This window comes from Pseudarthrobacter sp. NS4, assembly GCF_024758005.1.
Taxonomy (GTDB): Bacteria; Actinomycetota; Actinomycetes; order Actinomycetales; family Micrococcaceae; genus Arthrobacter.
On record NZ_CP103288.1, the window covers coordinates 1653769 to 1711439 of the forward strand.

At 64.8% G+C, this 57671-nt stretch carries 48 protein-coding genes, 1 tRNA gene and 3 rRNA genes (2 of these 52 only partly in view); 40 read left to right on the forward strand and 12 right to left on the reverse strand.

Features of this window, described 5'->3' with window-relative positions:
- A protein-coding gene (locus tag NXY83_RS07755; RefSeq protein ID WP_258806105.1) for a Pls/PosA family non-ribosomal peptide synthetase crosses the window boundary here: on the reverse strand, window positions 1-3157 show its 5' portion. Its footprint begins 779 nt before the window's first position; the window shows 3157 of its 3936 coding nt (coding positions 1-3157); it begins with the start codon at window positions 3155-3157; its stop codon lies beyond the left edge, outside the window.
- 187 nt (window positions 3158-3344) lie between these two features.
- Entirely contained in the window at window positions 3345-4310 is a 966-nt protein-coding gene (locus NXY83_RS07760) for a quinone oxidoreductase family protein (RefSeq protein WP_258805505.1), read from the reverse strand.
- 132 nt (window positions 4311-4442) lie between these two features.
- Here NXY83_RS07760 and argC point away from each other — a divergent pair, with 132 nt between their 5' ends.
- From argC to NXY83_RS07810, 10 genes are all read left to right on the forward strand, one after another.
- The gene (gene argC, locus NXY83_RS07765) at window positions 4443-5474 is read left to right on the forward strand and encodes an N-acetyl-gamma-glutamyl-phosphate reductase (RefSeq protein ID WP_258805506.1); all 1032 of its coding nucleotides are present in this window, start codon (window positions 4443-4445) and stop codon (window positions 5472-5474) included.
- Window positions 5471-6637 (forward strand): bifunctional glutamate N-acetyltransferase/amino-acid acetyltransferase ArgJ, encoded by a 1167-nt coding sequence (argJ, locus tag NXY83_RS07770; RefSeq protein WP_258805507.1) that lies wholly within the window; start codon window positions 5471-5473, stop codon window positions 6635-6637. The genes argC and argJ overlap by 4 nt, the downstream gene beginning before the upstream one ends.
- A 42-nt stretch (window positions 6638-6679) precedes the next feature.
- A complete protein-coding gene (gene argB, locus NXY83_RS07775; RefSeq protein ID WP_258805508.1) occupies window positions 6680-7639 on the forward strand; it encodes an acetylglutamate kinase in 960 nt (319 codons plus the stop codon).
- The gene (locus tag NXY83_RS07780) at window positions 7636-8913 is read left to right on the forward strand and encodes an acetylornithine transaminase (protein WP_258805509.1); all 1278 of its coding nucleotides are present in this window, start codon (window positions 7636-7638) and stop codon (window positions 8911-8913) included. Before argB ends, NXY83_RS07780 begins: the two co-directional genes overlap by 4 nt.
- Window positions 8910-9911, forward strand: a complete 1002-nt coding sequence (gene argF, locus NXY83_RS07785) for an ornithine carbamoyltransferase (RefSeq protein WP_258805510.1) — start codon at window positions 8910-8912, stop codon at window positions 9909-9911. The genes NXY83_RS07780 and argF overlap by 4 nt, the downstream gene beginning before the upstream one ends.
- Entirely contained in the window at window positions 9911-10441 is a 531-nt protein-coding gene (locus NXY83_RS07790) for an arginine repressor (RefSeq protein ID WP_258805511.1), read from the forward strand. Before argF ends, NXY83_RS07790 begins: the two co-directional genes overlap by 1 nt.
- 46 nt (window positions 10442-10487) lie before the next feature.
- On the forward strand, window positions 10488-11693 hold the full coding sequence (locus NXY83_RS07795) for an argininosuccinate synthase (RefSeq protein ID WP_258805512.1): 1206 nt from the start codon (window positions 10488-10490) through the stop codon (window positions 11691-11693).
- A gap of 29 nt (window positions 11694-11722) precedes the next feature.
- Window positions 11723-13162 carry an argininosuccinate lyase gene (gene argH / locus NXY83_RS07800; RefSeq protein WP_258805513.1) on the forward strand — a complete coding sequence of 480 codons (1440 nt, stop codon included), beginning with the start codon at window positions 11723-11725 and terminating at the stop codon, window positions 13160-13162.
- Window positions 13163-13307: 145 nt separating this feature from the next.
- Window positions 13308-13841 carry a pyridoxine/pyridoxamine 5'-phosphate oxidase gene (locus NXY83_RS07805; protein ID WP_258805514.1) on the forward strand — a complete coding sequence of 178 codons (534 nt, stop codon included), beginning with the start codon at window positions 13308-13310 and terminating at the stop codon, window positions 13839-13841.
- A gap of 10 nt (window positions 13842-13851) precedes the next feature.
- A complete protein-coding gene (locus NXY83_RS07810) occupies window positions 13852-14613 on the forward strand; it encodes a maleylpyruvate isomerase family mycothiol-dependent enzyme (RefSeq protein ID WP_258805515.1) in 762 nt (253 codons plus the stop codon).
- Window positions 14614-14625: 12 nt separating this feature from the next.
- On the opposite strand, the gene NXY83_RS07815 is transcribed toward NXY83_RS07810, so the two are convergent.
- On the reverse strand, window positions 14626-15120 hold the full coding sequence (locus tag NXY83_RS07815; RefSeq protein ID WP_258805516.1) for a methylated-DNA--[protein]-cysteine S-methyltransferase: 495 nt from the start codon (window positions 15118-15120) through the stop codon (window positions 14626-14628).
- Entirely contained in the window at window positions 15117-16601 is a 1485-nt protein-coding gene (locus NXY83_RS07820) for an AlkA N-terminal domain-containing protein (RefSeq protein WP_258805517.1), read from the reverse strand. Before NXY83_RS07820 ends, NXY83_RS07815 begins: the two co-directional genes overlap by 4 nt.
- Before the next feature lie 112 nt (window positions 16602-16713).
- Here NXY83_RS07820 and NXY83_RS07825 point away from each other — a divergent pair, with 112 nt between their 5' ends.
- From NXY83_RS07825 to rrf, 6 genes are all read left to right on the forward strand, one after another.
- The gene (locus tag NXY83_RS07825) at window positions 16714-17406 is read left to right on the forward strand and encodes a DNA-3-methyladenine glycosylase (RefSeq protein ID WP_258805518.1); all 693 of its coding nucleotides are present in this window, start codon (window positions 16714-16716) and stop codon (window positions 17404-17406) included.
- A 51-nt stretch (window positions 17407-17457) separates the two neighbouring features.
- Entirely contained in the window at window positions 17458-19686 is a 2229-nt protein-coding gene (locus NXY83_RS07830; RefSeq protein WP_258805519.1) for a HelD family protein, read from the forward strand.
- Window positions 19687-19720: 34 nt separating this feature from the next.
- Window positions 19721-21034 (forward strand): tyrosine--tRNA ligase, encoded by a 1314-nt coding sequence (tyrS, locus tag NXY83_RS07835; RefSeq protein WP_258805520.1) that lies wholly within the window; start codon window positions 19721-19723, stop codon window positions 21032-21034.
- 500 nt (window positions 21035-21534) lie between these two features.
- Window positions 21535-23061: ribosomal RNA gene (locus NXY83_RS07840) — 16S ribosomal RNA — on the forward strand.
- 504 nt (window positions 23062-23565) lie between these two features.
- A 23S ribosomal RNA gene (locus tag NXY83_RS07845) occupies window positions 23566-26693 on the forward strand.
- A 213-nt stretch (window positions 26694-26906) separates the two neighbouring features.
- Window positions 26907-27023, forward strand: a 5S ribosomal RNA gene (rrf, locus tag NXY83_RS07850).
- Together the 16S, 23S and 5S rRNA genes form the textbook arrangement of a ribosomal RNA operon.
- Window positions 27024-27513: 490 nt before the next feature.
- Here rrf and NXY83_RS07855 read toward each other — a convergent pair.
- Window positions 27514-28368, reverse strand: a complete 855-nt coding sequence (locus tag NXY83_RS07855) for a hypothetical protein (protein ID WP_258805521.1) — start codon at window positions 28366-28368, stop codon at window positions 27514-27516.
- On the opposite strand from NXY83_RS07855, the gene NXY83_RS07860 reads away from it, so the two are divergent.
- The 10 genes from NXY83_RS07860 (at window position 28348) to NXY83_RS07905 (ending at window position 38245) form a co-directional block, all read left to right on the forward strand.
- Entirely contained in the window at window positions 28348-29349 is a 1002-nt protein-coding gene (locus NXY83_RS07860; RefSeq protein WP_258805522.1) for a hypothetical protein, read from the forward strand. The two genes, NXY83_RS07855 and NXY83_RS07860, sit on opposite strands and share 21 nt — an antisense overlap.
- 5 nt (window positions 29350-29354) lie before the next feature.
- Window positions 29355-30344: an HAD-IIA family hydrolase gene (locus NXY83_RS07865; RefSeq protein ID WP_258805523.1), complete on the forward strand. Its 990-nt coding sequence runs from the start codon at window positions 29355-29357 to the stop codon at window positions 30342-30344.
- A gap of 9 nt (window positions 30345-30353) precedes the next feature.
- Window positions 30354-30575, forward strand: coding sequence for a hypothetical protein (locus NXY83_RS07870; RefSeq protein WP_258805524.1), 222 nt, complete (start codon window positions 30354-30356; stop codon window positions 30573-30575).
- Window positions 30575-31390 carry a TlyA family RNA methyltransferase gene (locus NXY83_RS07875; RefSeq protein WP_258805525.1) on the forward strand — a complete coding sequence of 272 codons (816 nt, stop codon included), beginning with the start codon at window positions 30575-30577 and terminating at the stop codon, window positions 31388-31390. The genes NXY83_RS07870 and NXY83_RS07875 overlap by 1 nt, the downstream gene beginning before the upstream one ends.
- Window positions 31391-31403: 13 nt before the next feature.
- Window positions 31404-32429 (forward strand): NAD kinase, encoded by a 1026-nt coding sequence (locus NXY83_RS07880; RefSeq protein ID WP_258805526.1) that lies wholly within the window; start codon window positions 31404-31406, stop codon window positions 32427-32429.
- A gap of 4 nt (window positions 32430-32433) precedes the next feature.
- A complete protein-coding gene (gene recN, locus NXY83_RS07885; RefSeq protein ID WP_258805527.1) occupies window positions 32434-34173 on the forward strand; it encodes a DNA repair protein RecN in 1740 nt (579 codons plus the stop codon).
- A 135-nt stretch (window positions 34174-34308) separates the two neighbouring features.
- Window positions 34309-36069, forward strand: coding sequence for a CTP synthase (locus NXY83_RS07890; protein WP_258805528.1), 1761 nt, complete (start codon window positions 34309-34311; stop codon window positions 36067-36069).
- A gap of 27 nt (window positions 36070-36096) precedes the next feature.
- Window positions 36097-36759 carry an NUDIX domain-containing protein gene (locus NXY83_RS07895; RefSeq protein WP_258805529.1) on the forward strand — a complete coding sequence of 221 codons (663 nt, stop codon included), beginning with the start codon at window positions 36097-36099 and terminating at the stop codon, window positions 36757-36759.
- Complete coding sequence (xerD, locus tag NXY83_RS07900; protein WP_258805530.1) at window positions 36759-37763, forward strand: site-specific tyrosine recombinase XerD; 1005 nt, start codon at window positions 36759-36761, stop codon at window positions 37761-37763. The genes NXY83_RS07895 and xerD overlap by 1 nt, the downstream gene beginning before the upstream one ends.
- Window positions 37760-38245, forward strand: a complete 486-nt coding sequence (locus tag NXY83_RS07905; RefSeq protein WP_258805531.1) for an 8-oxo-dGTP diphosphatase — start codon at window positions 37760-37762, stop codon at window positions 38243-38245. Before xerD ends, NXY83_RS07905 begins: the two co-directional genes overlap by 4 nt.
- A gap of 67 nt (window positions 38246-38312) precedes the next feature.
- Here the strand turns inward: NXY83_RS07905 and NXY83_RS07910 are convergent, their stop codons facing one another.
- The 6 genes from NXY83_RS07910 to NXY83_RS07935 all read right to left on the reverse strand — a co-directional run bounded on the left by NXY83_RS07910 (window position 38313) and on the right by NXY83_RS07935 (window position 45045).
- The gene (locus NXY83_RS07910) at window positions 38313-39452 is read right to left on the reverse strand and encodes a bifunctional 2-methylcitrate synthase/citrate synthase (protein ID WP_258805533.1); all 1140 of its coding nucleotides are present in this window, start codon (window positions 39450-39452) and stop codon (window positions 38313-38315) included.
- Between the two features lie 57 nt (window positions 39453-39509).
- On the reverse strand, window positions 39510-40415 hold the full coding sequence (gene prpB, locus NXY83_RS07915) for a methylisocitrate lyase (RefSeq protein ID WP_258805534.1): 906 nt from the start codon (window positions 40413-40415) through the stop codon (window positions 39510-39512).
- Complete coding sequence (locus tag NXY83_RS07920; protein WP_258805535.1) at window positions 40416-41936, reverse strand: MmgE/PrpD family protein; 1521 nt, start codon at window positions 41934-41936, stop codon at window positions 40416-40418.
- A 10-nt stretch (window positions 41937-41946) separates the two neighbouring features.
- Window positions 41947-42585, reverse strand: coding sequence for a GntR family transcriptional regulator (locus tag NXY83_RS07925; RefSeq protein WP_258805536.1), 639 nt, complete (start codon window positions 42583-42585; stop codon window positions 41947-41949).
- Window positions 42586-42700: 115 nt separating this feature from the next.
- On the reverse strand, window positions 42701-43414 hold the full coding sequence (locus tag NXY83_RS07930; protein WP_258805537.1) for a response regulator: 714 nt from the start codon (window positions 43412-43414) through the stop codon (window positions 42701-42703).
- Entirely contained in the window at window positions 43411-45045 is a 1635-nt protein-coding gene (locus NXY83_RS07935; protein ID WP_258805538.1) for a sensor histidine kinase, read from the reverse strand. The genes NXY83_RS07930 and NXY83_RS07935 overlap by 4 nt, the downstream gene beginning before the upstream one ends.
- 169 nt (window positions 45046-45214) lie before the next feature.
- On the opposite strand from NXY83_RS07935, the gene NXY83_RS07940 reads away from it, so the two are divergent.
- The 10 genes from NXY83_RS07940 to NXY83_RS07985 all read left to right on the forward strand — a co-directional run bounded on the left by NXY83_RS07940 (window position 45215) and on the right by NXY83_RS07985 (window position 54789).
- Window positions 45215-46561 carry a cation:dicarboxylate symporter family transporter gene (locus NXY83_RS07940; RefSeq protein WP_258805539.1) on the forward strand — a complete coding sequence of 449 codons (1347 nt, stop codon included), beginning with the start codon at window positions 45215-45217 and terminating at the stop codon, window positions 46559-46561.
- Window positions 46562-46786: 225 nt separating this feature from the next.
- Complete coding sequence (locus NXY83_RS07945) at window positions 46787-47686, forward strand: ParA family protein (RefSeq protein WP_258805540.1); 900 nt, start codon at window positions 46787-46789, stop codon at window positions 47684-47686.
- A gap of 7 nt (window positions 47687-47693) precedes the next feature.
- Window positions 47694-48506, forward strand: coding sequence for a segregation and condensation protein A (locus NXY83_RS07950; RefSeq protein WP_258805541.1), 813 nt, complete (start codon window positions 47694-47696; stop codon window positions 48504-48506).
- Window positions 48503-49162, forward strand: a complete 660-nt coding sequence (scpB, locus tag NXY83_RS07955; RefSeq protein WP_258805542.1) for an SMC-Scp complex subunit ScpB — start codon at window positions 48503-48505, stop codon at window positions 49160-49162. Before NXY83_RS07950 ends, scpB begins: the two co-directional genes overlap by 4 nt.
- Window positions 49163-49273: 111 nt before the next feature.
- Window positions 49274-50464, forward strand: a complete 1191-nt coding sequence (locus NXY83_RS07960; RefSeq protein ID WP_258805543.1) for a pseudouridine synthase — start codon at window positions 49274-49276, stop codon at window positions 50462-50464.
- A gap of 3 nt (window positions 50465-50467) precedes the next feature.
- A complete protein-coding gene (locus tag NXY83_RS07965) occupies window positions 50468-51577 on the forward strand; it encodes a prephenate dehydrogenase (protein WP_258805544.1) in 1110 nt (369 codons plus the stop codon).
- The gene (cmk, locus tag NXY83_RS07970; RefSeq protein WP_258805546.1) at window positions 51577-52290 is read left to right on the forward strand and encodes a (d)CMP kinase; all 714 of its coding nucleotides are present in this window, start codon (window positions 51577-51579) and stop codon (window positions 52288-52290) included. The genes NXY83_RS07965 and cmk overlap by 1 nt, the downstream gene beginning before the upstream one ends.
- 31 nt (window positions 52291-52321) lie before the next feature.
- Complete coding sequence (locus tag NXY83_RS07975) at window positions 52322-53002, forward strand: lysophospholipid acyltransferase family protein (protein ID WP_258806106.1); 681 nt, start codon at window positions 52322-52324, stop codon at window positions 53000-53002.
- 10 nt (window positions 53003-53012) lie between these two features.
- Window positions 53013-54563 (forward strand): ribosome biogenesis GTPase Der, encoded by a 1551-nt coding sequence (gene der, locus NXY83_RS07980; RefSeq protein WP_258805548.1) that lies wholly within the window; start codon window positions 53013-53015, stop codon window positions 54561-54563.
- A 149-nt stretch (window positions 54564-54712) separates the two neighbouring features.
- Window positions 54713-54789 (forward strand) — tRNA-Pro (locus NXY83_RS07985).
- A gap of 83 nt (window positions 54790-54872) precedes the next feature.
- Here the strand turns inward: NXY83_RS07985 and NXY83_RS07990 are convergent.
- The gene (locus tag NXY83_RS07990; protein ID WP_258805550.1) at window positions 54873-55742 is read right to left on the reverse strand and encodes an Fpg/Nei family DNA glycosylase; all 870 of its coding nucleotides are present in this window, start codon (window positions 55740-55742) and stop codon (window positions 54873-54875) included.
- 167 nt (window positions 55743-55909) lie between these two features.
- Between NXY83_RS07990 and gcvH the strand changes: the two genes are divergently transcribed.
- The 4 genes from gcvH to NXY83_RS08010 form a co-directional block, all read left to right on the forward strand.
- A complete protein-coding gene (gcvH, locus tag NXY83_RS07995) occupies window positions 55910-56296 on the forward strand; it encodes a glycine cleavage system protein GcvH (RefSeq protein ID WP_258805551.1) in 387 nt (128 codons plus the stop codon).
- A 157-nt stretch (window positions 56297-56453) separates the two neighbouring features.
- The gene (locus NXY83_RS08000; protein WP_258805552.1) at window positions 56454-56930 is read left to right on the forward strand and encodes an FHA domain-containing protein; all 477 of its coding nucleotides are present in this window, start codon (window positions 56454-56456) and stop codon (window positions 56928-56930) included.
- 23 nt (window positions 56931-56953) lie between these two features.
- On the forward strand, window positions 56954-57670 hold the full coding sequence (locus NXY83_RS08005; protein WP_258805553.1) for a MerR family transcriptional regulator: 717 nt from the start codon (window positions 56954-56956) through the stop codon (window positions 57668-57670).
- Window positions 57670-57671, forward strand: a 2-nt sliver of a protein-coding gene (locus NXY83_RS08010) for a bifunctional nuclease family protein (RefSeq protein ID WP_190988956.1). It continues 502 nt past the right edge of the window; only 2 of the gene's 504 nt are visible here; the start codon is cut by the window's right edge — 2 of its three bases fall inside, at window positions 57670-57671; the stop codon falls past the right edge of the window. Before NXY83_RS08005 ends, NXY83_RS08010 begins: the two co-directional genes overlap by 1 nt.

Consider the following 57671-nt stretch of genomic DNA (forward strand, 5'->3'; position numbering starts at 1 on the left):
CCGACTTCGCCTTTGCGGGGGTCGTGGAGAGGACTGCGACCAGGGAGTTCTTGGGCACGCTCCGTCCTGCGGCCGTCATTCCCGAATTCCCCAGGAAGGAACGCTTGCCGATTTTGGCGGGGGCCACCCGGAGCCAGCCACTGTCCAGTTCGTAGGAGGCAACCATGGTGTCGTCGGCGAGGAACGCCCCCTCGCCCACGGTGGTCATTGAGGGAATCAGCAGCACGGTGGATGCCTCCACGTTCCTGCCTATTTTCGCACCCAGCAGCCGCAGCCACACGGGCGTGAAAAGGCTGGCGTAGATCGGGAACAGCAGTTCCCGGGCGAGGTCCATGACGCGCTCGGTGGCCCAGACCTGCCAGCCGGTGCGGCTGCGTACCCGGTGGTACCCCTCGGTAAGCCCAATGCTCAGCAACCGGACAGCGGCGAGGACCAGCACCGCATTGGTGAGGAACCATGCCAGGGAAGAGAGCGGAAGCGCCACGAGCAGCTGTGGCAGGGCACCGGAGAGCGAGGTGCTGCCCTGGATGAAGAGGAAGGCCACCCAGAGCGCGGCGGCGGCGGACAGGTACGGGATCATGGCCAGGACGGCCGAAGCTGCCGCGAACCCGACAAACCAGAGCCGGGCGGTGACTGGGTTTTGGACAGGGGTAGCCGGCGCTGAACGTTTCGCCTTACCCTGCCGCCGGGCGGGAGAACCCGCTGCCAGATGGCCCGCTTTTACCTTGCCCACTACTGCGGATCCCGCCTCCACCTGGGCGCCGGCTCCAACGGAGGCGCCAGGCATCAGCGTGCTGCGGGCCCCTACCGTGGCCCCGGAGCCGATGCGGATGGCGCCGATGTGGACGCTGTCACCGTCGATCCACCAGCCGGAGAGATCCACCTCGGGCTCGACATTTGCTCCGTTGCCCAGGGACAGCAGGCCGGTCACCGGGGGCAGTGAATGGAGCTGGACATCCTTGCCTATTTTCGCTCCGAGCGCCCTGGCGTAGTAGGGGACCCACGGCGCACTGGCGAGGCTGATGGCCCCGGCCAGGTCCTGGATCTGTTCAGCAAGCCACAGCCGCAGATGGACCCGTCCCGAGCGCGGATACGTGCCGGGCCTTGCCCCGCGCAGCAGGAACCTGGCGGCACCGACAGAAATTGCCATCCGCCCGGCCGGGCTGACAAACACCAGCCAGGATGCTCCCACCCACCACCAGGAAACAGTGGGTGCAGCGCTGAAACCGGCCAATGCGGCCAGGATATTGTTTGCCGCCATGACGTAGGTCAGCCATCGCATGCCCACCAGGATGTGCAGCGGAACCCCCATCAGGGTTTGGAAGACCTGGGACTTCCTGGCCGTTGGCCGAATGGCGCGCCCGGGAGCCGGGACCGCAGTGCCACCGGGCCGGGATTGCCGTGCCAGCTCAACCAAGGCTCCGATCCGGGGCGTCGCGTAAATATCCGCCACCGTGATGGTGGGGTACCGCGCCCGGAGGGCGGACACCAGCTGGGCGGCTGACAGGGAACCGCCGCCATACGCGAAGAAGTCGGCATCGAGGGAGGTGACGGGACTGCCAAGGACGGCGCTCCACTGCTCCACGATCCAGGCGGCATCGTCCGGCAGGTTCAGCGGCGCGGTGTCGGCCTCTGCTGCGCCGGTCCCGGCCAAGGGCCACGGCAGGGCATGGCGGTCCACCTTGCCGCTGGTTTTCGTGGGCAGTGCTTCCACCGCCGTGAGCAGCGGAACCAGTGCTGCCGGCAGGCTGGCTGCGAGTTGGTTCCGGGCAGCGGCAAGGTCCAGTTCCTGTCCGGAAACCGGAGCCAGATAGCCCACCAGGATCTGGTTCCCGGCAGCCGTCGTCTGGACCGCAGCAGCAGCACCTGCCACCTGCGGGAGGGACTGCAGGGCCGCGTCAATCTCGCCCAGCTCAATCCTGCGCCCGCCAAGCTTCACCTGCTCGTCCGCGCGCCCCTCGAAGACCAGGCCTGCCTGCTCGTAACGAACCAGGTCTCCTGACCGGTAGGCGCGTGCCCAGCCCAGGCTCGGCATGGGCGCGTACTTCTCAGCGTCTTTGGCCGGGTCCAGGTAGCGTGCCAGGCCGACGCCGCCGATGATCAGTTCACCCACTTCGCCTTCAGCTACCGGCACCCCATGCCGGTCAACGACGGCGAGGTCCCAGCCATCCAGCGGCAGTCCGATGCGCACGGGGCCCGGCCCGCCGAGGGGTGCCGCACATGCCACCACGGTTGCCTCCGTGGGGCCGTACGTATTCCAGACTTCCCTCCCCTGCACGGCCAGGCGCCCGGCGAGCTCGGGCGGGCATGCCTCTCCGCCAAAAATCAGGAGGCGGACGTTTTCCAGGGCTTCGGCAGGCCACAGCGCTGCCAGCGTGGGGACGGTGGAAACGGCGCTGATTCCGTGGTTGATGAGCCAGGGGCCCAGGTCCATGCCGGTGCGGACCAGCGCCCGCGGAGCGGGTACCAGGCAGGCGCCGTGCCGCCAGGCCAGCCACATCTCTTCGCAGGACGCGTCGAAGGCCACCGAGAGTCCTGCCAATACCCGGTCCTGTGGGCCGAGCGGCTCGTTTTGAAGGAAGATCCTTGCTTCGGCGTCCACGAAGGCCGCGGCGGAGCGGTGCTGGACAGCGACGCCTTTGGGTGTTCCCGTGGAGCCCGACGTGAAGATAACCCAGGCGTCATCGTCGGGAACGGGGGGCCGGGCACCGGCAAAAGGAGCGGTACGGCTGGAACCGCCGGGGGTGGATACCTGGAGCAGGCCGCCGGCTTCCAGGACGCCCGCCACCTGGGCCTCGCCAAAGACCAGCCGGGCACGCTCCTCGGGATCGTCCGCGTCCACCGGAACGTAGGCCGCTCCCACCAGGAGCACGGCGAGAATGGAGACATAGAGTTCGTTGGTCCCGGACGGAATCCGCACGCCGATCCTGTCGCCGGCGCCGAACCCGGCCTGGTGCAGCCGCCTGGCCGCCGCCCGGACTTCATCCATCAACTGCGAGTAACTGAGGGAGCGGTGGCCGTCATCCAGGGCAGAAGCGTCGGGAAAACGTGCAGCAGTGTCCTGCAGGATGTCGATCAGCGTCCGGACCGGGGGAGTGGCGCCGGACCCCGGCAGCTGGGTCGGGTAGGTGCGGGCACCCGCCGAAGGCTGTTCCAGGGAAGGAACCTCACTGGCTGGCGTTGTGCTGCCCGGCGCCGGGGCGGGACGGACGTCCTCAAGGGGGACCTGCTGCTGAGTCACCCGGGCATTCTCCCTGCACCAGGTGAACGGAAGATGTCCTGAGTAACGGCCGTTCCCTTCCCGCAGGCGCGCCGTTCGCCTGCTGTTTACGTAAGGCCGGGCGCTACGGAACCAGGATCACCTTGCCGGTGGTGCGCCGCCCTTCCAGGTCCCGGTGCGCCTGGGCGGCCCTAACCAATGGATATCGGGCCCCGATTCGAACCTTGAGGCTGCCACGGGCTGCGGCAGCGAAGATCTCGTCCGAACGCCAGCGCCGTTCCGCGGCGTCCTGAAGGTGGTGGGCGATAGTGGGACGGGTCAGGAACAGCGAGCCCCCGGCATTCAGCCGTTGCGGATCCAGCGGGGGGACGGGGCCGGAGGCGGCGCCGAAGAGCACCAGCGTCCCCCGGACACGCAAGGCAGACAGCGAACCGTCGAAGGTGTCTTTGCCGACGCCGTCGTAGACCACGTCGGCGCCCGCACCGCCTGTGATCTCCCTGACCCGCTTGGAGAAGCCGCCGTACCGCAGCACGTGGTCCGCGCCGGCGTCGAGGGCCAGTTGCTCCTTTTCATCAGTGGAAACGGTGGTGACCACCTCAGCACCCTTGTCCTTGAGCAGCTGGATCAGGAGCAGGCCCACTCCGCCGGCGCCGGCGTGAACCAGGACCCTGTGCCCCGCTTCCACCTTAAATGTGGAGTTGATGAGGAAATGGGCTGTCATTCCCTGCAAGGGCAGGGCAGCAGCCGTTGCATCGTCCAGGTGCGGGGGTACGGGCAATGCCTTTGCTTCGTCAACCAGGGCGTAGTCCGCATAGCAGTTGATGCCCTCCGCTGTGGCCACCCGGTCGCCGGGGACGAAGCCGGTAACGCCGTCACCCACTTCCTCGACGGTGCCGGCGGCTTCTGACCCGGGAATGAACGGGTAGGGAACCTTGTAGGTGCCGCTGCGCTTATACGTGTCGATGAAGTTGACGCCCGCTGCCCCCACCTTCAGGAGCAGTTGGCCGGGCCCTGGAACAGGCCGCTCGGCCTCTTCATATGCCAGGACTTCCGGTCCGCCTGCCTGCCGTGCGACGATTGCGTGCGTCATTGCTCCCCTTTCCCGGCCCCGGCCTTTCCGGCTCCGGCTGCTGCACCCATCCTAGGGACAGTCCCGCCGCGGCCGACAAACCATGCATAAATATCGGCACCAATGCATAAGTATTGTTGTATAGTCGAAGGCATGACTATTTCTGTTGCAGTGTCGGGCGCCAGCGGTTACGCCGGGGGAGAGGTCCTCCGCCTCCTGGCCGGCCATCCGGACATCACCATCGGTGCCATCACTGCCCACAGCAACGCCGGGTCCCGGCTTGGCGAACTGCAGCCCCACCTGCACGGGCTCGCCAGCCGCATCCTGGAGGACACCACGGTGGAGAACCTCTCCGGCCACGACGTCGTCTTCCTCGCCCTGCCGCACGGTGCCTCCGCCGGGATCGCCGCGCAGCTGCCGGAAGGGACCGTCGTGATCGACGCCGGCGCGGACCACCGCCTGGAGGATCCCTCGGCCTGGGAGAAATTCTACGGCTCCGCGCACGCCGGAACCTGGCCCTACGGCCTCCCGGAGCTCCCGGGCCAGCGCGAGGCACTCAAGGGCGCCACGCGCATCGCCGTGCCCGGCTGCTACCCCACGTCGGCCTTGCTGGCCTTGACGCCCGGGTTCGCGGCCCACTTCCTGGAGCCCGACGACGTCGTCATCGTTTCCGCGTCCGGCACCTCGGGTGCCGGTAAAGCCGCGAAGGTGAACCTGATCGGTTCCGAAGTCATGGGTTCCATGAGCCCTTACGGAGTGGGCGGCGGACACCGCCACACGCCGGAGATCGAACAGGGACTTTCCAATGCCGCCGGCGTGCAGGTGACCGTCTCCTTTACGCCCACGCTCGCCCCCATGAGCCGCGGCATCCTCACCACGGCAACAGCCCGGGTAAAACCCGGAACCACGGCTGAGCAGCTGCGGCAGGCCTGGACCGATGCATACGACGATGAACCTTTTGTCCATGTGCTCCCCGAGGGCCAGTGGCCCAGCACCAAGTCGGTACAGGGATCGAACCACGCGGCGATGCAGCTGGCCTTCGATGCCCACACCGGCCGCGTGATCGTCACCTGCGTCATCGACAACCTCACCAAGGGAACTGCCGGCGGCGCCGTCCAGTCCATGAACATCGCACTTGGCCTGCAGGAAACCGCCGGCCTCAACCTGCAGGGAGTAGCCCCGTGACAATCACCGCACCCCAGGGATTCCGGGCCGCCGGCGTTACCGCCGGACTGAAAGCCTCCGGCAATCCGGACCTGGCACTCGTGGTCAACGATGGACCCGAAAAGGCCGCCGCAGCCGTTTTCACCAGCAACCGGGTGGCCGCCGCTCCCGTCCACTGGTCCCGCCAGGTGGTCTCCGACGGGCGGGTGGACGCTGTAGTCCTCAACTCCGGCGGTGCCAACGCCTGCACGGGGCCCACCGGCTTCCAGAACACGCACAGCACTGCCGAGAAGGTGGCAGAAGTCCTGGGCATCTCGGCCACGGACGTCTTTGTCTGTTCCACGGGCCTGATCGGCGAGCAGCTCCCCATGGACAAGATCCTCCCCGGCGTGGAGGCTGCAGCCGCTGCCCTCAGCACCGATGGCGGCCCCGCGGCCGGAACCGCCATCATGACCACCGACTCGGTGCCCAAGTCGGCGCTGTTCATCGGCACGGACGCCGACGGCCAGGAATTCACCATCGGCGGGATCGCCAAGGGCGCCGGCATGCTGGCCCCCGGGCTGGCCACCATGCTGGTGGTGCTCACCACTGACGCAGTGGTGGAGCGGGAACTGCTCGACATTGTCCTCCGCGATTCCACCCGCGTCACCTTTGACCGTGCCGACTCGGACGGCTGCATGTCCACCAACGACACCGTGGTCCTGCTGGCCTCCGGCGCCTCCGGGGCCGTACCGTCAGCCGAATCCTTCGCCGCCGGCCTGACCCAGGTGTGCGCGGAGCTGGCCCGGAAGCTCATTGCCGATGCCGAAGGCGCCAGCCATGACATCGCCATCCGGACCTTCAACGCAGCCAGTGAGGCAGACGCCGAGACCGTCAGCCGTTCCGTTGCCCGGTCCAACCTCTTCAAGGCCGCCATCTTCGGCAAGGACCCCAACTGGGGCCGGGTGCTCTCCGCGGTGGGCACCACCGATGCCGCTTTTGAGCCGGACAAACTGAACGTGGCAATGAACGGTGTCCAGATCTGCCGCAACGGCAGCATCGGGGACGACCGGAGCCTGGTGGACCTGGAGCCGCGCGAGGTCCTGGTGGAGATCGACCTCCAGGCAGGCGGAGCCGAGGCCACCATCTGGACGAATGACCTCACGCACGACTACGTGCACGAGAACAGTGCCTACTCCAGCTAGGCACCCTGGACCTTTTACCGGAACCTCTGCGGAAGTGACAGCATGAACACCCAGACGCGCGAGACCACCAGCATGTCCGACGCCCAGGCAAAGGCTGGAACGTTGATCGAGGCCCTGCCCTGGATCCAGCGCTTCGCCGGTACCACCATGGTGGTCAAGTACGGTGGCAACGCCATGGTCAATGATGAACTGCGCCGCGCCTTCGCCGAGGACATCGTGTTCCTCCACCATGTGGGCATCCATCCGGTGGTGGTCCACGGCGGCGGGCCGCAGATCAACTCGATGCTGGGCAGGCTTGGCATCGAATCGGAATTCAAGGGCGGACTCCGTGTCACCACGCCGGAAGCAATGGACGTGGTCCGGATGGTCCTGACCGGTCAGGTGGGCCGCGAGCTCGTAGGACTTATCAACTCCCACGGTCCCTACGCCGTCGGCATGTCGGGCGAGGACGGCGGCCTGCTGCGTGCCGTCCGCACCGGGACTGTCGTGGACGGCGAAGAAGTGGACCTGGGGCTGGTTGGCGAGGTGGTCGGCGTCGACCCCGCAGGCATCGTGGACATCCTCGGCGCCGGCCGCATCCCGGTGATCTCCACAGTGGCCCCGGAAATTGTCGACGGCGGCGACGGCGTGGCCGGGGCGGCCCGCTTCCAGCCCACCGGGCAGGTGCTGAACGTCAACGCGGATACCGCTGCCGCTGCCGTGGCCTCCGCACTGGGTGCCTCGAAGCTGGTGATCCTGACCGACGTCGAAGGCCTCTACGCCAACTGGCCGGACAAATCGTCGCTGATTTCCTCCCTCACCGCCGCTGAACTTCGGGAGATGCTGCCGAGACTCGAATCCGGCATGATTCCCAAAATGGCTGCGTGCCTCAAAGCCATCGACGAGGGTGTGGAACGGGCGCACATCGTGGATGGGCGCCTGCCCCACTCCATGCTTCTTGAAACTTTCACTACCGCCGGAATTGGCACCCAGGTTGTTCCCGATGAGGAGACCAACGCATGAACGAGAATCAGCAGGCTCCGGTGGTTGAGCTGGTCGAAACCCCGTTGACGGAACTCTTTGAAACCAGCGGGCACGCGGGCTCGGAGTGGCTGTCCCGCTACTCCAGCTCCCTGATGGGTGTGTTCGGCACGCCCCAGCGCGTCCTGGTCCGCGGCGCCGGCTGCCTGGTCTGGGACGCCGACGGCAAGGAATACCTGGACCTGCTGGGCGGCATCGCCGTCAACGCGCTGGGGCACGCCCATCCGTTCGTAACCTCGGTCATCGCCAGCCAGCTGTCCACCCTGGGCCACGTCTCCAACTTCTTCACCAGCCCCACCCAGATAGCCCTGGCCGAAAAGCTCCTGGCCCTGGCTCAAGCACCGGCGGGTTCCAAGGTGTTCTTCACCAACTCCGGCACTGAAGCGGTCGAGGCCGCCTTCAAGCTCGCCCGCCGCAACTCCGGTGGCAGCGACACGAAGCGGACCAAAATCATTGCCCTCGAAGGTGCCTTCCACGGCCGCACCATGGGCGCCCTTGCCCTGACAGCCAAGGAAGCCTACCGGGCGCCGTTCGAGCCGCTGCCCGGCGGTGTGGTGCACATCCCGTTTGGCGACGTCGAGGCGCTCAAGGACGCTGTTGACGAGACCGTGTCCGCAGTCTTCCTGGAGCCCATTCAAGGCGAGGCGGGCGTGCGCCCCCTGCCGCCCGGCTATCTCCGGGCAGCGCGGGAGCTCACCGCCAGGGTGGGCGCCCTGCTGATCCTTGACGAGGTCCAGACCGGCATCGGCCGCACCGGTAAGTGGTTTGCCAGCGAGGACTCCGGAATCATGCCCGATGCGGTCACGCTCGCCAAGGGCCTCGGCGGCGGTTTCCCTATCGGTGCCCTCGTCACGATGGGCGGGCAGACGTCGTCGTTGTTGTCAGCAGGGCAACACGGCACCACGTTCGGCGGGAACCCGGTAGCGACGGCGGCCGCCCTCGCCACACTGCACGCAATCGAAAACCAGCAGGTCCTGGCCAACGTCATTGCAGTGGGGGAGCACCTTCGCTCTGCGCTGGCAGGACTCCCCGGCGTCACCGAGGTCCGGGGCGAGGGGCTGCTGATCGGCTTCGACCTTGATGCCGACGTGGCGCCGGCCGTAGTACAGGCGGGCCTGGACGCCGGTTTCATCGTCAACAGTCCGGGACCGCGCACCATCCGCCTGGCACCGCCGCTGGTCCTGACCACGGCACAGGCAGACTCGTTCATCGCCGCCTTCCCGGCGATCCTCCAGACAGCTAAGGACGCATCGTGACCAGCGCAACCCGGCACTTCCTCAAGGACACCGACCTCAGCCCCGCCGAGCAGGCAGAGGTCCTGGAGCTTGCGGCGCGCATGAAGGCCGCGCCCTACAGCATCCAGCCCTTCGCCGCCGACGGAGGCGGCCGCAAGACAGTCGCGGTGATCTTTGACAAGACCTCCACCCGGACCCGGGTCTCCTTCGCCACGGGCATTGCGGACATGGGCGGCAACGCCCTCATCATCAACCCGGGCGAGGCACAGATCGGCCACAAGGAATCCGTGGAGGACACCGCGAAGGTCCTGGAACGGATGGTGTCCACCATTGTCTGGCGCACGGGACCCCACGCAGGCCTTGTGAAGATGGCGGAAAACTCGAAAGTGCCCGTAATCAACGCGCTGTGCGACGATTACCATCCCTGCCAGCTCCTCGCAGACCTGCTGGCGGTCAAGGAGCACAAGGGCGAACTCAAGGGGCTCACCATGAGCTACCTCGGCGACGCCGCCAACAACATGGCCAACTCCTACCTGTTGGCCGGGGTTACCGCCGGAATGCATGTCCGCATCGCCGGGCCGGAAGGCTACCTTCCTGCCACGGACATTGTCGCTGCCGCCCGGGAGCGCGCCGCGATGACCGGGGGCTCGGTCCTGATCACCACGGACGCGGCCGAGGCGCTGCAGGGCGCGGACGTGGTGGCCACGGACACCTGGGTGTCCATGGGGCAGGAAGCGGAGAAGGAAGCCCGGATGCAGCTTTTCCGGGACTACGCCGTGGATGAGGCCGCCATGGGGCAGGCAGCGGATGACGCCGTCGTGCTTCACTGCCTGCCCGCTTACCGTGGCTACGAAATCTCGGCAGGCGTCATCGACGGCCCGCAGTCCATCGTCTGGGACGAGGCGGAAAACCGGCTGCACGCCCAGAAAGCCCTGATGGCCTGGCTCCTGCACCAGTCCAACCTGGCATTCGTCGACGGTCTTTCTCCCGTTGAAGGCACAGGGGAGAGCACGTTCTAGTGTCCGCCCAACCCGTGTCCCCGGGCTCCAGCCCGGCCACCAAGACTGCCCGCCAGGCGCGCATCACCGCCATCCTGACGGGCCAGTCAGTGCGGTCGCAGGCGGAGCTGGCGGCACTGCTCGCGGATGACGGCGTCCAGGTCACCCAGGCAACCCTGTCACGGGACCTGGTGGAACTGGGGGCAGTCCGGGTGCGCGGGAAAGAGGGCGTCCTGGTCTACGCAGTTCCCGGCGAAGGCGGCGAACGGGCCGCGAAAAGCGGGATCAGCCAGGAAATCCTGGACGCGAGGCTGGCCCGGCTTTGCAGCGAACTGCTGGTGACGGCCGAAGCCTCGGCCAACATCGTGGTCCTTCGGACTCCGCCCGGTGCCGCCAATTTCCTGGCCCTGGCAATCGACCACTCGGTGATGCCGTCCATCCTGGGCACCATCGCCGGTGACGATACCGTGCTGCTGGTGTCCCGGGACCCGCTGGGAGGCCCTGACCTCGCGGCCCGCTTCCTGCAACTGGCCGAGGAAGCCGGGCAATAAGCTTGAAGACAAACATCTACACACCCCCCACTAAGGAGCATTCAAAGTGACTGAACGCATTGTGCTGGCCTATTCCGGCGGCCTGGACACCTCCGTAGCCATCGGCTGGATCGGTGAAGCCACCGGCGCTGAGGTCATCGCCGTGGCGGTTGACGTCGGGCAGGGCGGCGAGTCCCTGGAGACCATCCGCCAGCGTGCGCTGGGCTGCGGCGCCGTCGAAGCCTACGTTGCCGACGCCTCCGACGAGTTCGCCAATGAGTACTGCATGCCCACGCTGAAGGCCAACGGCCTCTACCAGGGCCACTACCCGCTGGTTTCCGCCATCTCCCGGCCCGTCATCGTCAAGCACCTGGTCAAGGCCGCGCGCGAATTCGGCGCCACCACCGTTGCCCACGGCTGCACCGGCAAAGGCAACGACCAGGTCCGCTTCGAAGTGGGCATCCAGACCCTCGGCCCGGACCTGAAGTGCATCGCACCGGTCCGCGACCTCGCCCTGACCCGCGACAAGGCCATCGCCTTCGCCGAGGAAAAAGGCCTGCCCATCGAGACCACCAAGAAGAACCCGTACTCGATCGACCAGAACGTCTGGGGCCGCGCCGTGGAGACCGGCTACCTCGAGGACATCTGGAACGGCCCCACCAAGGACATCTACGACTACACCGCCACCCCGGAGTTCCCGCCGGCACCGGATGAGGTCATCATTTCCTTCGAAGCCGGCGTTCCGGTAGCTATCGACGGCGTCAAGGTCACCCCGCTGCAGGCCATCAAGGAACTCAACCGCCGCGCCGGAGCGCAGGGCGTGGGCCGCATCGACGTCGTTGAGGACCGCCTCGTCGGCATCAAGTCCCGCGAAATCTACGAGGCCCCGGGCGCCATGGCACTGATCACTGCGCACAAGCACCTCGAGGACATCACCGTCGAGCGCGAACAGGCCCGTTTCAAGGCGACCGTTGGCCAGCGCTGGTCAGAGCTGGTTTACGACGGCCAGTGGTTCTCCCCGCTGAAGCGCTCCCTGGAGGCCTTCATCGAGGACACCCAGAAGTACGTCTCCGGCGACATCCGCATGACCCTGCACGGTGGCCAGGCCATCGTCAACGGACGCCGCTCCGACACCTCGCTTTACGACTTCAACCTGGCCACCTACGACACCGGCGATACCTTCGACCAGTCCATGGCCAAGGGCTTCATCGAGCTGTGGGGCATGTCCGCTAAGGTAGCCTCCGGCCGCGACATCCGGGTCGCAGGTCAGTGACCAGCACGGGCCCACGAGCGCAGGAGTCCATGGGTGAGCGCAGCGAGGCTGGGGCGCGTTCGGGGACGAACACAGGTGCATTGTGGGGCGGCCGGTTCGCCGGCGGCCCCGCCGATGCCCTCGCCGCGCTGAGCAAATCCACGCACTTCGACTGGCGGCTTGCCCGCTACGACATCGCCGGTTCCAAGGCCCACGCCCGGGTCCTGCACAAGGCGGGCCTGCTGGACGACGCCGAGCTGGAAGGCATGCTGGCAGCCCTCACACAGTTGGACGAGGACGTTGCGTCGGGAGCCTACCTGCCGGCGGAGTCCGACGAGGACGTCCACGGTTCCCTGGAACGCGGGCTTATTGAGCGGGCCGGGCCACAGCTGGGCGGCAAGCTCCGCGCCGGCCGCTCCCGCAACGACCAGGTGGCAACCCTGGGCCGGATGTTCCTGCGCGACCATGCCCGGATCATCGCCCGCGGAGTGCTTGCCACAGTGGACGCCCTGGTCGATCAGGCCAAGGCCCACCACGGCGTTGCCATGCCGGGCCGCACCCACCTGCAGCACGCACAGCCGGTCCTGCTCAGCCACCACCTGCTGGCCCACGCCTGGGCGCTGCTGCGCGACGTGCAGCGGCTCCAGGACTGGGACAAGCGCGCTGGCATCTCACCGTACGGTTCGGGAGCCCTGGCGGGGTCGTCGCTGGGCCTTGACCCTGAAGCGGTGGCCGCAGACCTCGGCTTCTACTCGGCAACCCACAACTCGATCGACGGCACCGCATCGCGCGACGTCTTCGCAGAGTTTGCCTGGGTGTGCTCCATGATCGGCGTGGACCTGTCCAGGATTTCGGAGGAAGTGATCTTCTGGGCCACCAAGGAGTTCTCCTTCGTCACGCTGCATGATTCGTACTCCACGGGGTCCTCGATCATGCCGCAGAAAAAGAACCCGGACGTGGCGGAACTGGCCCGTGGCAAGGCCGGGCGCCTGATCGGCAACCTGACCGGGCTGTTGGCGACGCTCAAGGGCCTGCCCCTGGCGTACAACCGCGACCTGCAGGAGGACAAGGAACCGGTGTTCGACGCTGCGGACACCCTGGAGCTGCTGCTCCCGGCCGTGTCCGGCATGATCGCCACCCTCACCTTCAACAGGGAACGGATGGAATCGCTGGCACCCCAGGGCTTCGCACTGGCCACGGACATCGCCGAGTGGCTGGTCCGCCAGGGCGTCCCGTTCCGCGAGGCGCACGAGCTGTCCGGTGCCGCCGTGAAGCAGGCCGAATCACGCGGCGTCGAGCTGTGGGACCTGACCGATGCGGAGTACGCAGCCATCTCGGAGCACCTCACCCCCGAGGTCCGGACAGTCCTGTCCACCGAAGGTTCGCTGAACAGCCGCAACTCCCAGGGCGGCACGGCACCGGCCGCCGTCGAACGCCAGCTTGCCGCGCTTGAAGCGGAGCTGAACGAAGTACGGGAGTACGCCGGCTAGGAGCAACGCTCTCCCGGATCCTGCACCGATTTGGCCAACGCTCTCTCACTTTCGGTAAGAATGTGGGAGAGCGTTGGCGATATTCATGCAACAACTGATAGAGCGTCGGGCGTTTACGCCGAAGACTTCCCGCTACCATGGCGCCATGAGCGAAACCTTCCGGAAGTTTCTTCGCACGCTGCCCGACTTCCCGGACACCCTGCCCGGTTTTGACCCTGCCAGTGTCCCCACAGATCCCGCGGAGCTGTTCAAACAGTGGCTGGACGAAGCACTGGCCGCGGGGGAGCAGCAGCCACACGCGTTCAGCCTCGCCACCGTCAGCGGAGAACAGCCCTCCTCACGGATGCTGATCCTGAAAAACATCGACGACGACGGCTGGCACTTCGCCACATCCCGCACCTCCCGCAAAGGGCGGGAGCTTTCCGGGGCACCGCGCGCGGCCATGAACTTTTACTGGCCTTCCCAAGGCAGGCAGGTCCGGGTGGCGGGACCGGTCGTGGAGCTGTCAGCCGAAGCTTCCGCTGTTGATTGGGCGGAGCGGCCGCGCGCGGACGGCAGCACCAACCCGGACTGGCAGCTCTATGCAGTCCAGCCCACCGAGTACGAATTCTGGCAGGCAAGCAACGACGGAGAGCACGTCCGCCACCTCCTCGGGCCCGACGGGCTGCCACGGGGCTAGGATGAACGCCATGACCGCTCCTGAACCCGATGAGCTGCTCGCCAGGCTCCACAAGGCCGCCGACGACGTTGCCGCTGATGCTGCCAGGTTCAGCGACGAGGATCTGCGGGCTCCCTCCGCTCTTCCGGGCTGGACGCGGGGACATGTCCTGGCGCATCTCACGGGGATCTCAAATGCCATGGCCCGGCAACTCGAGTATGCAGCGCGCGGAGAAACCATAGAGCTGTACGACGGCGGGATGGACGGACGCAACAAGGCAATCGACATGGCTGCCGGTCATGACGCTGCCACCCACCTCGCTGACCTGACCGCTGCCTTGGCCAGGGTGATGAAGGCGTTCGATGCACTGCCCGGAGCCAAGGAATCCACTGGCAACCGCACCGGCTGGTACGCACCCATCGCCTACCGCGGGGGAGTGGTGATGGACGGCGGGCTGGCACTCTGGCGCGAACTCGTCATCCACGCTTCCGACCTGCCGGGTGGCAGGGGACCGGAAACCTGGAGCCGGCCCTTCTGCGAACACCTGTTCGATTTCCTTGCCGCCCGTGTGCAGCCGGACGACAGACTGGTGCTGCAGCCCCTTGGCCTCCCGCCCGTGAGCATCGGCAGCGGCAACCGGTCCACCGTGGTGAGCGGGATGATCACGGATATCGCTGCCTGGCTGGCAGGGCGTGAACCCACGCTGGGCAGCCTGAGGGCATCGGCGGCCGCGGACGGCGTGGACCTCCCCGCCCTGCTGCCGTGGCCGTCGGGCACCCCCGCTGCCAAGTAGCTGAGTCGCGGTTCACACTGCTTCGCGGGCCAGCAGGCTTTCCTTCACCCGCAGGCCCCAGCGGAATCCGCCGAGCGAGCCGTCGGTACGGATCACCCGGTGGCAGGGCACAAAGAGCGCCGCGGCATTGAAGGCGCAGGCACTTGCGGCGGCCCGGACGGCCTTCGGATTGCCCGCCAGGGCGGCGTATTCCGTGTACGTGACCGGGAATCCTGGTTTGACCAGACGGAGGACATCCCAGGCATGGGCCCGGAACGGGCCGGACACCTGCCGCACGGGGACCTGCATCGCGGGCGCCGGATCGCCGGCATAGAAGGCTTCCACAGCGGCGGAGATGCCTTCCAGTCCGGAGACCAGTTCAAGGGTGGCGGGCCGCAGGGTCGGGTGAATCTGCCCCGTCAGGTCACCGGGTTTTTCTGTCCAACCGCTGGAAAGGACGACGCCGTCCTGGGCGAGGATGGTGAACGGACCGTCCGGGGTGGTCATCTGAAGCAGCTGGGCCTTCATCGCATCGCTTTCTGGGGAACGTCATTTTTTGCACGGGTTGTGGGTACGGCGGCAGCGCGCCAGAGGTGCATGGTGGCATAGGAGCGCCAGGGGCTGACTTCCTGGAAATCGGGGTTCAGCCGGGCGAGGCCGTTGGCCAGGGCACGGACCCCGTTCCTGACGGCAGCGTCATTGGCAAGGAAGACGTCCGGGGCACCGATGACCCGCATCGCCACGTAACCAACTGTCCACGGCCCCACGCCGGGCAGCGGAAGCAACATGGCGGTGAGGCCGGCAAGGTCATTTCCGTAGCCGGGGTCGATCCGCCCTTCGGCCATGGCGGCGGCAGCGTTGAGGAGCGATTCTGTCCTTCTCCGCGGGCCACGCAGCAGATGTCCCGCCTCAGCGACTTCGGCCGGAGTGGGAAACAGGCGGTCAAGGCCGTCGCCGGGGACGCTGCTGGGACTGCCGGCGGCGGATAGCTGGGTCAAGGCGGTCCGGGCGGCCGCCACCGTGATCTGCTGCCCCACCATGGCCCGCACCAGCAGTTCCTGGGGATCCAGCGCGCCGGGCATCCTGATGCCCGGCGTCCGCTCCACCGCAGCTGCCAGCCGGGCGTCCTCCGCCAGGGCGGCGTCAATGGCCTCCGGGTCCGCATCCAGGTCGAACAGCCTCCGGACGCGGCTCAGCAGGGCCGGAAGGTCGCGCAGGTCCACCGCGCCGATGGTGAGGGTGAGGGGCCGCTCCCGGGCGCCGGCGTCGTACTCCACCCTGAAGCGGGCGTCCGCATGCGGCAGCCGCAGCGTGCGGGCGTAGGAATCAGCTGTACCTGCTTCGATTCCGGGGATGGCCCGCACCGCCAGGAAGGTGAAAATGCCAGGGTCGAAGGGCTTCCTGTAGGGGAGGCTAAGCGTCAGTGCGGTGGCGCCCCCTGCGGTTTTTCCGTGCCGGCCGGTCAGGCGCAAGGCTGTGGGCGTCATGTCGAAGACGTCGAGCATGGTTTCGTTGAACTGCCGGACGCTGCTGAAGCCGGCCGCGAATGCGACGTCGGCGAGCTTCATCGACGTGGAAACCAGCAGGGTACGGGCAGTCTGGGCGCGTCCCGCCCGGGCGAGCGACAGCGGTCCGGCCCCGAGTTCCTGGGTGAGGATCCGGTTGAGCTGGCGGGAGGAGTAGCCCAGCCGGACAGCAAGGCCCTCCACCCCGTCCCTGTTGATCACGCCATCGTTGATCAGGCGCATGGCGCGTCCGGCCACGTCCTGGCGGAGGTTCCAGGCCGGTGTGCCGGGAACCGCCTCCGGGAGGCACCGCTTGCAGGCCCGGTAGCCGGCTTCGTGGGCTGCGGCGGACGTTTCGTAGAAGGTCACGTTCGAAGCCTTGGGCGTCCTGGCCGGGCACGAGGGGCGGCAATAGATTCCAGTTGTCCGGACGGCAGTGTAGAACTGCCCGTCGAAACGGGTGTCCCGGGCATCGATTGCCCGGTAGCGCTGCCAGAAGTCCATCACTCCATCCTGCCAGCCGCCGGGGATAGCTACTAGCGGAAATCGGACACGGCCGTGCCCCGCCCGGAAGGGGGAAAGCGCTGAAGCCGGCCGATGTGGGTAAGGTCTGGCCATGAGTGAAATTGCCTTGCCCGCCGGCCGGCCGTTGCGGGAGATCCTCGCCGGCGATGCCCGGGAGCTGGCCCCGCTGCTGCTGGGGGCCGTCCTCACGCACGATTCACGCGAAGGACCGGTGTCCGTCCGGCTGACCGAGGTGGAGGCCTACCTGGGACCGGAGGATTCTCTGCACCCGGATCCGGGCTCGCACACCTACCGCGGCCCCACCCCCCGCAACGCGCCCATGTTTGGCCCCGCCGGGCACCTCTACGTCTACTTCACCTATGGGATGCATCACTGCACCAATATCGTGTGCGGGCCGGACGGTGTGGCCTCCGCCCTGCTTTTGCGTGCAGGGGAGATCGTGGAAGGGCTGGAGCTGGCGCAGCGGCGGCGGCCCACGTCCAAGAGTCCGGCTGACCTCGCCAGCGGCCCCGCGCGGCTCGCCAAGGCATTGGGCCTGACGACGGCGGACAGCGGCCGTGACGCGCTGGCGCCGCCTTTCGGGCTGGTCCTTCCGTCCCGGCCGGCCGTGCACGTCAGCTCCGGCCCGCGCGTTGGCGTGGCCGGAGCCGGCGGCTCCGATGAATATGCCTGGCGCTTCTGGATCACCGGGGATCCCACCGTCTCCAAGTACAAAGCCGCCCAGCCCCGTGGGACGAAACGTAGCGTCCGGGCCGCTACCGCAGCCAGGTTTCACCAGCGTTAACAGAAATGGTTGTAGAATGGACGGTCTGTCTTTTGCGATAGGGGAACGTTAATGCTCGACGCCGATTTGGCCCACGAACGGGAGTACGTAGCCGGCCTGTATGCCCGGCTCGAAGAGCTCCGCGAGGAAAAGCGCCGGCAGCTGGCGCAGGTCCGCCGGGCCGGGGCTGTAGGCACCATGCAGAACGTTTCCGAACGCGACGCTTTTGCCGCCCTGTATGAGGACCGCCTGGCGCAGCTGGATGCCGTGGATGACCGGCTGGTCTTCGGACGGCTGGACCTTGATTCCGGCGAGGCGCAGTACATCGGCCGCATCGGCCTCACCACCGAGGACCTCCAGCGGCTGATGGTGGACTGGCGTGCGCCCGAAGCGGGGCACTTCTACCAGGCCACCGCGTTCGACCGGCAGGGTGTGCGGCGCCGCCGGCACCTGATCCTGCAGGGCCGCGAGGTCAAGGCCATTGAGGACGACGTCCTGGATGCCGGGATGCTGGCGGATAACGAATCGCTGCAGGGCGAGGGCGCCCTGCTCGCTGCGTTGAACTCCAAGCGGACCGGCCGGATGTCGGACATCGTCAGCACCATCCAGTCGGAACAGGACCGCATCATCCGGTCCTCCATCTCCGGCGCCCTGGTGGTGCAGGGCGGGCCCGGCACGGGCAAGACCGCGGTGGCGCTGCACCGCGCCGCCTACCTCCTCTACACCCACCGTGACCGCCTCAAGAGCGCAGGCGTGCTGCTGGTGGGACCGTCGTCGTCGTTCATGAAGTACATCGAACGCGTGTTGCCCTCACTGGGTGAAACGGGTGTGGTGATGGCCAGCGTTGGCCGGCTGATGCCCGGCATCCAGGCCGTGCCGGAACCGGATGCCGCCGTCGCCGCGATCAAGGGCCGGCTGGATATGGCGGAGATCGTGGCGAATGCTGTATCAAACCGCCAGCGCATACCCGCGGAAAACAGGATCCTGGAGGTGGACGGGCGGAAGCTGGTGCTGACGCCCAGGCAGGTCCGGCGTGCCCGGGAACGTGCGCGGTCCACCGGCAAGCCCCACAACGAAGCGCGGCTAACGTTCGTCAAGATCCTGCTGCGGGAGTTGACGGAACAGCTGACCGAACTCGTCGAGGCGGGAAACATCGGCAACAACGCCGACCGCTCGTATCTGGCCGAGGATGTCCGTACAGCGCGTGACGTCCGGATCGCCCTGAACCTGTGCTGGATGCCCATGACCCCGGAGAAGCTGGTCTCCGAGCTGTTCAGCAAGCCGGCCGTGCTGGAATTCTGTACACCCAGGCTGTCTCCGGCGGAACGTGCCCTGTTGCTTCGCCCGGCCGACGCGCCCTGGACCGAATCCGATGTGCCGCTGCTGGATGAGGCCGCCGAACTGCTCGGCGAACTTGATCCTGCGGCGGGACGTGGACTGGCACAGCAGGAGCACGACCGCGCCCGCGACCTGGCCAACGCCAAGCAGACACTAGTCAACATGGAAACTGCCGGGGTTGACGCCCTCATGACGGCTGAAGACCTGGTGGATCAAAACCAGGAACGCGAGGCCAGGCTGACCGCTGCCGAGCGTGCCACCAGCGACCGCACCTGGGCATTCGGGCACATCGTGGTGGACGAGGCCCAGGAGCTGTCGCCCATGCAGTGGCGGCTGCTGGTGCGTCGCTGCCCCCTGAAGTCCTTCACCATCGTGGGGGACATTGCCCAGACCAGCTCTGTGGCCGGCGCCAATTCATGGCAGGGCGCTCTCGCCCCGCTGTTTGGCGACCGGTGGCAGCTGGAGGAGCTGACGGTCAACTACCGCACCCCGTCACAGGTCGCCGAGGCCGCGGTTCGGATGGCAAACGCGGCCGGCCTGGTGGTATCCGCACCGAAAGCCGTCCGGGAGGGCCGCTGGTCACCCATCATCGACGAAGTGGAGCCGGGTACCGTGGTCGACCGGCTGGTGGAGATCCTGCCGGAGGAACTGGACGCGCTCGACGGCGGCTTGCTGGCAGTGATTGCCGAGGGTGACCTGTTGCCGCAAGCCACCGCAGCTCTGCGCGCCGCTTACGGGCGCCGCATCGGTACGGGGGCCGGCAGCTACGAACAGGACATCGTGGTCATCAGCCCACGTGACGCCAAAGGCCTGGAGTTCGACGGCGTCGTGGTCCTGGAACCGGCCAGGATGCTCAACCATGAGCACGGCAAGGTGGGCGACCTCTACGTTGCCATGACCCGCGCCACCCAGCGGCTGCGGATGATTGCCGCAGAACCTGTTCCGGCAGGCATCGTCCGCTAATCCGGCGGCCTCCAGTACTGCTAACTTAGAAAGCGTGCCAGACATCAACAGCCTCGAATCGCAACACAACGACCCCTCTTTTGCCAACATCTGGCAGGAGCTGAAATGGCGTGGCCTGGTCCACGTCTCCACCGACGAAGCTGAGCTGGAAAAGCTCCTCGCCGGCGGGCCGGTCACGTACTATTGCGGTTTCGATCCCACCGCGCCGAGCCTCCACCTGGGCAACCTGGTCCAGCTGCTGGTCATGCGGCGGCTGCAGCTGGCGGGCCACAAACCGCTGGGCCTGGTGGGCGGTTCCACCGGGATGATCGGCGATCCCCGCCCCACAGCGGAACGCACCCTTAACACCAAGGACACGGTTGCCGAGTGGGTGGGTTACCTCCAGGCGCAGGTGCAGCGCTTCCTCAGCTTCGAGGGGGACAACGCCGCGCGGATGGTGAACAACCTGGACTGGACTGCGCCGCTGAGCGCCATCGATTTCCTCCGTGAGGTGGGCAAGCACTTCCGGGTGGGCACAATGCTCCGCAAGGATGCCGTCGCTTCCCGCCTGAACTCCGACGAGGGGATCAGCTACACGGAGTTCAGCTACCAGATCCTGCAGGGTATGGACTACCTGCAGCTCTACCGCGATTACAACTGCGTGCTGCAGACCGGCGGTTCCGACCAGTGGGGCAACCTCACCAGCGGTACCGAGCTGATCCGCAAAGTGGAGGGCAAGAGCGTTCACGCCCTGGGAACCCCGCTCATCACCAACTCCGACGGCACCAAGTTCGGCAAGAGCGAGGGCAACGCCATCTGGCTCGACGCCGGCATGTGCAGCCCGTACGCCTTCTACCAGTTCTGGCTCAACACAGCCGATGCAGATGTGGTGGACCGGTTGAAGGTCTTCACCTTCCTCACCCGCGCGGAGATCGAGGAAATGGCCATGGCTGTTGCGGAGCGTCCCTTCGCCCGTGAAGGGCAGAGGAAGCTTGCCTTTGAGGTGACCTCCCTCGTTCATGGGGTGGAAGCCACCGAAAAGGTCATTGCAGCTTCTGCCGCCCTCTTTGGAAACGGTGACCTGGCTGCGTTGGACAAGCCGACGCTCCAGGCGGCGACTTCCGAACTCCCGTCGGCCACCGTCCAGGTGGACGCGCTCGGAATCGTGGACCTCCTTGTTGCCTCGGGGCTCTCGGAGAGCAAGTCCGCAGCCCGCCGCACCGTGGGCGAAGGCGGTGCCTACGTCAACAATGAAAAGGTGCTGGACCCGGAAGCCGTGATCTCGGAGGATGAACTCCTGCACGGGCAGTACCTGCTGCTCCGCCGGGGGAAGAAGAATCTGGCTACCGTCGAGGTACTGGTTCCGTAACGGGGAAATATGCCATCTGCACGCCCCTCCGCAGCCGATTTGCACGGCCGCGGAGGGGCGTGTATTGTTTTCTGAGTCGCCGCCGGTGAGTGGTGACAAACCCCCTACTAATGAGAAGCAATTCTTGGTCACGCAGAGCGTGGATTGAAGAAAATGCTTCTCTTTATGCTGGGCGGATTCATTCCACCGAGTGAATTCCGGAAAAACAACCGGATTTGCAAAAGTGAATATGAATGAAATAAGATTGAAACATCGCAGCGAAGAAATACGAGATAAGAATTCAAATTATTGAATTATTTCGGGAATATTCGAATGTGTCTGTTGTTTGAGAACTCAATAGTGTGCCAAGTTTGTTGATACCGATTTGTTTTTTGAATTGGTTGAATTGACTGGATCGTCCGCCCCTGTGGGTGGTCTGGTTTTTACAGCTGGTTTCAAATTTTGCAGTGTGGTGGCCGCGTTTTCCCGTGGTGCCATGTTGTGTCTGTTTTTGTTTTACTTCAACGGAGAGTTTGATCCTGGCTCAGGATGAACGCTGGCGGCGTGCTTAACACATGCAAGTCGAACGATGAAGGGAGCTTGCTCCTGGATTAGTGGCGAACGGGTGAGTAACACGTGAGTAACCTGCCCTTAACTCTGGGATAAGCCTGGGAAACTGGGTCTAATACCGGATATGACTGATCATCGCATGGTGGTTGGTGGAAAGCTTTTTGTGGTTTTGGATGGACTCGCGGCCTATCAGCTTGTTGGTGAGGTAATGGCTTACCAAGGCGACGACGGGTAGCCGGCCTGAGAGGGTGACCGGCCACACTGGGACTGAGACACGGCCCAGACTCCTACGGGAGGCAGCAGTGGGGAATATTGCACAATGGGCGCAAGCCTGATGCAGCGACGCCGCGTGAGGGATGACGGCCTTCGGGTTGTAAACCTCTTTCAGTAGGGAAGAAGCGAAAGTGACGGTACCTGCAGAAGAAGCGCCGGCTAACTACGTGCCAGCAGCCGCGGTAATACGTAGGGCGCAAGCGTTATCCGGAATTATTGGGCGTAAAGAGCTCGTAGGCGGTTTGTCGCGTCTGCCGTGAAAGTCCGGGGCTCAACTCCGGATCTGCGGTGGGTACGGGCAGACTAGAGTGATGTAGGGGAGACTGGAATTCCTGGTGTAGCGGTGAAATGCGCAGATATCAGGAGGAACACCGATGGCGAAGGCAGGTCTCTGGGCATTAACTGACGCTGAGGAGCGAAAGCATGGGGAGCGAACAGGATTAGATACCCTGGTAGTCCATGCCGTAAACGTTGGGCACTAGGTGTGGGGGACATTCCACGTTTTCCGCGCCGTAGCTAACGCATTAAGTGCCCCGCCTGGGGAGTACGGCCGCAAGGCTAAAACTCAAAGGAATTGACGGGGGCCCGCACAAGCGGCGGAGCATGCGGATTAATTCGATGCAACGCGAAGAACCTTACCAAGGCTTGACATGGACCGGACCGGGCTGGAAACAGTCCTTCCCCTTTGGGGCTGGTTCACAGGTGGTGCATGGTTGTCGTCAGCTCGTGTCGTGAGATGTTGGGTTAAGTCCCGCAACGAGCGCAACCCTCGTTCTATGTTGCCAGCACGTGATGGTGGGGACTCATAGGAGACTGCCGGGGTCAACTCGGAGGAAGGTGGGGACGACGTCAAATCATCATGCCCCTTATGTCTTGGGCTTCACGCATGCTACAATGGCCGGTACAAAGGGTTGCGATACTGTGAGGTGGAGGAGCTAATCCCAAAAAGCCGGTCTCAGTTCGGATTGGGGTCTGCAACTCGACCCCATGAAGTCGGAGTCGCTAGTAATCGCAGATCAGCAACGCTGCGGTGAATACGTTCCCGGGCCTTGTACACACCGCCCGTCAAGTCACGAAAGTTGGTAACACCCGAAGCCGGTGGCCTAACCCCTTGTGGGAGGGAGCTGTCGAAGGTGGGACTGGCGATTGGGACTAAGTCGTAACAAGGTAGCCGTACCGGAAGGTGCGGCTGGATCACCTCCTTTCTAAGGAGCACCTACAAGCGCCGGCCTCGTGTATGCGGGGTGCGGGGGTTTGTCAGGAGTAATGCCCGTTGCGCAGACGATTGTTCTGCGGCGGGTGCTCATGGGTGGAATATCAACAAATAGCGGCTGCTTGTTCTTCTCCTCGTTTAGTACGGATGCTTTGGTGTCCTGGAACGGTGGGGTGGGGTGGAAGTGGTTTAGTGTTTGGCACACTGTTGGGTCCTGAGGCAACAGGACCGGGGTTGCTGCGGCTTTGGCTGTGGTGGTTTCCGGGTTTGTTTGTTTCTGGTTTCCTGGCTGCATCGATCATGCGCGTTTGTGTGTGTGGGGTGTGTGGTTTGGGGTTGTTGTTTGAGAACTACATAGTGGACGCGAGCATCTTTTATAAGAAGCAATTTCCAAGAATATGAACCTGGATCTGGCTGCGCTGTTGATGCCCTTTGGGGTGTTGGGGTGTGGTTGGTTTTCGTGGTTCTCTCGTGAATTAGTTTTTTGATCTTTTGTGGTCAAGTTTTTAAGAGCACACGGTGGATGCCTTGGCATTAGGAGCCGAAGAAGGACGTAGGAATCTGCGATAAGCCTGGGGGAGTCGATAACCGGACTGTGATCCCAGGGTGTCCGAATGGGGAAACCCCGCCGAGCGCGCGAGTGACTCGGTGACCCGCATCTGAACACATAGGGTGCGTGGAGGGAACGCGGGGAAGTGAAACATCTCAGTACCCGCAGGAAGAGAAAACAATAGTGATTCCGTTAGTAGTGGCGAGCGAACGCGGATCAGGCTAAACCGTTCCATGTGTGATAGCCGGCGGGCGTTGCATGGTCGGGGTTGTGGGACTTTCCATACCAGTTCTGCCGGGCTGGTGGGGTGTGATGTGCGCGCATAGGTGAACGGTCTTGAAAGGCCGGCCAGAGAGGGTGTTAGCCCCGTAACCGTAATGCGTTTGTGCCGCCTGTGAGAGTATCCCAAGTAGTACGGGGCCCGAGAAATCCCGTGCGAATCTGTCAGGACCACCTGATAAGCCTAAATACTCCCTAATGACCGATAGCGGACCAGTACCGTGAGGGAAAGGTGAAAAGTACCCCGGGAGGGGAGTGAAACAGTACCTGAAACCGTGTGCTTACAATCCGTCGGAGCAGCCTTGTAGTTGTGACGGCGTGCCTTTTGAAGAATGAGCCTGCGAGTTAGTGTTACGTCGCGAGGTTAACCCGTGTGGGGCAGCCGTAGCGAAAGCGAGTCTGAATAGGGCGTTGCAGTGGCGTGATCTAGACCCGAAGCGAAGTGATCTACCCATGGCCAGGTTGAAGCGACGGTAAGACGTCGTGGAGGACCGAACCCACTTCAGTTGAAAATGGAGGGGATGAGCTGTGGGTAGGGGTGAAAGGCCAATCAAACTTCGTGATAGCTGGTTCTCCCCGAAATGCATTTAGGTGCAGCGTTGCGTGTTTCTTGCTGGAGGTAGAGCTACTGGATGGCTAATGGGCCCTACAAGGTTACTGACGTCAGCCAAACTCCGAATGCCGGTAAGTGAGAGCGCAGCAGTGAGACTGTGGGGGATAAGCTTCATAGTCGAGAGGGAAACAGCCCAGACCACCAACTAAGGCCCCTAAGCGTGTGCTAAGTGGGAAAGGATGTGGAGTTGCTCAGACAACCAGGAGGTTGGCTTAGAAGCAGCCATCCTTAAAAGAGTGCGTAATAGCTCACTGGTCAAGTGATTCCGCGCCGACAATGTAGCGGGGCTCAAGTACACCGCCGAAGTTGTGGCATTCAAATATTAGCTAAGCCCTTGTGGTTCAGGCGTTTGGATGGGTAGGGGAGCGTCGTGTGGGCGGTGAAGTCGCGGTGTAAACCAGCGGTGGAGCCTACACGAGTGAGAATGCAGGCATGAGTAGCGAAAGACGGGTGAGAAACCCGTCCGCCGAATGATCAAGGGTTCCAGGGTCAAGCTAATCTGCCCTGGGTAAGTCGGGACCTAAGGCGAGGCCGACAGGCGTAGTCGATGGACAACGGGTTGATATTCCCGTACCGGCGAAAAACCGTCCATGCTGAACAGGGGATACTAACTGCCCGATACCTGCCTGACCGCCCTTGTGGTGGAAGGGTTTTGGTGGAGCGCAGGACCTGATCCTGGGAGGCAAGCGTATTAACAGGTGTGACGCAGGAAGGTAGCCAAGCCGGGCGATGGTTGTCCCGGTCTAAGGATGTAGGGCGAACGGTAGGCAAATCCGCTGTGTTCATGATGCCTGAGATCTGATGGGACCCCCGTTTGGGGGAATTTGGTGATCCTATGCTGCCGAGAAAAGCATCGACGCGAGGTTTTAGCCGCCCGTACCCCAAACCGACACAGGTGATCAGGTAGAGAATACTAAGGCGATCGAGAGAATTATGGTTAAGGAACTCGGCAAAATGCCCCCGTAACTTCGGGAGAAGGGGGGCCCCAACCTTGAACACCACTTGCTGGTGGGAGGGGATCGGGGCCGCAGAGACCAGGGGGAAGCGACTGTTTACTAAAAACACAGGTCCGTGCGAAGTCGCAAGACGATGTATACGGACTGACTCCTGCCCGGTGCTGGAAGGTTAAGAGGACCGGTTAGCCTCACGGCGAAGCTGAGAATTTAAGCCCCAGTAAACGGCGGTGGTAACTATAACCATCCTAAGGTAGCGAAATTCCTTGTCGGGTAAGTTCCGACCTGCACGAATGGAGTAACGACTTCCCCGCTGTCTCAACCATAACTCGGCGAAATTGCAGTACGAGTAAAGATGCTCGTTACGCGCAGCAGGACGGAAAGACCCCGAGACCTTTACTATAGTTTGGTATTGGTGTTCGGAGTGGCTTGTGTAGGATAGGTGGGAGACGTTGAAGCCCGGACGCCAGTTCGGGTGGAGTCATCGTTGAAATACCACTCTGGTCACTTTGGACATCTAACTTCGGCCCGTAATCCGGGTCAGGGACAGTGCCTGATGGGTAGTTTAACTGGGGCGGTTGCCTCCTAAAAAGTAACGGAGGCGCCCAAAGGTTCCCTCAGCCTGGTTGGCAATCAGGTGTCGAGTGTAAGTGCACAAGGGAGCTTGACTGTGAGAGAGACATCTCGAGCAGGGACGAAAGTCGGGACTAGTGATCCGGCGGTACATTGTGGAATGGCCGTCGCTCAACGGATAAAAGGTACCTCGGGGATAACAGGCTGATCTTGCCCAAGAGTCCATATCGACGGCATGGTTTGGCACCTCGATGTCGGCTCGTCGCATCCTGGGGCTGGAGTAGGTCCCAAGGGTTGGGCTGTTCGCCCATTAAAGCGGTACGCGAGCTGGGTTTAGAACGTCGTGAGACAGTTCGGTCCCTATCCGCTGCGCGCGCAGGAAATTTGAGAAGGGCTGTCCTTAGTACGAGAGGACCGGGACGGACGAACCTCTGGTGTGTCAGTTGTACTGCCAAGTGCACCGCTGATTAGCTACGTTCGGATGGGATAACCGCTGAAAGCATCTAAGCGGGAAGCTCGCTTCAAGATGAGATTTCCATACACCTCGTGTGTGAGAGGCCCCCAGCCAGACCACTGGGTTGATAGGCCGGATGTGGAAGCGAGGACTAACGACTCGTGAAGCTGACCGGTACTAATAGGCCGATAACTTACACCACACACCACCCCGCAAACGATCCTTCAAAAGCGTTTGCACCACGGGGTCGGTAAAAAGATAAACAAGACTGCTTGCGTCCACTATGTGGTTCCCAAACAACAAACCAAACCACGGTTCGTTGCCACGGGAACACAACTGAATAACAACACCACAATTGTTGTAACCAAAAACTTCCCACACCACCCCACAGGGGGCCGGTGACGGGTCAAAGGGTTACGGCGGTCATAGCGTGGGGGAAACGCCCGGTCCCATTCCGAACCCGGAAGCTAAGACCCACAGCGCCGATGGTACTGCACCCGGGAGGGTGTGGGAGAGTAGGTCACCGCCGGACAACCATTAGGTCGAGAGCCTCCAAACACACGTTTGGAGGCTCTCCCACTTTAACCACCACCCCCAAACCCCCACACACACACCCCGCCCGGAAAAACCCGGCCCCTCACCCACGACCGGTTAACACCCAACGGCAACACCCGCCGTCGAACTCCTTCCCGGTAAGAGAACGTCCCCTTCAAACATCCAGGATCTGGGAGAGCATCGCCAGGAAAACCGCAAGAGCTGGGAGAGCGCCACCCGGAAAACCGCAGGATGTGACAGAGCGTCCCCCGGAAAACCGCGTGAGGTGGGAGAGCGATCCAGGGGTTGCTGCGGCGGGAGGGTGTGAAGATTCCCACGATGTGCACACGCCGGGCCTACTCTGTCCCGGCGGATTAGGCGGCTCGCCTAGAATTGATGAAGATGTACGGACTTCGAAGCGCTTGATTTCGGGTTGCGTAGGAAACGAAACACGGATACGAGCGGCTGCAGTTGCGCCAGTGGTCGGCTCACAACAGGAGGAATCCATTATGGCCGAGCACAACGGCGGTAACCGCGGAAACGACCGCGGACCTTTCCGGGGAAACAACAACTCCGGAGGAGAACCGCGCGGGTTCCGCTCCCGCACGAACCGCGACAGCAACGACTCTCCGAAGCGTGCCGCCGGGGGTGGCGAACGGAAGCCCTCCGGGGAACGTGACCGCAAGCCATTTGGCGACCGTGACCGCAAGCCATTTGGTGAGCGTCCGCCTCGCGAGGGTGAGGGTGACCGTCGTGGTTTTGGCGGTGGAGAGCGCAAGCCGTATGGGGATCGGGATAACAAGTCGTCTGGTGATCGTCCCCGTCGCGAGGGTGAGGGGGACCGTCGTGGTTTTGGCGGTGGAGAGCGCAAGCCGTATGGGGATCGGGATAACAAGTCGTTCGGTGACCGTCCCCGTCGCGAGGGTGAGGGTGACCGCCGCAGCTTCGGTGGCGGAGAACGGAAGCCTTTCGGTGACCGTGACCGCAAACCGTATGGAGACCGGGATAACAAGTCGTTCGGTGACCGTCCCCGTCGCGAGGGTGAGGGTGACCGCCGCAGCTTCGGTGGCGGAGAACGGAAGCCTTTCGGCGACCGTGACCGCAAACCGTTCGGCGACCGGCAGGACCGCGCACCGCGCAGCTTTGACCGCGGCCCCGCCCGTGGTGATGGACCCCGCGGAGACTCCGGTCCACGCAGCTTTGGCCGTGACCGCCAGGAAGACCGGCCCGCACGGGTCCCCAATGTCCGGGACCTCCGCAGTGCCAACCGTCCTGACCGTGAACGCTCGCCTGAAATCGATGAGGACGTCACGGGCAAGGAGTTGGACCGCGCCACCCAGCACCAGATCAAGACCCTTGAATCGAATAGCGCGGAGTGGGTTGCCCGCCACCTGGTCATGGCCGGCCGCCTGATTGACGATGAGCCGGAACTTGCCTTCCAGCACGCCCTGGCCGCCAGCCGGCGCGGCGGCAGGCTTGCGGCCGTGCGCGAAGCCGTAGGCCTCACCGCGTACGCCGCCGGCCACTATGGTGAGGCGCTGCGGGAATTCCGCACCTACCGCCGGATCAGTGGATCCAACGTGCACCTCCCCGTGATGGCCGACTGCGAACGTGGCCTGGGCCGTCCGGATCGTGCACTCGATGTGGCCCGGTCAGAAGAAGCCAAGGACCTGGACGCCCCGGGCAAGGTGGAGCTGGCTATCGTGGCAGCAGGTGCAAGGACTGACCTCGGCCAACTGGATGCCGCCGTGGCGGAACTGGAGATTCCCCAGCTGGACATTAACCGGGCGTTCTCCTACAGCCCCCGTCTCTTCCGCGCCTACGCCGACGCATTGGCCGCTGTGGGCCGGGAAGCTGAAGCAGAAAAGTGGCAGAAGCAGGCTGTGGTTGCCGAGAATGCCTTGGGCCAGGGCGTCGACGAAGAGCCGGACATCATCGACCTCGGCTGGGACGAAGAGGAAGAAGCCCGGGAGGAAGCTGAGCGCCGCCGCCTGCTGGACCGCGCCGCAACGGCATCTGCGACGGCAGCCACTGCCGCAGGCGCGTCCACGGCTGCTCCAGCCGCAGCAGTTGCCCCGGAAGCAGGTGTCTCCGACGCCGGCGCTTCCGCAAGTGCCGACAATGCCGGTGCCGCCGGCTCCCCGGAGGCCCAGGACGCCAGCATCGATGACCAGGAAGCAGACTACTTCGCCTCGGACGACGCAGAGTCGGACGAGGACTCGGTGGAGCACGACGAGCTGGAAACCGAAGACCGCCTGGAAACCGAAGACCGCCAGGAAACCGGCGGGGAAACCGAAGACCGCCAGGATCGCCGGGAAGACTGACGCAAATGAGTGAAGTTTCCCTGATCTCCCTGTTCGACGCGCTCCTGGCCGATCTGGACGGGGTGGTCTACGCAGGCCCGCACGCAATCCCCGGTGCGGTCGAATCGCTGAAGCAGCTGTCCGGCGTGTGCGTGGGGCTGGGCTACGTCACCAACAACGCGTCACGCACTCCGGCACAGGTTGCGGCGCATCTCCGTGAACTTGGTGCGCCTGCCGAGGACAACCAGGTGGTCAGTTCATCCCAGGCCGCGGCTGAGCTGCTGGCTTCCCGGCTGGCACCGGGGTCCCGGGTCCTCATTACCGGCAGCCCCGCGCTGGCCCACGAAATCGAACTGGTGGGCCTTGTCCCGGTCCACAGCCAGGACGAGGATCCGGTGGCAGTGGTCCAGGGTTTCAATCCGGACATTGGCTGGAAGGACCTGGCCGAAGCGGCCTACGTCGTGTCTGCCGGTGCTCTTTGGGTGGCCACCAACACGGACATGTCCATCCCGCAGGCACGGGGGATTGCCCCCGGAAACGGCACGTTGGTGGCCGCCGTGACTTCGGCCACAGGACAGACGCCGCTGGTGGCCGGCAAGCCGGAGGCGCCGCTTTTCCATTCGGCTGCCAAACGGCTTGGCGCAGAACGCCCGCTGGTGGTCGGCGACCGGCTGGACACGGACATCCTCGGCGGCAACAACGCCGGCTTTGCCACCGTAGCGGTGCTCACCGGCGTCGACACCCGGCAGAGCATCCTGGCGGCCCGGGCGGCCGAGCGCCCGGACTACCTCATTGAGGCGTTGCCGGACCTGTACCGGCCCTACCCCGAGGTCACGCACGACGGCGGCACCTACTCCTGTGGAGAGGCATCTGCCCGGGTGGCAAACGGAGCGGTGGGCATCATTGGCAGCCCGGACCACCTTGACTCCTGGCGTGCCGCATGCGCCGCCTGGTGGGCAGCCACTCCGGGTGCCGCCACACCGCAGGCGCCGAAACTGGCGTGGCTCAATCATTAGACTGGTTGAATGACTGAGCTGACCGAACCTGACGAAGCAGCAGCCCAGCCTTCCCCGGACTGGCCGCGGCCGGACGGTGCCGGGGTTACGGATCCTGTTGTGGCACAGTCCATGGCCCGGCTGGATCCGTTGCCGCGCCTTCCGGTGGCAGAGCATGAAGCGGCCTACAACGACCTTCATGATGAGCTCCTCGCTGCCCTGAATGCTGAACCCGCGGACGGCGGGGCCTGATGGCGGTACGCCTTGACCAGGCCCTGGTTGCGCGGGGCCTGGCCAGGTCACGCACCCATGCCGCCGCCCTGATTGCCGAGGGCAAGGTCAGCTCCGCCGGCAGGGTCCTGGAAAAAGCGTCCCTGCAGGTTGACGACGACAGGGACCTCGCCGTCGAACATGACGAACAGGACACCTACGCCAGCCGCGCCGGGCACAAGCTGTCCGGCGCCCTGGACGCCTTTCCGGAAGTGCTGGTGGACGGGAAACGTTGCCTCGACGCCGGAGCTTCCACGGGCGGCTTCACCGATGTGCTGCTTCGGCGCGGTGCTGCGCACGTGGTGGCAGTCGACGTCGGGCACGGCCAGCTGGTGCCCCGGCTCCGCAGCGATCCCCGCGTCGAGGTGCACGAGGGACTCAACGTCCGCTACATGCAGCCGGAGGACATCGGCGGTACCGCCGCGCTGACCGTGGCTGACCTGTCCTTCATTTCGCTCACCCTCGTGGTTGGGCCGCTGACGCTGTGCACGGAACCAGGGGGCGACCTGGTGCTGATGGTGAAGCCACAGTTTGAAATAGGCAAGGACCGCCTGGGACGCACCGGGGTGGTGACGTCGGAGCGGGAACGCCGGATGGCGGTCGAAAAAGTGGCCTGGGCAGCGCTCGACGCCGGGCTGGACCTCCGCGGGCTGGCGGCCAGTCCCTTGCCCGGCCAGGACGGAAACGTCGAATACTTCCTGTGGATAAAACGCAGGATCAGCCAAGACTTGCCTAAGATCGAAGAGCGTGAGGCAGCTGCCGCTGCCTTGCTCGGACGTATCTGGCCGAACCACTAGAGAGCGGAACCTGATGAGCAGGCGTGTACTGGTCCTCGCCCACACCGGCCGCGAGGAATCACTGAAGGCCGCCTGGGAAGCCTGCGCGCTGTTGCACGCCTCGGGCATCGTCCCGGTGATGCAGGAGTCCGAGCTGGATGACATGGAACGGTTTTTCGGCCACCTTGCCCAGCCGGTGGAAGTGCTCCACGACCACGTCCAGCTGCCCGACGTCGAACTGGTGATGGTCCTCGGCGGCGATGGCACCATCCTGCGCGCCGCCGAACTGGTCCGGGAAGAGGACGTGCCCCTGCTGGGTGTCAACCTTGGCCATGTGGGTTTCCTGGCCGAAAGCGAGCGGGCGGACCTGGCCCAGACAGTCGAGTGGATCGCGAGCCGCGATTACACGGTGGAAGAGCGGATGACCATCGATGTGCAGGTCTGGGTCCGCGGGCAGAAGATTTGGCACACCTGGGCTCTTAACGAGGCCGCCATCGAAAAAGCCAACCGGGAGCGCATGCTCGAAGTGGTCACGGAAGTGGACGAACGTCCGCTGACATCCTTCGGGTGTGATGGGATCGTGATGGCCACGCCTACCGGTTCCACCGCCTACGCTTTTTCAGCCGGCGGCCCCGTGGTGTGGCCCGAGGTGGAGGCGCTGGTCATCGTCCCCATCAGCGCACATGCACTCTTCGCGAAGCCGCTGGTGGTATCGCCGCGTTCACGCCTTGCCGTGGAGGTCCTGAGCCGCACCGACGCCCAGGGTGTGCTGTGGTGCGATGGCCGGCGGTCCGTGGACCTGCCGCCCGGCGCCCGGGTTGAGGTCACGAAGTCCGCCACGCCCGTTCGGCTGGCCCGGACGCACCAGACCCCGTTCTCCGCCAGGCTGGTCCGTAAGTTTGAACTGCCCATCCACGGCTGGCGGGGGCCCGTGCCAAAGGCAGAGGCCATCCACACCGGCCCCATTCCCATCGTCAGGACGCCGCGGCCCATGCCTCCGCTCCAGGTGGCGCCGGCGGGCCAGCCCGATGTTGATACCGATCCGTCGACTGCAAAGTGAACCAATGCTTGAAGAACTGAGAATCCGCGATCTGGGCGTCATCGCTGACGCAACGCTGCCGCTGGGCCCGGGGTTGAGTGTGGTGACCGGTGAGACAGGTGCGGGTAAGACCATGGTGGTCACCGCCGTCGGACTGCTGCTGGGTGCACGCTCGGATGCCGGGGCCGTTCGAAGCGGGGCGAAGAGCGCTACGGCGGAAGCGGTGGTCAAGCTCGACGGCGGCCACCCGGCGATTGCACGGGCGCTGGAGGCCGGCGCGGAAGCGGAAGAGTTCGACGGCGGCGCTGAGCTGATCCTGGCACGGCGCCTCGGCGCGGACGGCCGCAGCCGCGCGTTCCTGGGGGGCCGGGCCGCCCCGGTGGGCGTGCTTGCCGAGATCGGCGAGACCCTGGTGGTGGTGCATGGCCAGTCGGACCAGATCCGCCTCAAGGGAGCGGCGGCGCAGCGCGGTGCCCTGGACAAGTTCGCCGGCGATGCCCTGGCCGGGCCCCTGGCCGCTTACCAGGAGCTCTACAACCACTGGAAGGCCAGCCAGTCCGAGCTGGATACGCTCCGCAGCGCCGCCCGGGACAGGCTGCGCGAGGCCGAATCGCTGCAGACGGCGCTGGCCGAGATTGACGAGGTGGATCCGCAGCCCGGGGAGGACGAGCAGCTGAAGGCCGAGGCAGTGAAGCTTGCCAATGTCGAAGAGCTGCGGATTGCCGCCAGCACTGCCCACCAGGCCCTCATCGCCGAGGACTTCGGCGAGGCAGGTGACGCCACCACCATGGTGGACTCCGCCAAACGCACCCTGGAACACGTGGCGGAGCACGACGCCGAACTGGGTTCCGCGGCTGCCCGGCTTGCCGAGGTGGGCTTCCTGCTCAATGACATCGCCACCGAACTGGCCAGCTACCAGGCAGGGCTGGACTCCGAAGGACCGGAACGGCTCGCTGAGATCGAGGACCGGCGGGCTGCCCTGGCCAAACTGGTCCGCAAGTACGCCCCGACCATCGACGAGGTCCTGGTGTGGGCGGAAAACGCGCGCGTCCGTTACGACGAGCTGCAGGACGATTCCTCCCGGATCGAGGCGCTGGACGCCGAAGTGGTACGGGCGGAGGCTGACCTGAAGAAGCAGGCCGCCGCCATCAGCAAGATCAGGGCCAAAGCCGCCAAGGACCTGTCAGCGCGGGTCAGCGCCGAACTGAAGGCACTGGCCATGGCGGACGCCACCCTGGTGATCACCCTCGAGGCCTCCGGACAGCTGGGGGCGCATGGAGCCGACGACATCAGCTTCCTGCTGCAGCCCCACTCCGGCGCCCCGGCGCGGCCGTTGGGCAAGGGCGCGTCCGGTGGTGAATTGTCCCGCGTCATGCTCGCCATCGAGGTGGTGCTGGCAGCTGTGGACCCCGTGCCCACGTTCGTCTTCGACGAAGTGGACGCCGGGGTAGGTGGCCGCGCCGCCGTCGAAATCGGCCGGCGGCTGGCCATGCTGGCCCGCCATGTGCAGGTGCTCGTGGTCACGCACCTGCCGCAGGTAGCAGCCTTCGCGGACCAGCACATTACGGTTACCAAGACGTCCGTCAGGGGAGCCGACGGCGGCACGGCCACTGGGTTCACCTCCAGTGATCTGCGCCTCCTCGATGGTCCCGAACGGGTCCGCGAACTGGCCCGAATGCTGGCAGGCCAGGAGGATTCAGAATCGGCCCAGGCCCACGCGCAGGAGCTGCTCGACGACGCAAAACTCCTGCCACAGCGCGCCTGACAACACCGGCGCACCTCGCGGGACCTGGCCGGGGACGCACCCGTCAGCAGGCCCCAACCCTTGCCTGCTGCACCCCCGGACGGGCAGACTGGATCATTTGGGGAACAGTTTCCCGACCCGTGGAAGGCTCATTTGATGATAGGCTCGAATTCCGTGGTGCAGCGATCAAATTCCCGTGTAAATTCCCGGTTCCCGGGCTCGTCCAAGACGACCAAACACATCTTCGTAACCGGTGGTGTGGCGTCCTCGCTCGGTAAGGGACTGACGGCTTCAAGCCTCGGTCATCTCCTGCGGGCACGCGGACTGTCTGTAACTATGCAGAAGCTCGATCCCTACCTGAACGTGGATCCGGGCACGATGAACCCCTTCCAGCACGGCGAAGTCTTCGTCACCGACGACGGCGCAGAGACTGACCTGGACATCGGGCACTACGAGCGCTTCCTTGACGAGAACCTCGAGGGCTCCGCGAACGTGACCACCGGCCAGGTCTACTCCACTGTCATCGCCAAGGAACGCCGCGGCGAGTACCTCGGAGACACGGTCCAGGTCATCCCGCACATCACCGATGAAATCAAGCGCCGCATGCGCCTGCCGGCCGAGGGCAAGAACGCTCCGGACGTCATCATCACCGAAATCGGCGGCACCGTCGGCGATATCGAGTCCCAGCCGTTCCTCGAATCCGCCCGCCAGGTACGCCAGGACATCGGCCGGACCAACGTGTTCTTCCTCCACGTGTCGCTGGTGCCGTACATCGGACCGTCCCAGGAGCTGAAGACCAAGCCCACCCAGCATTCCGTTGCTGCCCTGCGCTCCATCGGTATCCAGCCCGAAGCGATCGTCATCCGCTCGGACCGCGAAGTGCCCGATGCCATGCGCGAGAAGATCGGCCGCATGTGCGACGTCGACATCGATGCCGTGGTGAACGCAGCCGACGCACCCAGCATCTACGACATCCCCAAGACCCTGCACACCCAGGGCCTGGACTCCTACATCGTGCGGGCCCTGGACCTTCCCTTCAAGGACGTGGACTGGACCAGCTGGGACAAGCTGCTGGAGGCTGTCCACAACCCCAAGCACCACGTCGAAATCGCCCTCGTGGGCAAGTACATCGACCTGCCGGACGCCTACCTGTCCGTGACCGAAGCCCTGCGCGCCGGTGGTTTCGCCAACGACACCAAGGTCAAGATCCGCTGGGTCCCGTCCGACGAATGCGAATCGCGGGACGGTGCCATCAAGGCACTGGAGGGTGTGAACGCCATCTGCGTTCCCGGCGGCTTCGGCATCCGTGGGCTCGAGGGGAAGCTGGGCGCGTTGAAATTCGCCCGGGAAACCAAGCTGCCCGTCCTGGGCCTGTGCCTCGGCCTGCAGTGCATGGTGATCGAGTACGCCCGCAACGTGGTGGGCCTGGAAGGCGCGTCCTCCAGTGAGTTCGAGCCGGACTCCAAGTACCCCGTGATTGCCACCATGGAGGAGCAGCTGGAATTCGTTGAGGGCCGCGGCGACCTGGGCGGCACCATGCGCCTTGGCCTCTACGAAGCCAAGCTTGATGAGGGCTCTGTCATCGCCGGGACCTACGGCAAGACCACCGTCAGCGAGCGGCACCGCCACCGCTACGAGGTAAACAACAAGTACCGCGAGCAGATCGCCGCCGAAGGCCTGGTCTTCTCGGGCACTTCCCCGGACGGCAAACTCGTGGAGTTCGTCGAGCTGCCCGCTGATGTCCACCCCTACTACGTGGCAACGCAGGCGCACCCCGAGCTGAGCTCGCGCCCCACCCGCCCGCACCCGCTGTTCGCCGGCCTGGTGAAGGCTGCCCTGGACCACCAGGGCGGTGCCGACACGGTCCCGGCCGCTGCTTCCGAAGCCCAGCAGTCCGGTACGGTAGCCGCTAAGTAGTTCCCACAACAGAAAAAGGACGGCGCGATGCCCGGTACACCTGAAGCCACCCCTGCCGTACGGCAGGTTTCGGATGCACCGAGCCCGCGCCGTCTTTTGTCCACCGAGAAGGTCTACGAAGGCCGGATCTGGGATGTGGTCAGCGACACCTTTCTGTTGCAGGAGACGGGCGAGGCCCTCACCCGGGACTACATTGAGCACCCCGGCGCGGTGGCGGTCCTGCCCATGAACGGTAACGGCGAGATCCTCCTGCTCAGGCAGTACCGGCACCCCGTGGGCATGGACCTGTGGGAAATCCCGGCGGGCCTGCTCGACGTCGAGGGCGAGGATTTCGTGGTGGGGGCAGCCCGCGAACTCGCCGAAGAGGCGGATCTGGCAGCAGGAACCTGGAACGTCCTGGCCGACTTCTTCAACTCGCCGGGTTCGTCCAGCGAAGCAATCAGGATCTACCTGGCCCGCGACCTGACTGAGGTGCCACACCACGAACGCCACGAGCGGATGGATGAGGAAGCGGAGATCGAGTTCCATTGGATCAGCCTGGACGACGCCGTGGCGTCCGTGCTGGCAGGCCGCCTCCATAACCCGTCCGCCGTCGTCGGGATCCTGGCTGCAGCAGCCGCGCGTGCGGACGGCTACGCACATCTCCGTCCCGCCGATGCACCGTGGCCGGCGCACCCCAGCCAGCGCTGATGGCTCCAAGTCCTTCGGCTGAAGCCGTACCTCCGGTTGATGCGGCAGGGACCGTTCCCGCAGCCGCCCCGACCGCGATTGACCGAGGCATCACGGATTACCTTCAGCACATGGGCGTGGAACGGGGGCTGGCCGCCAATACCCTCGCCGCCTACCGCCGGGATCTTGCCCGCTATTCCCGCTACCTTGCCGGGGCCGGGTGCCGGCGGCCGGAGGAGATCACCCGACACCATGTGACCGGCTACGTCCGCGCCCTCTCGGACGGGTCCGACGGCGGATCATCCCTGGGCATCCGCTCGGCCGCCAGGACAGTGGTGGCAGTCCGGGGACTGCACAAGTTCTGGGCTTTGGAAGGCTACACACCTTCAGACCCTGCCAGCGAAGTCCATCCCCCCATGGCCGGCAAGCGGCTGCCCAAGGCCATCAGCGTGGACGAGGTGACCCGGATCCTTGAGGCGGCCGGAACGGACACTGCGACGGGGTTGCGGGACCGTGCCCTGCTCGAATTCCTCTACTCCACCGGAGCCCGGATCAGCGAAGCGGTAGGCCTGGACGTTGACGACATCTCCCTGGCTGAGGCTGAATCGGGGCCTGCCATCGTGCGGCTCTTCGGCAAGGGGTCCAAGGAGCGGCTTGTGCCGTTGGGATCCTATGGCGCCAGGGCGCTGGACGCCTACCTGGTGCGCGGCCGCCCTCTGCTGGCGGCAAAGGGAAAGGGCACTCCCGCACTTTTCCTGAACGCCCGCGGAGGCAGGATCAGCCGCCAGAGTGCCTGGACCATCCTGAAGGCCGCCGCCGAAAAGGCCAACATCACCAAGGATGTTTCGCCCCATACCCTCCGGCATTCGTTTGCCACCCACCTGCTCGAAGGCGGCGCCGATGTCCGTGTGGTCCAGGAGCTTCTGGGCCACGCCTCCGTGACCACCACCCAGGTTTACACCCTGGTCACAGCGGACACCCTGCGCGAGATCTACGCGGCAGCCCACCCCCGGGCCCTTGGATGACCGGGTCCGCAGCCGTAACCCTGTGCTTCCTTCTTCGGGATGCAGGAGACGGCACCGAAGTGCTGCTGGGCCTGAAACGGACAGGATTCGGCACGGGCAAGATTGTGGGTATCGGCGGGCATGTGGAACCGGGGGAGACCGACGGCGAGGCAGCCGTCCGTGAGGTGTTCGAGGAAACCGGCATCTCCGTGCTGCCCGAGGACCTCAATGATGCCGGCGCAGTCCACTTCGTCTTCCCCGCCCGGCCGGAATGGAACATGCGCACCCGGCTCTTTACGGCCAGGACCTGGCAGGGTGAGCCAGTGGACAGCGACGAGGTCCTGCCGGAGTGGTTCCGTACCGACACCCTTCCGGTTGAGCGTATGTGGCAGGACGCCGACCACTGGCTTCCGGTGGTCCTGGAAGGCGGAAAAGTCAACGTAGTGGTCACCCTGAACGACGACAACGAGACGGTCGCTTCCTCGGTCAGCATCCTGCCCTAGGCTTTCACCACCCGACGGCGGTCCGGGCACCTAAGCGGCCGTCCCGCCGTCGTGCATTCAACAGTTCCTAGGGCAGGTGGCGTTCCTCCGGACCGATGTATTCGCTCAGCGGCCGGATCAGCGAGTTGGAATCCAGTTGCTCCATGATGTGCGCCGTCCAGCCGGTGATGCGGCTGGCCACGAAGAGCGGCGTGAAAGTGGCCGTGTCGAATCCCATCAGGTGGTAGGTGGGGCCGGCAGGATAGTCAAGGTTGGGCTTGATGGCCTTGGCTTCGTCCATGGCCTGCTCCAGGCCGTTGTAGAGCCCCAGCAGTTCAGGGCGGCCGAAGTGGGCAATCATCTTGTCCAGGGCTGCTTTCATGGTGGGCACCCGGGAGTCGCCGTGCTTGTAGACGCGGTGGCCGAAGCCCATGACCTTCTTCTTTTCGGCCAGCGCGTTTTCCATCCACCCCCTGGCACGGGCTGCTGCTTCCTCGAGCGACTCCTGTGGGCGGATGCCGATTTCGTCGAAGGTGTGCATGACGGCTTCGTTGGCCCCGCCGTGCAGCGGTCCCTTGAGCGCGCCGATGGCGCCGGTGACCGCAGAATGCAGGTCGGACAGCGTTGAGGTGATGACCCTTGCCGTGAAGGTGGAGGCGTTGAAGGAGTGTTCGGCGTAGAGGATCATCGAGACGTTGAAGGCCTCCACCACCTCCGGAACCTGCTCTTCGCCGAAGGTCATCCACAGGAAGTTGGCCGAATAGCCGAGGTCGTCCCGGGGTTCCACCACTGCTTGCCCGTGGCGCCGGCGCTGGTCGTAGGCCACTACGGCGGGCATGGCAGAGAAGAGATCGATTGCCTTGGCCATATTGGCCTCACGGGAGGGGTCTTCGGCCAGAGGGTGCCTGGCCCCCATGACAGACGCGGCCGTGCGGCATACGTCCATGGGGTGGGAAGTGTCGGGCAGCGCGTCGATCACTTGTTTCACCACAGGGTCCAGGGCCCGGCCGGCCTTTTCGCGTGCTGTGAAGGCGGCCAGTTGTTCCGCGGAAGGCAGCTCACCGTTCCAGAGCAGGTAGGCCACTTCTTCAAAGCTGCAGCGGGCTGCCAGCTCCTGCACGGGATAGCCGCGGTACAGCAGTGAGTTCGTATCGGGGTTGACCTTGGAGACGGAGGTGTGGTCCACCACGACGCCGGCGAGACCCTTTTTGATGTCCTGTTCAGCCATGCTGAAACTCCTTTGTTCCTGTCGCCTGTTGATGCCGGCCGGAGCCGGCGGTGGTCGTTAGTGCTTTCCGGGGACCTGGAAGTTGAAGACCCCCGTATCGAACCTGTTGTACCCCTCATAGTCCACGAGCTCGTACAGCCGCGCACGCGTGAGCATTCCGCCAACCTGCGCTTCCTGCGTTCCGTCCGACCTGATCGAATCCAGCGTACGCTCGGCAGCACCCATGGCACTACGGAGCAGTGTGACGGGGTAGATGACCATGTTGACCCCGACGCCTGCGAGTTGGTCCGTGGTGAAGAGCTCACTTTTGCCGAACTCGGTCATGTTGGCCAGGATGGGCACGTCCACGGCGTCGCGGATGGCCTGGAATTCCTCCAGCGTTGCCATGGCTTCGGGGAAGATCGTGTCGGCGCCGGCGTCCACCAGGGCTTTGGCCCGGTCCTGGGCTGCGGCGAGTCCCTCGACCGCCCGGATGTCGGTGCGGGCCATGATGAGGAAGTTCGGATCGCGGCGGGCGTCTGCGGCGGCGCGGATGCGCTTGGTCGCCGTATCCAGGTCCACCACGTTTTTGCCGTCGAGGTGGCCGCAGCGTTTGGGGTTGAACTGGTCCTCGATGTGCAGTCCGGCCAGTCCGGCATTTTCGAGTTCCTGGACGGTGCGGGCGACGTTCATGGGCTCGCCGAACCCGGTGTCCGCGTCCACGATGGCCGGCAGGTCCGTCATTCGGGCGATTTGCCCTGCCCGGGTGGCAACCTCGGTCAGGGTGGTCAGGCCGATGTCGGGCAGGCCAAGGTCGTTGGCCAGGACGGCGCCGGAGATATAAACCCCTTCGAAGCCTTTCTCCTGGATGAGCCGGGCCGAGAGGGGGTTGAACGCGCCGGGGAACTGCGCGATGGTTCCGGAGGCGAGGATTTCCCGGAACCGGATCCGCTTCTGCTCAGGGGTGGTGGTGGAGTACAGCATCTAGAACAGTCCTTTTGGTGCAGCGTCCAGGTTGATGACACCGGGGGCGGCGGTGATGTTCAGCTGCTCGAGCTCCCCGGCGGCGAGTTCGGGGAGGCGTTCGACGGCGGCGAGGAACCTTTCGATTTCGGTTTCCTCCACGATCCCGGCGGCGAGGGTGCGGAACTTGTGGACGTATTGCTCCCGGGCGAACGGCCGGGCGCCCAGGGGGTGGGCGTCGGCGACCGCGATTTCATCGGTGATGACTGTCCCGTCGGTGAGGGTGATCTCCACTGAACCGCCGAACGCCTTTTCGTTGATGTCCAGGGAGTGGTAGCGGCGGGTCCACTCCGGGTCCTCCTCGGTGCTGACTTTTTGCCACAGCTCCACGGTGTCCGGCCTTGCTGCCCGGGTGGGGGAGTAGGAGTCCACGTGGTGCCAGGACCCGTCCTGCAGCGCAACCGTGAAGATGTACGGGATGGAGTGGTCCAGCGTTTCCCGGGAGGCAGTGGGGGAGTATTTCTGGGGGTCGTTGGCGCCGGAGCCGATGACGTAGTGGGTGTGGTGGCTTGTCTTGATCAGCACGGATTGCACGTTGGCGGGGTCAGTGGCTTCGGGGTGCTCTTTGTTCAGCTTGCGTGCGAGGTCGATCCAGGCCTGGGCCTGGTACTCGGCGGAGTGCTCCTTGGTGTACGTGTCCAGGATGGCACGCTTTGGCTCACCGGCTTTGGGGAGCGGCACCTGGTAGGAGGCATCCGGTCCGTCCAGCAGCCAGGCGATCACGCCGTCTTCGCCTTCATAGATCGGTACGGGGGAGGTCTGGCCGCGCATGGACCTGTCCACTGCTTCCACGGCCATCTTTCCGGCGAACGCCGGGGCGTGCGCCTTCCAGGTGGAGATCTCGCCCTTGCGGGACTGGCGCGTGGCGGTGGTGGTGTGCAGCGCCTGGCCCACGGACTGGAAGATCGTTTCGACGTCGAGGCCAAGCAGCGTGCCGATGCCGGCCACGGCGGACGGGCCGAGATGGGCGACGTGGTCGATCTTGTGCTTGTGCAGGCAGATCGCCTTGACCAGGTTGACCTGGATTTCATACCCGGTGGCGATGCCGCGGATCAGGTCCGGCCCACTGGAACCCACGTGCTGGGCGACAGCGAGGATGGGCGGGATGTTGTCCCCGGGGTGGGAGTAGTCCGCGGCCAGGAAAGTGTCATGGTAGTCAAGCTCCCGCACGGCAACGCCGTTGGCCCACGCAGCCCACTCCGGGGAGACCCGCTCTCCAATGCCAAAGACCTTCGCGCCCTTGCCGCCGGTGCTGGGGCCGTGCGTCAGGGCCTGGGCCCGGGCGGCGACGATGGGTGCACGGTTCAGCGAGGCGATGGCCACGGAGGCGTTGTCGATGATCCGGTTGATCACCATGTCGGTCACATCGGAAGTAACTTCCACGGGATCGGTGGCGACAAGCGCGATCTTGTGCGCCAGCTGGTCCTCGCGGGCGAGGTTTTCCTCGCTTTTGTACACGCGGACGTGGTGTTCCTGAACCATGGTGCTCCTTCTAGAGGGATGTGGCGGTGGCTTTAATGTGGGAAAGGCTGCGGTGCAGGTGAAGTGTGGTGGCTGCCTGTGCGAGCCGGGGGTTGCGGTCGGCTATCGCTTCGGCGATAGCGGCGTGTTCGGCCGCCGCCGCCGTCAGCCGGACAGCATTGTCAGCCGCCATCCTGCGGATACGGACAAGATGGACGCGCAGACTGCGCATGGCCTGTGCCAGGTATGAGTTGGAGATGGCCGAGTCGATGGCGGCGTCCAGCTCGCCGACCAGGGCGTAGTAGTCCTCGATGGCGGGCGTTTGGCCGGAGATCAGCGCAGGCGCGGCCAGCAGCTCGGACTGCAGCCGGCGGAAGGCGGCCGGCTGACCGCGCTCCGCGGCAAGCGCCGCCGCTCTTCCTTCCAGGGTCTCCCGGAGTTCAAAGAGCTCATCGATATCAGCCAGGGAAATGGCGGTGACCACCACACCGCGCCCGCCCGCCGTCGTCAAGCCTTCTGCTGTAAGCCGGCCCAGCGCTTCCCGGAGCGGGGTGCGTGAAACGCCAAGGCGCTCGGACTGCTCCACCTCCGCCAGCAGGGTCCCGGGCGGAAGCCGCCACTCCACGATGTCGTCCCGCAGCGCGCTGTAGGCGCGTTCGCTGGCCCGCACTGCTGCTCCCTTCCTCGGTTTCCGCCTCCAGTGTATACACGGGAAAGCTTGAATCACGGAAGGAGAAGGAAATTTCTAACCTTTTCCGCACCCCGTGTATACAGAAGAAGAGTGCCTAACGGCCGCTCCAGCGGTACTCATTCTCCGGCCGGCCGGGGGTGCCGTACCGCGGCGTACGCGACACGGTGCCCGCGTCAGCAAGATACTCCAGGTACCGGCGTGCAGTAACCCTCGACATCCCCAGCGAGTCCATCACTTCGGTGGCGGACACAGCGTGCTGTTGCCGCCTGATGAACTCCTGCACGGAACCCAGCGTTGACGCCGAAAGCCCCTTGGGCAGGGGAAGTTCGGAGGGCGCCCGAAGGCTGGCGAAGGCCTGGTCCACTTCGCTCTGGGATGCGGCCGACTTTCCCGAAGCCGTGCCGGGGCCGGCCAGTTGCTGCCGGAACTGTCGGTAGCTCTCCAGCTTGTCTGCGAAGGTGGCATACGTGAACGGCTTGATGAGGTACTGGACCACTCCAATGGCCACGGCGCTGCGTACGATGGCCAACTCCCTGACGGCAGTGATGGCGATGATGTCGGCCAGGATGCCGGCAGAACGCATTCGCCGGGCAATGTCCAGGCCGTGGAGATCAGGCAGGTTCATATCCAAGAGCACCAGCTCCACGGGGTTGCCTGCCGCGGACAACTCGCTGAGCAGCCGAAGCGCGGACTGGCCGTCCGGCGCTGTTCCGGCGAGTTCGAACCCCTGGAGGCGCCCCACATAGGCTGCATGCGCGGCTGAGGCGATGGCCTCATCTTCAACGACGAGAACCCGGATGTTGCTCACAGTCTGCGCTCCTTCCCTGGGGATACCGCTGCGGGCAGGAACGCTTCAAACTTGGCACCGCGCCGTCCGTTGATGGTTAATTTACCGCCCAGCCGCTGTACTGCCTGGCGGACCAGGGCGAGCCCAATGCCCCGTCCGCCCGGCCCCGCGGGCTTTGTACTGTAGCCATGCCGGAAAATGTCCTCCACCGCGTCGGGATCAATTGGGGTACCCGAGTCGTGGACTGAGATGTCGAGGCCTTCCTCATCGGACTCCACAGTCAACTCCACCCGCCGCGGGGGAGGTCCTTCCGCGGCGGCGTCGATCGCGTTGTCCAGCAGGTTCCCCAGGATGGTCACCAAATCCTGTACCGGGATGCCTGCCGCGGTGCCCGAGCCCAGGGTGGTGACGTCCAGCTGGACCCCGCGCTCATGGGCTTCGGCCACTTTGCCCATGACCAGCGCTCCCAGCACCGGCTCGTCCACCGAACTGATCATGTCGTCCGTCAGCTGTTGGCTGAGTTCAAGGTCTTTTGTGGCGAAGTCCAGGGCCTGCTGGGTGCGGCCCAGCTCCAGCAGCGAGACCATGGTGTGGAGCCGGTTCGCATGTTCGTGGGTCTGCGCCCGCAGCGCGTCGGAAAGGGTCCGCATCGTTTCCAGCTCGTTGCCCAGGGCTTCGATCTCCGTCCGGTCCCGGAGCGTGGCCACTGTGCCGTACAGCGGCGTCCTGCCGCGGCTGCCGGCGGTCTCCGGTCCCTTCGCCGGCCCCTGGTTCACCACCAGGACGCGGGACCCGGAGAGAACAATTTCGTCCTTGGCGGTGCGGCCGGACTCGAACAGGATGCGAAGCTCATCGTCGAGGGGCAATTCGGCCAGCGATGGAGGGCGGGTGGGGTCCTTGCTGCCGGTCTCATTCAGGCCCAGCAGCTCCGCAGCCTGGTCGTTGTACATCACAACGCTGCCTTTGGTGTCGATGAGGATCAGCCCTTCACGCACTGAATGCAGGACGGACTCGTAATAGGCGAACAGTTGCGCGAGCTGCTCCGGCCCCCAGCCCCGGGTCACGCGGCGAAGGTACCGTCCCAGCAGCCAAGATGCCAGGGACCCGCCCGCCAGCAGGACAAGCCCGCTGGCGAGCAGGGCGGGCAGGCGGGCGGCAAAGGCAATATCCACAGTCCCCACAGTGACGCCCACAGCCACCAATGCCTTGACGGTACCGGCGGCGTCCTTGGCGGGAACGATGGTCCGTACCGACGGCCCAAGGGTTCCAGCGGTGACTTCGGTAAAGGTCGCACCGTTGAGCGCCGCGTCAATGGAGCCGATGTAAGGGCGCCCGATCTGCTCAGCGCGGGGATGGGTCCAGCGTGTCCGGTCCGGAGCCATGATGGTGACGAAGTCGACGTCGGCCGCGGCCATGACGTCCTCCGCATAGGGCTGCAGGATGGACGACGGATCTCCGGAAGCAGCTCCTTCCAGCACAAGGGGGCTGGCGGCAACCGAGGCGGCAATACCGGCCATCCGCAGGCCGGCCTCGTCGTAGGTGCGGTCGCGGGCGTCGAGGTACGCGGCCGTGCCGACGACGCCGATGAACACCACGACAATCAGCAGGTTCGCCATGAAGAGCCGGCGGGCGATACTCCAGCGGTGGATCATCTCTACCTCCCGACGCCCTTTCCAGAGTACATATGAGTGCCACGACCAATATGAACGCAACGGTGAGCTGGGTCACGAGGTACCCAATGATGGATATCACACCGGAGGACGTGTTGAGCCCAGAGACTGTGCCGCAGCGTCTATCAGATTATCCATAAGGAGACACATCATGGCTTCTCAACGAGGAGAGTCGCTCGACACCGTGAAGACGCGGCGCAAGGGCATCGACAAATCGCACTACCTTTACATCGCCGTCATCGCCGCCGTCATCCTGGGCGCGCTTGTGGGCCTGATGTTTCCTGAGGTGGGCAAATCCCTCAAGCCACTGGGCGACGGGTTCATCAAGCTCATCAAGATGATGATTGCGCCTATCATCTTCTGCACCATCGTCCTGGGTATCGGTTCCATCGCGAAGGCCGCTACGGTCGGCAAGGTCGGCGGACTGGCATTGGGATACTTCGTGCTGATGTCAACCTTCGCACTCGCCATCGGCCTGGTGGTTGGCAACCTGATCCACCCCGGCGAGGGCCTGAAGCTGGCGCCGTACGATCCGTCCAAAAAGGCAGAAGTTGACAGCACCGTCTCGTTCCTCCTCGGGATCATCCCGGGCGACATTCCGGTCCTTCCGACGCTCTTTGCCGCCCTCCTCGTCGGTTTCGCCCTGCAGAAGATGGGCCCGCAGGGCGCCCCGGTGCTCAAGGCCATCGGCCACGGCCAGGCTGTCGTCTTCCGCATCCTGATCATGATCATGTGGCTTGCCCCCGTGGGCGCCTTCGGTGCCATCGCCGCCGTCGTGGGCGCGACCGGCTTCCAGGCCATTGTCAGCATGTTCACCCTGATGGCGGCCTTCTACATCACCTGTGCACTGTTTATCGTCATCATCCTGGGCGGATTGCTGAAGGTTGTGTCCGGAGTCAATATCTTCAAGCTCATGAAGTACCTGGGCCGCGAATACCTGCTGATCTTCTCCACCTCGTCTTCCGAAGCCGCCCTGCCCCGCCTGATCGCCAAGATGGAACACCTCGGCATTTCCAAGCCGGTTGTTGGCGTCACGGTACCCACCGGCTACTCCTTCAACCTGGACGGCACCGCCATCTACCTGACCATGGCGTCCCTCTTCGTGGCCAACGCGATGGGAACCCCGCTGGACCTTGGAGCACAGATTTCGCTCCTGATCTTCATGATCATCGCGTCCAAGGGTGCAGCCGGTGTCACCGGTGCCGGCCTGGCAACCCTTGCCGCAGGCCTCCAGGCACACAAGCCGGAACTGCTCGGCGGCGTCGGGATGATCGTCGGAATCGACCGTTTCATGTCTGAGGCCCGCGCCCTTACCAACTTCACCGGCAATGCCGTAGCGACCGTCCTGATCGGCACCTGGGTCAAGGAAATCGACGGCCGCCAGGTTGTCGACGTGCTCTCCGGGAACTTGCCCTTCGATGAGCAGACCATGACTGCAGGCCACGGCCCGGCAGCCCCGGAGCAGGCAGAAACCAGGCCTGTCCCGGTCAACGCCTAACCGCGGCAAGCAACAGAACCGCCCCCGCAGCCCTCGCTGCGGGGGCGGTTCTGTATGTTGGGGACGGAAACCTTCGACCTCAACTAGAAGGTCAAGGCTCAACATCCGCGAAAAGTCAAGTTCCGTCGATAACCGTGTCGGCCGCTGTAACCTTGGGAGCAAGAAGGAACGGCGCTGGCCATCCAGCGGCAGGAAATCACCGTCATCGAAAGTGTGGATAGATACGTGAGCAGCGAACAGGGTTCAGCAACTCTGGAGGGCACGGAATTCGACCTGGAAAACGCGGTGATGGGTCCCACGGGGCGCCCATACCGCGAGTTCCCGGAACCCGCGCCGCTGTCCTCCCACGGTCCGGCCCGCGTCATCGCCATGGTGAACCAAAAGGGCGGCGTCGGGAAGACCACCTCCACCATCAATCTGGCCGCGGCGCTGGCTGAATACGGCCGCCGCGTGCTCCTGGTCGATTTCGATCCCCAGGGTGCGCTGTCCGCAGGCTTCGGCGTCAACCCCCACGAGCTGGACCTCACGGTCTACAACGTGCTGATGGACCGCAAAGTGGACATCCGCGACGCCATCCACCAGACCGGTGTGGACAACGTGGACCTGCTGCCGGCGAACATCGACCTCTCCGCCGCGGAAGTGCAGCTCGTCAATGAAGTGGCGCGCGAGCAGGTGCTGGACCGTGCGCTGAAAAAGGTCGAAGACGACTACGACGTAGTCCTCATCGACTGCCAGCCGTCCCTGGGCCTCCTGACCGTCAACGCACTCACCGCAGCTCACGGAGTGATCATTCCGCTGATTTGCGAGTTCTTCGCACTGCGGGCCGTGGCGCTGCTGGTGGAGACCATCGACAAGGTCCAGGACCGGCTCAATCCGCGCCTCCAGGTGGACGGCGTCCTCGCCACCATGTACGACGCCCGTACCCTCCACAGCCGCGAAGTCATTACCCGGCTGGTGGAGGCCTTCGGGGACAAGGTTTTCGAAACCGTCATCAAGCGGTCCATCAAATTTGCCGACGCCACCGTCGCTGCGGAACCCATCACCAGTTACGCCGGAAACCACGTGGGCGCCGATGCATACCGCCGGCTGGCCAAAGAGCTGATCTCGCGCGGCGGCGCACCCTAGCCACGCTGTGGCGGACTCCAAGCCCGGCTTCGAGGTGCGGCTGGCCAATTTCACCGGTCCGTTCGACCTCCTTCTGGGGCTGATCGCCAAGCACCAGCTGGACATCACAGAGGTGGCAATAGCCACCGTCACAGATGAATTCATCAAGTACATCCGCAAGCTGCAAAAGCTCGGCGAGGAATGGGCCCTGGACGAGGCCAGCGAATTCCTGGTGATCGCGGCGACGCTGCTGGACCTCAAAGCCGCCCGGCTGCTTCCGGCCGGCGAAGTGGAGGATGGCGAGGACATTGCGTTGCTCGAAGCCCGTGACCTCCTCTTCGCGCGGCTTCTCCAGTACAAGGCCTTCAAGCACGTCGCCGGCATCCTGGGCGAAACCCTTCACCAGGAAGGCCGCCGCTTCCCGCGCCAGGTGGCACTGGAAGAACATTTCGCCGCCATGCTTCCCGAACTGGTGTGGAAACACACGCCGGAACAGTTCGCCGCCCTTGCCGAGGCGGCGCTTCGGCCCAAAACGCCGCAGCACACGGAAGTGGGGCTGGGCCACCTGCACGGCAGCAACGTGAGCGTCAAGGAACAGGCTGGGATCCTGGGCCTGCGGCTGCAGCAGGAGTCACCGCTGACCTTCCGCGCGCTGATTTCCGACGCCGGCTCAACCCTGGTGGTGGTGGCCCGGTTCCTGGCGCTCCTGGAGCTGTTCCGGGACAAGGCTGTTTCCTTTGACCAGCTTTCGCCGCTGGCGGACCTTGCGGTGCATTGGACGGCCGGCACAGGGGACTGGTCGGCGGAAAACCTGAGCGAGGAATACGAGGTGCAACTGTGAACGGGCGACCGCCGGAAGGCGCAACGCAGGGAACGGACGTCCATAGCCTGCCCGGCGGGGCCAAGGCTGCCCTCGAGGCGGTGCTGATGGTTTTGGACCAGCCGGCCACCGAGGAAGAGCTGGCTGCCGGACTTGAGCTGACGGTTGACGTGGTCAAGGCCCTGCTCGCAGAACTCCAGCGCGAGTATAGCGGCTATACTGTTAAAGCCCCGGATAAGGAAATGGCCAGCACCGCTGGTTTCGGCTCCAGCCCCCGGGGTTTCGAATTGCGGAACATCGCCGGTGGCTGGCGCATCTACTCCCGAGCAGACTTCGCTGACATCGTCGGCAAGTACGTTCTTGAGGGGCAGACGGCCAGGCTCACCCAGGCGGCATTGGAAACGCTGGCGGTCATCGCGTACCGGCAGCCGGTTTCCCGGGCACGGGTGTCTGCGATTCGCGGAGTCAATGTTGACTCTGTCGTACGGACACTTGCCCAACGCGGGCTGATCGAGGACGCGGGAACTGATCCCGAGTCCGGCGCCATCCTTTACCGGACCACGTCATACTTCCTGGAACGGATGGGTATCAGCTCAGTGGCGGATTTGCCGCAACTGTCCCCGCATCTTCCGGGACTGGAAGGCATCGCGGAGTTCTACGACGCCGACAGGATGTAGGCCGGAACTTCCGGCCTGCAAAGAAAATTTATCAGGGCAGAGTATTTCTGCACGGCTGGCTAGGGTTGTCCATGGACAACCTTTGACAGCCAAAACATTGAAGGACGGGTCATGACACAGGCGGGACGCCAGGGTTCACCACGTAACGGTTCGGGACGCAACAGTTCAGGACGAAACACCTCCCAGGGAGGCAACTTTGCCGGCGGCTCCCGCGGCGGGGCAGCCAAACGAGGCTCCGGTTTCAGCGGCGACCGTCCGCACCGGGCGCCCAAGCCCCGCGAGGAACGCTTTATCGACCCCGACCAGGCCGGCGCGCAGCCGGAACGCGGGGCTTCGGACAAGGCCGCCAAGCCGTCGTCGCGGAAACCGGCGGCACGCAAGCCCGGTGCGAAGAAAGCACCGGGAACACCAGGTGCCCCCAAGCCCAAAGCGCGGACCGGCGCTCCGGGCGCTGCGGCATCCCGGGCCTTTGGCAGCGAACGCTTTGGCCAGAACCTTGGCCCCGTCCGCAGGCCCTCCCGTAAGAAGGGTCCCCGCGGTGAGGTGCCCCAGTCGGAACTGCACGACGCCGACGGCGTTCGCCTGCAGAAAGTCATGGCATCGGCAGGAGTGGCCTCGCGCCGCGTCTGCGAAGAGATGATCGCAGAAGGCCGGGTGGAAGTGGACGGCCAGGTGGTCACCGAACTCGGTGTCCGCGTGGACCCGCAGACCGCCGTGATCCACGTCGACGGGCTTCGCATCCAGCTGGACGAAAACCTGGTCTACATGGTGTTCAACAAGCCCAAGGGCGTTGTGTCCACCATGGAGGACCCGGACGGCCGCCCGTGCATCAGCGACTTCCTTAAGAGCAACAAAAACAAGGGTGAACGGCTCTTCCATGTTGGCCGCCTGGACGTCGCCACCGAAGGCCTGCTGCTGCTGACGAACGACGGCGAACTCGCCAACCGCCTGACGCATCCTTCCTACGAAGTCCCCAAGACCTACCTGGTGCAGGTCCGCGGCCCGTTCCCGCAGGGGGTGGGCGCCCAGCTCAAGGCGGGCGTCGAACTGGAGGACGGCCTCGCTGCTGTGGACTCCTTCCGGCTTGTTGATTCCACGCCCGGACACGTCCTGATCGAGGTAGTGCTGCACTCGGGCAAGAACCGCATTGTCCGCCGCATGTTCGACGCCGTCGGCTTCCCGGTCCAGCGGCTGGTCCGCGTCAAGGTGGGACCCATCGGACTGGGCGACCAGCGGCAGGGCAGCATCCGCAATCTTGGCAAGCAGGAAGTCGGCCACCTGCTGGCATCCGTAGGGCTCTAAGGCATGTCCGCCTTCAAAAGCCAGGGCCGCGGCCACCTGGACGGTCCGGTGGTGGTCATCGGTACCGGGCTCCTCGGGACCAGCATCGGCCTGGGCCTGCGGGGGCGCGGGGTGCCGGTGTTCCTGTCCGACCCTTCGCCCACGAACCAGGCGGTAGCTGTTGACATCGGCGCCGGCCGGCCGCTGTCCGAGCTGGGCAGCAGCCGGCCGCAGCTGGTGGTGGTCGCTGCGCCGCCGGACGTGACTGCCGACGTTGTGAAGCAGGCGCTGGCTGACTACCCGGACTCGGTGGTTGTGGATATCGCCAGCGTCAAGGCGGACATCCTCTCCCGGCTCCGCAGCAGCGGCGTGGACCTGTCCCGCTACGTTGGAACCCATCCGATGGCAGGGCGGGAAAAATCCGGTCCGGTTGCCGCGCGTGGCGAGCTGTTTACCTCCATGCCATGGGTGGTTTGCCCGTCGGAGGAGACCTCGGGTGCGGCCCTTCAAACGGCGCGTTCGCTCGGCACCGACCTGGGCGCTGTGGTCTCGCAGTTCACGGCTGAGGAACATGATGAAGCCGTGGCGCTGGTGTCACACCTCCCGCAGGTGATGTCCTCGCTGCTGGCGAGCAGGCTCCAGGGAACGCCGTTGCATGCGTTGTCCCTGGCCGGCAACGGATTGCGGGATGTCACGCGGATCGCCGCCAGCGACCCCACGCTGTGGGTGCAGATCCTGGGCGGAAACGCGGCAAAGGTAGTGGAAATCCTCTACGGCGTGCGGGAGGACCTGAACCGTCTGATCGGAACGCTGGAACAGCCTACGGCTCCCGGTGCCAGGCTGGACCTTGCCCAGCTGATCAGCGAGGGCAACGCGGGCCAGGCCCGAATTCCGGGCAAGCACGGTGGTCCGCCCCAGGCATATTCCTGGCTCACCGTGCTGGTGGATGACAGGCCCGGACAGATTGCACGGCTGCTGACCGAAATTGGTGAAGTCGGGGTGAACGTTGAAGACCTGCGGCTCGACCATTCATCCGGACAGAACGTGGGCATGGTGGAATTGTCAGTGTTGCCGAACAAGCACGACCACCTGATCGAAGCATTAACCGACCGCGGATGGCGGGTACTTCAGTAATGACACAGGAACTCCTCGACACTATGCCCGCGCTGCGGGTCGGCAGGCCGCTGGTTGTTGCAATTGACGGGCCCTCGGGTTCGGGTAAGTCCAGCGTCAGTAAAGAAGTGGCCCGGCGGCTGCGGCTGGCCTACCTGGACACCGGGGCGATGTACCGGGCGCTGACCTGGTACTGCGTCACCAATGGCATTGACCTCGACGACGCCGCCACCGTTGAGCAGGCATCACGCGACCTCGTGCTGGAGCTGAGCACCAGCCCGCAGGAGGAATACGTCCGCGTGGACGGTGTTGACGTCACCGACGCCATTCGGGAACCTGCCATCTCCTCGGCTGTCAGCGCCGTCGCCACCACCTTGGGCGCGCGGACCGAACTCATCCGGCGGCAGCGGGCGCTGATCGAAAAGCACCACCGCCGCATGGTGGTGGAAGGCCGGGACATCACTACCGTCGTCGCGCCCGGAGCGGAAGTGCGCATGTTGCTGACCGCCAGCGAAGAAGCCCGCCTGCGCAGGCGCGGCATCCAGCTTGGCGGCACCCAGAACGCGGAGCAGCTCGCAGCGCAGGTGACCCACCGCGACGCCAGGGACTCCACTGTGGTGAACTTCACGCAGGCTGCCGATGGCGTGGTCACGCTGGACTCCTCGGACCTCGACTTTGAACAGACGGTTGACGCTGCGCTCGTCATTGTCACAAAGGTCCTCAACCGTGACTGACGGCAGGGCAGGCGTTCCCTCCGGCTGGACCATGGCCTGGAGCAGGCCGGTGGGCTGGGTCCTGGACCACCTCGTCTACCGGACGTCGGTGACCGGAAAGGACAACGTCCCCACCGGGGGGCCGGTGATCTTCGCCGGCAACCACATCAGCTTCCTCGACGGACCGGTGATGTTCGGTGCGTCGCCGCGGCCCATGCACATCCTGGTCAAGCAGGAGATGTTCAAGGGATTCCTGGGCCGCGTACTGACCGCGTCCGGGCAGCTTCCCGTAGACCGGCAGGGTGACCGGGCCGCGCTGCAGCGCAGCAAGGAACTGCTCGACGCCGGCCGTTGCGTCGGGATCCTCCCTGAAGGAACCCGGGGGAGCGGTGAAGCCTCCGACATCAACGGCGGGGTAGCGTGGCTCGCCCTGAACACAGGAGCCCCGGTGGTGCCTGTGGCCATCCTGGGCACCCGGAGCGGGGACGAGCACCTTGACTTCGTGCCGAGGCCCGGCAGGCGTTTCCACGTCAGCTTCGGAACTGCCCTTACCCTGGGCCGCCGGGCAGGGGAAAGCGGCCGTGCTTCAATGGACAGGGCAGCGCAGGAGATCCGCGCAGCACTGGCAGGGCACGTCCGGGATGCCATACAACTCAGCGGGCAGCCCCTGCCCTTTGCTGAGACTTCCAAAGATTTGACAGCAGTAGCCGGGACGCCGGCAGATGACCACTAAGGACAATGCAATGAGCGACACCACCCAAACTCCCGGCCATTCCGGCCCCGCCGAAGACGAATACACTCCCACGGGCAGCGACCAGGTTGCGGAACGGCTGGCGGCCATTGACGACGACGAGGCAGAGCTTCGCGCGGCCTCCCTCCGGGCAGGACTGGAGGACTACGACCTCGATGAGGACGACGCCGCCCTGCTCAGCGGGGAGTACGACGACGAGGACTTCGACGGCCCCGTCAAACTCGATCCTGTCCTTGCCATCATCGGACGCCCCAACGTGGGCAAGTCCACGCTGGTGAACCGTATCCTGGGACGCCGCGAAGCGGTGGTTGAGGACACCCCCGGTGTGACCCGCGACCGCGTTATGTACTCCGCGAGCTGGAACGGCCGCAACTTCACGCTGGTGGATACCGGCGGCTGGGAGCACGACGCCCGCGGAATCCATGCGCGCGTCGCCGAGCAGGCCGAGATGGCCGTCGAACTCGCGGACGCCGTCCTCTTTGTCGTTGACTCGGCCGTCGGCGCCACCGCCACTGATGAAGGCGTCATGAAGATGCTGCGCCGCAGCAAGAAGCCGGTCATCATGGTGGCCAACAAGGTGGATGACTTTGCCCAGGAGGCGGACTCTGCCGCCCTGTGGGGCCTCGGCTTCGGCGAGCCCTATCCGGTGTCAGCGCTCCATGGACGTGGTGTGGCGGACCTGCTGGACCACGTGATGGACGTCCTGCCCGAATTCTCGACCATTGAGGGGCTGGAACGCTCCGGCGGCCCGCGGCGCATTGCGCTGATCGGGCGCCCGAACGTCGGCAAGTCCTCGCTGCTGAACAAGCTCGCCGGAACCGAACGCGTGGTGGTGGACAACACCGCCGGAACCACACGTGATCCCGTGGATGAATTCATTGAACTCGGCGGCCGAACCTGGCGCTTCGTGGACACGGCCGGCATCCGCCGCCGCCAGCACATGGCCCAGGGCGCGGACTACTACGCTTCGCTGCGGACGCAGGCGGCGCTCGAAAAGGCGGAGGTCGCCGTCGTGCTCCTTGCCGTGGACGAGGTCCTCAGCGAGCAGGATGTACGGATCCTTCAGCTGGCCATCGAATCCGGCCGCGCATTGGTACTGGCGTTCAACAAGTGGGACCTGCTCGACGACGAACGCCGCCGCTACCTGGAGCGTGAAATTGAGCAGGACCTGGCGCATGTGGAGTGGGCCCCGCGCGTGAACATCTCGGCCAAGACCGGCTGGCACAAGGACCGCCTGGTCCCTGCGCTCGACGTGGCCCTGGAGAACTGGGACAAGCGCATCGCCACCGGCCGCCTGAACGCCTTCCTGGGCGAATTGGTGGCCGCGCACCCGCACCCGGTCCGCGGCGGAAAGCAGCCCCGCATCCTCTTCGGTACCCAGGCGTCAAGCAGGCCGCCGAAGTTCGTCCTGTTCACCACCGGTTTCCTGGACCCCGGATACCGCCGGTTCATCACCCGCCGGCTGCGCGAAACCTTCGGCTTCGAAGGCACGCCCATCGAGGTCAGCATGCGGGTCAGGGAAAAACGCGGCAAGAAGCGTTAATTGCGACACACCAGGGGCCGCAAATCCCGGAAAGTGTCACTGGCACCCTCCGGGATCGTGTAAGCTCTTCTAGGTGGTTCGGCCGGACTGCTGGTGGAAATCCACGGAGGAATCCTTGGATCAAGCACAGCGGAGAACGGCGGAACCAACGGGCTGTAGCGCAGCTTGGTAGCGCACTTGACTGGGGGTCAAGGGGTCGCAGGTTCAAATCCTGTCAGCCCGACCAAAGAGCGAAAGCGCCGGAGAATCTCTCCGGCGCTTTCGCTTTTTGTGTTGCCTGCACTGCAACCCTGCCTGGCGCCAAACTGCCTATTTCAGGAATCTTGACGTCCGGCGGTCCGCCAGGATCTTGCCCTTGGTCTGGCAGGTGGGGCAGTACTGCAGGGCGGTATCGGCAAAGGAAACCTCCCGGACGGTGTCCCCGCACACCGGACAGGGCTGGCCGGTCCGCGCGTGGACGCGCATGTGGCTCCGCTTCACGTCCTTGAGGTCCTTGGGTGGCTTGCCGCTGGCCTCCGCCAGCGCGGTGCCGAGGACGTCATGGATGGCGTCATACAGGACCTGCACCGTGTCCCGGTCCAGGGACTTGGCGGTAGCGAACGGGGAGATCCGGGCCGCATGCAGGATCTCGTCGCTGTATGCGTTTCCGATGCCCGCAATCACGCCCTGGCTCCGCAGGAGCCCCTTGATCTGCTGGGAACTGCCGGCAAGGATTGCGGCCAGGGCATCGACGTCGAACTTTTCACTGAACGGGTCCGGACCCAGGGAGGCGATGCCGGGGACGTCCCGGGGGTCCCGCACGGCGTAGACAGCCAGGCTCTTTTTGGTTCCGGCCTCAGTAAGGTCGAAACCGCGGGGCCCGTCCGCGCCGGTGAAAACAAGCCGCGCCGCAATATGGCCTTTGCCCATCCTCAACTGTCCATCAGCGGGCGAGTCCGTGAAGCGGATCCAGCCGGCCCTGGCCAGATGGAACACAAAGGAGATACCGCCGGTATCAATGCTGATGAATTTGCCGAACCGCTGTACGCCGGCCACTGTCCGGCCCTCCAGCGACGTGAAAGGCGGATCAGCTGTCTTCAGCACCGCGAAGGAAACAATCTGCAGCCTGGTCACTACAGAGTCCCGCAGTTGTTCGTCCAAAAACCCGGCCAGGCCGGCCACCTCGGGAAGTTCCGGCATGACTTACCTGCCTGGTCCCCGGCGTCCGGCCTCAATGCGCGCGCTCATGCGTCCCATCCTGCCAGAAAGCCCGGTGGACGCCCCGGCAGATGTGCCTATACTTTCAAGCGGCGGCCTGTTTCCCGGGCCCCTTTGACATTGGTGCTTGACCCGATGAAAGGCCCCTGATGAGCAACATTCCCGAAGACCTGTCCTACACCGCCGAACATGAGTGGGTATCCGCTCCCAATGCCGACGGCGTGGTCCGCGTGGGCATTACCGACTTTGCCCAGGACGCGCTTGGAGATGTTGTCTACGCCCAGATGCCCGAAATCGGCACCAGGATTACGGCAAACGAAGTGGTGGGCGAGGTGGAGTCCACCAAGAGTGTCAGCGACATCTACGCTCCCGTAACCGGCGAAGTTGTGGCCCGCAACGATTCCCTGGACACCGATTCGGCCCTCATCAACACCGATCCCTACGGCGACGGCTGGCTGATCGAGGTCAAACTTGCCGAAGCTGACGCCGTTGACTCGTTGCTCAGTGCATCTGAGTACGAACAACAGGTAGGCTAAAGCTAACCGGTAAATCCGGTCCGGCCCCGTGTCGCAGGCAGGACGTCTTCGCACGTCAGCGGCCGGATCGGGAGCCGGCGCCGGACCTGCTGGGCAGGGCCGGAGGGTAAACGTTGACTGCAGGCCTGAGGGGCTGCAGCGGGAAGAGGAGGAATCCATGGCTGGCCACAGACACAACCCTGCCGATGGGGAATACGGCAATGGTGCGGCTAGGTCGTCGGAGACCACCTCCATCCATCTCACCCCGGTCAGAGATGAACCTACTATCGCGCCCAAGCTGTCCTCAGACGAGCGCAGCTCCGTCGAGGCACTTCCGGCGGGTTCCGCACTGCTCGTCGCACACAGCGGCCCCAACGCCGGTGCCCGCTTCCTGCTCGACTCCGACGTCACCACCGCCGGCCGCCACCCGGATGCCGACATCTTCCTCGATGACGTCACGGTTTCCCGCCGGCACGTGGAGTTCCGGCGCACTGCCCGGAGCTTCGAAGTGGTGGACAAGAACAGCCTGAACGGCACCTACGTCAACCATGACCGGGTGGACAGCGTCGAACTCAAGTCCGGCAACGAAGTGCAGATCGGCAAGTTCCGCCTCACCTTCTACCTCAGCCCTGCCGGCGCTGCAGGCCGCGGCTGATCCGGGGACCGCTGCCTGTGGCAATGGCACAACCGGAACGCCGGGGACCGCAGGTCCTGAACATTGGAGAAGTCCTCGCGCAGCTCAGCGGGGACTTCCCAGGCATGACCGCGTCAAAAATCCGGTTCCTGGAAGAAAAAGGGCTGATCAACCCCAGGCGTACGCCTGCGGGCTATCGGCAGTATTCCGACGGCGACGTGGAACGGCTGCGTTTTGTCCTCGCTTTGCAGCGGGACCAGTACCTTCCCCTGAAAGTCATCAAGGACTACCTTGACGCCATCGACAGGGGAGAGCGGCCGGAGAACCTTCCGCCCGGCGTCGTGGTGTCCCCGAGGATCGTCTCCGACGAGCTGGCCGCGGAGCTGCAGAACCGCGGGCGCAGGCTCACGGAGGAGCAACTTCGCGCCGAATCCGGCGCCAGTGTCCCCCTGCTCCAGGCTCTCCTGGAGTTCGGCCTGATCAGCCACAGCAACGGCCAGTTTGACGAGCATGCCCTCCAAGTGGCGCGTGCCTGCGTGCAGCTGGAGGGCCATGGGCTGGAACCCCGTCACCTGCGACCCTTCCAGGCAGCAGCGGAACGGGAATTCGGCCTCGTGGAACGGGCGGTGGCGCCGCTTGCTTCCCGCAAGGACTCTGCCTCCCAGGCGCGGGCTGCCGAGGCTGCCCGCGAAATCAGCGACCTCTGCCTCACCCTGCACCGGGCTTTGGTGCAGGACCACATCTCACGCATGGACATCTGAT

Bases quoted from the DNA above. Each gene is read 5' to 3' on its own strand.
- NXY83_RS07865 (WP_258805523.1), top strand. From the start codon at position 29,355: ATGAGTGAAGTTTCCCTGATCTCCCTGTTCGACGCGCTCCTGGCCGAT.
- der (WP_258805548.1), top strand. From the start codon at position 53,013: ATGAGCGACACCACCCAAACTCCCGGCCATTCCGGCCCCGCCGAAGAC.
- cmk (WP_258805546.1), top strand. From the start codon at position 51,577: ATGACACAGGAACTCCTCGACACTATGCCCGCGCTGCGGGTCGGCAGG.
- argB (WP_258805508.1), top strand. From the start codon at position 6,680: ATGAACACCCAGACGCGCGAGACCACCAGCATGTCCGACGCCCAGGCA.
- NXY83_RS07920 (WP_258805535.1), bottom strand. From the start codon at position 41,936: ATGGTTCAGGAACACCACGTCCGCGTGTACAAAAGCGAGGAAAACCTC.
- NXY83_RS08000 (WP_258805552.1), top strand. From the start codon at position 56,454: ATGGCTGGCCACAGACACAACCCTGCCGATGGGGAATACGGCAATGGT.
- NXY83_RS07760 (WP_258805505.1), bottom strand. From the start codon at position 4,310: ATGACGCACGCAATCGTCGCACGGCAGGCAGGCGGACCGGAAGTCCTG.
- argH (WP_258805513.1), top strand. From the start codon at position 11,723: ATGGGTGAGCGCAGCGAGGCTGGGGCGCGTTCGGGGACGAACACAGGT.
- argC (WP_258805506.1), top strand. From the start codon at position 4,443: ATGACTATTTCTGTTGCAGTGTCGGGCGCCAGCGGTTACGCCGGGGGA.
- NXY83_RS08005 (WP_258805553.1), top strand. From the start codon at position 56,954: ATGGCACAACCGGAACGCCGGGGACCGCAGGTCCTGAACATTGGAGAA.
- NXY83_RS07940 (WP_258805539.1), top strand. From the start codon at position 45,215: ATGGCTTCTCAACGAGGAGAGTCGCTCGACACCGTGAAGACGCGGCGC.
- NXY83_RS07905 (WP_258805531.1), top strand. From the start codon at position 37,760: ATGACCGGGTCCGCAGCCGTAACCCTGTGCTTCCTTCTTCGGGATGCA.
- NXY83_RS07820 (WP_258805517.1), bottom strand. From the start codon at position 16,601: ATGGACTTCTGGCAGCGCTACCGGGCAATCGATGCCCGGGACACCCGT.
- gcvH (WP_258805551.1), top strand. From the start codon at position 55,910: ATGAGCAACATTCCCGAAGACCTGTCCTACACCGCCGAACATGAGTGG.
- NXY83_RS07975 (WP_258806106.1), top strand. From the start codon at position 52,322: ATGGCCTGGAGCAGGCCGGTGGGCTGGGTCCTGGACCACCTCGTCTAC.
- NXY83_RS07960 (WP_258805543.1), top strand. From the start codon at position 49,274: ATGACACAGGCGGGACGCCAGGGTTCACCACGTAACGGTTCGGGACGC.
- NXY83_RS07810 (WP_258805515.1), top strand. From the start codon at position 13,852: ATGACCGCTCCTGAACCCGATGAGCTGCTCGCCAGGCTCCACAAGGCC.
- NXY83_RS07805 (WP_258805514.1), top strand. From the start codon at position 13,308: ATGAGCGAAACCTTCCGGAAGTTTCTTCGCACGCTGCCCGACTTCCCG.
- xerD (WP_258805530.1), top strand. From the start codon at position 36,759: ATGGCTCCAAGTCCTTCGGCTGAAGCCGTACCTCCGGTTGATGCGGCA.
- NXY83_RS07910 (WP_258805533.1), bottom strand. From the start codon at position 39,452: ATGGCTGAACAGGACATCAAAAAGGGTCTCGCCGGCGTCGTGGTGGAC.
- NXY83_RS07875 (WP_258805525.1), top strand. From the start codon at position 30,575: ATGGCGGTACGCCTTGACCAGGCCCTGGTTGCGCGGGGCCTGGCCAGG.
- NXY83_RS07890 (WP_258805528.1), top strand. From the start codon at position 34,309: ATGATAGGCTCGAATTCCGTGGTGCAGCGATCAAATTCCCGTGTAAAT.
- NXY83_RS07990 (WP_258805550.1), bottom strand. From the start codon at position 55,742: ATGCCGGAACTTCCCGAGGTGGCCGGCCTGGCCGGGTTTTTGGACGAA.
- NXY83_RS07825 (WP_258805518.1), top strand. From the start codon at position 16,714: ATGAGTGAAATTGCCTTGCCCGCCGGCCGGCCGTTGCGGGAGATCCTC.
- NXY83_RS07830 (WP_258805519.1), top strand. From the start codon at position 17,458: ATGCTCGACGCCGATTTGGCCCACGAACGGGAGTACGTAGCCGGCCTG.
- recN (WP_258805527.1), top strand. From the start codon at position 32,434: ATGCTTGAAGAACTGAGAATCCGCGATCTGGGCGTCATCGCTGACGCA.
- NXY83_RS07965 (WP_258805544.1), top strand. From the start codon at position 50,468: ATGTCCGCCTTCAAAAGCCAGGGCCGCGGCCACCTGGACGGTCCGGTG.
- NXY83_RS07870 (WP_258805524.1), top strand. From the start codon at position 30,354: ATGACTGAGCTGACCGAACCTGACGAAGCAGCAGCCCAGCCTTCCCCG.
- NXY83_RS07815 (WP_258805516.1), bottom strand. From the start codon at position 15,120: ATGAAGGCCCAGCTGCTTCAGATGACCACCCCGGACGGTCCGTTCACC.
- prpB (WP_258805534.1), bottom strand. From the start codon at position 40,415: ATGCTGTACTCCACCACCACCCCTGAGCAGAAGCGGATCCGGTTCCGG.
- NXY83_RS07880 (WP_258805526.1), top strand. From the start codon at position 31,404: ATGAGCAGGCGTGTACTGGTCCTCGCCCACACCGGCCGCGAGGAATCA.
- NXY83_RS07780 (WP_258805509.1), top strand. From the start codon at position 7,636: ATGAACGAGAATCAGCAGGCTCCGGTGGTTGAGCTGGTCGAAACCCCG.
- NXY83_RS07935 (WP_258805538.1), bottom strand. From the start codon at position 45,045: ATGATCCACCGCTGGAGTATCGCCCGCCGGCTCTTCATGGCGAACCTG.
- NXY83_RS07895 (WP_258805529.1), top strand. From the start codon at position 36,097: ATGCCCGGTACACCTGAAGCCACCCCTGCCGTACGGCAGGTTTCGGAT.